Raw genomic sequence first — 53829 nt, 5'->3', positions numbered from 1 at the left:
CCATCTCATGGGACAGAAGGTGACGGATCAGGTCGCCGAGATGCGCTCCCTGCCCGCAGGCATCGATCAGCGCTCCCCCGCCCGGCATCCCGACTGGCTCGGTCCTGACGACCTCTCGCTCAAGATCGAGGAGATCCGCGAGGCGACCAATTGGGAGATCCCGATCCAGCTCAAGCTCGGCGCCGCGCGCGTCTATGACGACGTGCGCATGGCGGTGAAATGCGGACCCGACTCCATCTATATTGACGCGATGGAAGGCGGTACGGGCGCCGGGCCGCATATCGCGACCGAAGATACCGGCGTCCCCGGGATCGCCGCGATCCGCCAGGCGCGCCGCGCGATCGACGAGCTCGGCAAGCGCGGCGAGATCAGCCTCGTCTATGCCGGCGGCATTCGCAACGGCGGAGATGTCGCCAAGGCGATGGCACTCGGTGCCGACGCCGTGGCCATCGGCCATTCCGTGCTGATGGCGCTCAATTGCAACAAGGAGATTCCCGAGTCCGATTTCGAGAGCGAGATCGGCGTGCCGGCCGGCTATTGCTATCACTGCCATACCGGCCGTTGCCCGGTCGGAGTGGCGACGCAAGACCCGGAGCTTCGCCTGCGTCTCGACCCCGACGAGGCCGCCGAGCGCGTCTACAATTTCCTGCACACCCTCACCATGGAAGCGCAGATGCTGGCCCGCGCCTGCGGCAAGACCAACATCCACAGCCTCGAGCCGGAGGATCTCGCCGCGCTGACCATGGAGGCCTCCGCCATGGCGCAAGTGCCGCTCGCCGGCACCGACTTCACGGTCGGCGTCGACAATTATCACAGGCTGGGGGGCTAACGATCATGGCCGGAAAAGCAGGCTATCAGGGCTCGCGCGACGCGGGCGATGTCGACAAATTTTTGAAGGACTCAGCGGGCCTCGACAGCCATCGCGAGCAGGAGATCGGCCAGCACATCGGCTATCGCTACGACGTCAATCTCGTGCCGGATTACAAGCGGCTGACGCCTTATCTCAAGGCCTATATGGAATTCATGGGCTGGGACGACCTCAACTGGCTTGAGGATGTCCATATGGGATACGAGGCCGGCGAACCCGCCGTGTTCGACCGCAACATCAATGGCTGGGTCCGCATCCCTAAGACCCTAGCCCTCCCCGACACTCAGCAAGACCGCGACATGCTGGCGCGCGAACTGCTCGTGCGGTTCCAGACATCGCCACACCATCCTTTGACGGAGCTGAACAGAGCCTATCGCAAATTCTGAGGGCTGAACGCACTTCGGCCGCCGGGTCCGGGATTGGCCTCGGCCGAAGCCCAATCAGGTTGAAAGCCAAGCACATGCAGGGTGCCGGGCAGCGCAGGATTGAAGAGCCGATTGTGCCAGACGGCCGCGTCGCGCGCGGTCTCGTCCGCCGCCAACTCATGCACCGCGCACGGCAGACGATAGGTCTGACGGAACTGATCGAATTCCAAGTGGCACGCGCCGTCCTCGAGCAACCGCGCGGCAAGCGCCGATCCCTCGAGCAGCACAGCGGCCGGCATATCGCTGAATGTTTCAGGCCTTTGAAAATAGTCGGCCTGGAGATAAGCGAGCGCGCGCTCATAGACGTCGCGCGGATCCGCCGACTTCAGCGCTTGGAAACGGAAAAAGGCGGTGCTTTCGGCCGGTTCCTCGGGGACAAGCAGCACCGTCATCGCCGCCGCCAGCTCGCGACCGTTCAGATCGAGCACGCGCGGGCGCATCCCAGGCGACGGGCGTCCGCCGTCCTGGCGCATGGCGACCTGCCGGATTCGGCATTGCCAGCCCAAAAAATGGGCACGCAGGGCGTCGGCGCGTTCATTTCCAGCGCTCACTGTCTGCACCTCATGATTTTACCGACAGTAAAGCAATTTCATGTCCGTTGACGGCATTTGGGGCTCCGCCTAGCATCGCTGACGACGACGGGGAAGGGGAAGCCTCGACGAAGCATGCTGGGTGAAGGCGACGCGGGCGGAAGCTCGCGTGATCGAACGAGGAAGGCAACGACGTAGCTGCATCGGCCATTGGGGCCGCGTTACGAGGTCTTACTACCGCGTGCGCGGACGTTGGCAACAGGGGGTAAATCGATGGGCGACAATGTAACTGCTCTGACAACGATATTCACCGAGTTCTATTACTGGGTGACCGTCGTGATCATGTTTCTGATCCATGTTGGGTTCTGCATGTATGAGGTCGGCGTTAGCCGCCGACGCAACCATCTGCATACGCTGATGAAGAATACGATGGTGATCCCCTTGGTCACGATCACGTTCTTCTTTTTCGGCTGGTGGATCTATTGGGCGTTCCCGAATGGTCCGTTCATCTACGAGGGCAAAGGTCTCATTCTCGACGGCGTCACCGGGGCGAACCAATATTTGCCCTGGGCCGAAAAGATGGGCACCAATCTCAGCGATCATATCACCGGCGTGTTCTGGGCGGCCTTCCTCCTCTTCTCGTGGACGGTGGCCTCGATCGTGTCTGGCTCGCTCATCGAGCGTGTGAAGTCGGGCGCCTTCTGGGTCATTGCGGTGATGATCGGGTCGGTGACCTGGATTATCGACGCGGCCTGGGGCTGGCATTTCGACGGCTGGATGGTGAAGCTGCTCGGCTATCACGATGCTTACGCCTCTGGCGTGATCCATGCCATCGGCGGGGGCACCGCGCTTGGCGTCCTCATCGTGCTTGGTCCACGCCTTGGCCGCTTCGCAGCGGATGGAACACCACGTGTGTTCGTGCCGCAAAACCCCTGGCTGGTGACGATCGGACTCTTCTTGATCTACACCGGCTTCTGGGGCTTCTACGCGGCCTGCAACGTGCCGATCATCTCGCCTGAAACACTTGCAGGCCAGATTACCGGGACCACTTGGACCGCGACAACCATCTACCTCACGCCGACCACGCTCAGCGCCATCACCTTCAATTTCCTGATGTCGCTGTCCGGGGGCCTGATGGTGGCCTACATCATCTCGAAGGGCGATCCGTTCTGGACCTACTCAGGCGGCCTTGCCGGCATCATCACTGCGTCGGCCGGCAACGATCTCTACCATCCGATTCAGGCCTTCTTCATCGGCGGCATCGGTATCTTCATTGCCTATAAACTGCACTACTGGGTGGAGCGAACGTTTAAAATCGACGATGCCGTCGGCGCCGTGGCAGTCCACGGCTATTGCGGCGTCATTGGCCTGATCCTCGCCGGGTTCCTGCTCTGGGGCTATCCGTCATCGCCTTACGAGGGCTATGCCACAGTCAATCCGCTCGGCAATACGATCGGCGCGGTCATCATGTTCTTCGTGCTCGGCTTTGTGCCGGGCTGGGTGATGGCCAAGATTCTCGACAGCTTTGATATGCTCCGCGTGCCGCGAGCAGTCGAGCTCATGGGTCTCGACTTCCGAACCCTAACGGACGAGCAGAACGCGCGCGATGAAGTCATCCGCATCGAGAAGGCAATGGCGTGATCGCTTTCATAGACATCAAGGAGAACTGAAATGGGTAGTACCTGGGCAGTAGACCTGGCCAACATGGGAGCTGTCTATCCCTGGCTTGGTACTGAAGTGATCATGGTCGCGGTCGCAGTCCTGGCCTGGCTCGTCTGGCATGTCGTCCAGATTCGCGAGGAGAACCAGGAATACGCCGATGACGTGAAGCGTTATGGTAGCAAGGAGGCCTTGGAAAAGGCGCTCGACGAGCAGACCGACTATTAAAAGACGAACAGGCGACGATCAAAAGAGGGGCGCCGGTTTCATAAGCTGGCGCCCTGTCTTTCTCAAAGCCCGGCCTCAGCGCAGAAAAAGGCGAGAGCGCACGAAATCGCCCGCCTCGGCGAAAGTGTCGTAGAGCTTCCGCGCCACCGCATTCGATGCCCTTGTATGCCAGTAGAGCCGTGACCAGCCTCGTTCCCGGCCGAGTATCATGAGGTCCTCGATCAGCGCCTTACCCACGCCCCGGCCCCGCATGACGGGATCGACAAAGAGATCCTACAAATAGCAAATCGGGTCGAGCGTCCACGAACCCGCGTGGAGGATGCAAACGCTGAAGCCGACCATTTCTCCGTCGCATTCGGCGATGCGTCCGAACATGCCGGCATCCTCATCGAGGATTCGCTGCCACGCGCCGCCCCTTACCTCCTCGCCGACCTCGGCCTCGTAGAAGGTGACATATTGGGCCCATAGCTTGCGCCACGAGGCTTCGTCCTCCCGACTTGGCTGACGGATCGTGAAGGCCTCACTTTCCTGTAGTGAAATCATCCGTTGATTGCGCTATGTCAAAAATGGCGAAGTGTCGAAGCCCATCATACAGCTCTCGGCAGCTACAAAGCAGGTGATCCATGGCCACGCAGGGCGTTGCGCGAAAATCCAAATTGACCCGAAACCGCAAGACGAAACAGCCTAAGCGTTCCCACGCCAGGGAGCTCCTCAAGACCGGATCTCTCGCACCGCAACCCGCACGCACCCTATCCATCGCCACGGCCATCGGCACCCAGGTGCGGACGTTGCGCCGCAAAATGGACCTGACCGGCGCGGAGCTTGCCGAGGAGGCCGGGCTCTCGGCTGGAATGCTCTCCAAGATCGAAAACGGCACCGTATCGGCTTCGATCGACAGCCTTGAGGGTCTCGCGCGGGCGCTCAACGTTCCTATCACGACCTTCTTCGCCAGCTACGAAGAGCAACGCGATTGCTCCTATGTGCGCGGCGGCCAAGGTGTGACGATCGAGCGTCGCGGCACCAAGGCCGGCCATCAATATCAGCTGCTTGGCCATTCCATTTCCGGTGAGGTCGTCGTCGAGCCTTACCTCATCACACTGACCGAAGAGGCCCAGCCCTACACGATGTTTCAGCACGCAGGGGTCGAATTCATCTATATGCTCACGGGCAAGGTGCTGTACCGCCACGCCGACAAGGCCTATCCGCTCGCCGCCGGCGATGCGTTGTTCTTCGATGCCGCCGCCTTGCACGGCCCTGAGGATCTGATCAAGCTCCCCATGACCTATCTCTCCATCATCATTTATCCCCGCGGCTAGGGGCTTCCTCGACTTTCTCACTAGGAAATTATTATTCCTCACAGTTGACAAGTGAGGAGCCGTGAGGCCATATTTTGGTCATCGTAGGGTTTCGTTAGAGGGCGGTACAAAATGTGCGGGATTGTTGGACTTTTCCTAAAAAATAAGGCGCTGGAGCCTGAGCTCGGGAGCATGCTGTCGACCATGATCGGGACCATGTGCGATCGCGGGCCTGACAGCGCCGGCTTTGCTGTGTACGGCTCGGGCGACCAGGCTCACGTCAAGCTCACCGTCCGGTCGGCCAAGACCGGCTATAACTTCGAAGGCCTGGCCAAGCGGCTGTCGAACGCCATCGGCAAGCCTGTCACCGCCGAGACCCACGACACCCACGGCGTGCTTATCGTTCCCGAGGCCTCGGAGCAGGCTGCGCGCGATGCGATCGAGAAGATCGGCGATGGCGCCAAGGTGGTGGGTTCGGGCATCCGCATGGAGCTCTACAAGGAGGTCGGCCGTCCCGACGCGGTGGCGGCTCGCTTCCACCTCGAAACAATGTCGGGAACCCACGGCATCGGACACACGCGCATGGCGACGGAGTCGGCGGTGACCACCGAGGGCGCCCATCCTTTTTCCACCGGCCGCGATCAATGCCTCGTGCACAACGGGTCGCTCTCCAATCACAACGCCCTTCGCCGCAAGCTTGTCCGCCAAGGTCTGAAATTCGAGACCGAGAACGACACCGAAGTCGCGGCCGGCTACTTGACTTGGCGCATGCGCGAGGGCGACAGCCTCAGCGATGCATTGAAACACTCCCTCAAGGACCTCGACGGCTTCTATACTTTTGTCGTCGGGACCGAGGATGGCTTTGGCGTGCTGCGCGACCCGATCGCCTGCAAGCATGCGGTGCTCGCGGAAACGGACGACTATGTCGCCTTCGGCACCGAATATCGGGCGCTTGCGGGTCTGCCCGGCATTGACAAGGCTCGCGTCTGGGAGGCCGAGCCGGCGACCGTCTATTTCTGGGAGCGGCATTGATGCCGAACATCGATCTCGAAGTTACCCCGCTCCGCGACTTCAATCAGATGCTCCACGATCTCGCCGAAGGCACCAACGACACGAGCTTTCACGTGATCAACCCGAAAGGCCAGCACGCCATCGCCGCGGGCGTCGACGCGCCTGTCGCCATCGAGATCGACGGCAATGTCGGCTATTACTGCGCCGGCATGAACAAGCGCGCCAACGTGACGGTCAATGGCAGCGCGGGTGTCGGCGTCGGCGAGAACATGATGTCGGGCCGGATCCACGTCAAAGGCGATGCCTCGTCTTCAGCGGGCGCAACTGCTTGCGGCGGCCTTCTTGTCATCGACGGCAATGCCTCGGCGCGCTGCGGTATCTCCGCCCGTGGCATCGACATCGTCGTCAAGGGTTCGGTGGGTCATATGTCGGCCTTCATGGCGCAGGCCGGCAATATCGTCGTCCTCGGCGACGCAGGGGAAGCTCTCGGCGATTCCATCTACGAGGCGTGTATTTTCGTGCGCGGCGATGTGAAGAGCCTCGGTGCCGATTGCATCGAGAAGCCGCTCAGCGATGAGCACAAGGCGACGCTCGGGAAGTTGCTGGAAGAGGCCGGCGTGGCGGACATCGACGTAAATGAGTTCAAGCGCTACGGTTCCGCACGGAAGCTCTACCACTTCCACATGGACAATCTGGAGGCCTATTGATGAGCACTGAGGGCCGTTGGGTGCATACGCCGCCGCGGCCATCCGCGACGTTTGACGACTATGCCATCGCCGAAATCCATCGCGCCGCCGCAACCGGCATCTACGATATTCGCGGGTTTGGCGCCAAGCGCAAAGTCCCGCATTTCGACGATTTGCTTTTCCTTGGCGCATCCATGAGCCGCTATCCGCTCGAAGGCTATCGCGAGCGCTGCGCGACCGACGTGATGCTCGGCACCCGTTTCGCCAAGAAGCCGATCCATCTCAGAATTCCGATCACCATCGCCGGCATGAGTTTCGGCTCGCTGTCGGGCCCCGCCAAGGAAGCGCTCGGACGCGGCGCCTCCGCCCTTGGCACCTCGACCACGACCGGCGACGGCGGCATGACGGACGAAGAGCGCCTGAGCTCCAAGACCCTCGTCTACCAGATGCTGCCGTCCCGCTACGGCATGAATCCCGATCATTTGCGCAAGGCCGATGCCATCGAGATCGTTATCGGCCAAGGCGCCAAGCCCGGCGGCGGCGGCATGTTGCTCGGACAGAAGATTTCGCCGCGCGTGGCAAAGATGCGAACCCTGCCCGAGGGTATCGACCAGCGCTCCGCCTGCCGCCACCCCGATTGGACCGGCCCCGACGATCTCGAGATCAAGATCGAGGAGCTGCGCGAGATTACGGACTGGGAAAAACCGATCTACATCAAGATCGGTGCGGCGCGCCCCTATTACGATACCGCGCTCGCCGTGAAAGCCGGCGCAGACGTCGTCGTGCTCGACGGGATGCAGGGCGGCACTGCCGCGACGCAAGAGGTCTTCATCGAGCATGTCGGAATTCCGATCCTTGCCGCGATCCATCCCGCCGTGCAGGCGCTCCAGGACCTCGACATGCATCGCAAGGTGCAGCTCATCGTTTCCGGCGGCATTCGCAACGGCGCGGACGTAGCGAAGGCGCTTGCGCTAGGCGCCGACGCGGTCTCCATCGGAACGTCGGCCCTGATCGCGCTCGGCGATAATGCGCCCCATCTCGAAGAGGAATACGCCAAGATCGGCACGCGCGCCGGCTGCTACGACGACTGGCACGAGGGCCGGGACCCCGCTGGGATCACCACGCAGGATCCCGAGCTGATGAAGCGCTTCGATCCTGCCGAAGGCGGGCGTCGGCTCGCCAACTATCTCTCCGTGCTCACTCTGGAGGCGCAGACCATCGCGCGCGCCTGCGGCAAGAGCCACGTACTGAATTTGGAGCCCGAGGATCTAGTCGCCCTCACGGTCGAGGCCGCGGCCATGGCTAAGGTGCCGCTCGCGGGAACCAATTGGATACCGGGCAAGGATGCGTCGCTCTGACGTGAGGGAGTAAAACATGACGGACCTGACGCGGATCGCAAAAGAACGCGGGATCAAATATTTCCTGATCAGCTACATGGACCTATTCGGCACGATGCGGGCGAAGCTTGTTCCCGCCGCAGCCATCGGCGAAATGGCCAAGAACGGAGCCGGCTTCGCGGGTTTCGCGAGTTGGCTCGACATGACGCCCGCCGATCCGGATGTGCTCGCGATCCCCGATCCGGACAGCCTGATCCAACTCCCCTGGCGCAAGGAGGTCGGCTGGCTCGCCGCCGACCCATATATGAACGGCAAGCTTGTCGAGCAGGCGCCGCGCAATGTGCTGAAGCGCACGATGGAGAAGGCAGAGGCAATGGGCATCGAGCCCAAGACCGGCGTCGAATGCGAATTCTTCCTCATCAGCCCCGACGGCGTCGACATCTCCGACGCGAGCGACTGCCAGGCCAAGCCTTGCTACGACCAGCAGGCTCTGATGCGCCGCTACGACGTCATCACAGAGATCTGCGATGCGATGCTCGAGCTCGGCTGGTGCCCGTACCAGAACGACCACGAGGACGCCAACGGCCAGTTCGAGATGAACTGGAAATACGACAACGCGCTGCGCACGGCCGACAAGCACGCCTTCTTCAAATACATGGTCAAGTCCATCGCCGAGAAGCATGGCTTGCGCGCAACCTTCATGCCGAAGCCCTTCGCGAACCTCACGGGCAATGGCTGCCACATGCATGTATCCCTGTGGAAAGGCGGCGAAAACGTCTTCGAGGATAAGAAGGACGAGCTCGGCCTCTCGCAGCTCGGCTACCAATTCATCGCGGGCCTCATGCATTCCGCGCAAGGACTGACGGCCATCACAAACCCGACCGTCAATTCCTACAAGCGCATCAATGCGCCGCGCACCACGTCGGGCGCGACTTGGTCGCCGAACACGATCACCTATACCGGCAACAATCGCACGCACATGATCCGAATTCCCGATGTCGGACGCTTCGAGTTCCGCCTCGCGGACGGCGCGGCCAACCCCTACGCCATGCAGGCCGCCGTGCTAATCGCCGGGCTCGACGGCATCGAGAAGAAGCGCGATCCGGGCAAGCGGCTCGACATCGACATGTATACCGAGGGCCACACGGTCAAGGATGCCAAGCGCCTCCCGCTCAATCTTCTCGACGCACTCCGCGCGCTTGAGTCCGACGACGTCCTGCGCAAAGGCTTGGGCGAGCCGTTCATCTCCGCCTACTTGAAGCTGAAGCATGCCGACTGGAACGAATTCGGCCGCCATCTCACGGAGTGGGAGCGGCAGACCACGCTGGATTGCTGAGTTTCGCTAAACGCTGCACCGCGTTTGGCTTGGCGGCTCGTCGAAGGCGCGGCGATAGGCCCGCGCGAACTGGCTCGATGAGCCAAACCCGGTTGCGATCGCAACGTCCAGCACCGGCAGCGCGGTTTCCCGCAGCAGCTGCCGGGCGCGCTCCAGTCGCAACGACCGGTATTGATGATGCACCCCGCGGCCAAGATGGCGGCGAAACAGGCGTTCGAGCTGCCTGACAGACACGCCGGCAAGTGCCGCCAGATCGGCGCGACTACGTGGAACCTCGATATTGTCCTCCATGCCGTGCAGCACGCGCAGCAGCTTTTTGTCGGCGACACCGAGACGAAAGCGCAAATCCATGCGCTGCGGTCCCATGCCCTCGCGAATATGCGTGTGGAGGAACCAGTCGCCGACTGACGCCGCGAGTTGACGCCCGTGATCGCGCTCGATGAGAGCGACCATCATGTCCAGTGCGGAGATGCCGCCAGAGCACGTGATCCTGTTGCCGTCGATTTCGAACAGCGACGGCGAAACCGCGATATCCGGAAAGGCCTCGCTGAACGCGGGCTGATGCTCCCAATGCAGCGTCATCCGACGGTCATCGAGAAGCCCCGCTTTGGCGAGGATGTAGGGGCCGCCAGAAATGCCGCCGAGCGTAACTCCCCGCCGCGCGAGCCGCCGCAGCCACGCAAAGACATTGCGGTCGTCGAAGACCGCCGGATTGCCGCCGGCACAAACGAAAAGTGTGTCCACCTCGCGCGCCGCGCCGATCCCGACATCGGGGAGGATCGCAACGCCATTGGAGGCAATTACGGGCTCGCCGCCGGGCGCGGAATGCCACCAGCGATACAGGGTCTTGCCGGAGATGAGATTGGCAGCACGCAACGGCTCGACCGCCGCAGCATAGGACATCAGCGCGAAGCCCGGCACGAGCAGAAATCCGACGACCTGCGGGCGCTGCTGCGCTGGGAAGCCGTTTTCGGGGGGCAAGCCGTCGGGATTTTCCATTATGTCGTGAATGGTCAAGCAGACGTCGCTAAAAGTCAACTAACGCTATAAAGACGGCCCAAGATGGCGCATGCACTATTCAGGCTTCGCCGTTCTGAAAGAGGGCCTCTCGGGCAACCGGGGCTGGACGCCCGCGTGGCGCAAGGCCGAGCCGAAGCCGAGTTATGACGTGGTCATCGTCGGCGGCGGCGGCCATGGCCTCGCCACTGCCTACTACCTCGCCAAGAATTTTGGCATCACCAATGTCGGCGTGCTGGAGAAGAGCTATCTCGGCTCCGGCAATGTCGGACGCAACACGACGATCGTGCGCTCGAACTATCTGCTACCGCAGAACATCGCCTTTTACGAGCGCTCCATGAAGCTCTGGGAGGGCCTCGCGCAGGACCTCAACTTCAACACCATGGTCAGTCAGCGCGGCATCCTCAACATCATCCATTCCGACGGGCAGCGGAATGCCTATGTGCGCCGGGGCAATGCCATGCGCCTCTCCGGCGTCGATGCCGAGCTCCTCGACCGCGAGCAAGTGCGCGAATTCCTGCCCTATGCCGATTTCGACAATGCCCGCTTTCCGATCCGCGGCGCTCTAATGCAGCCGCGCGCCGGCACCGTACGCCATGACGCCGTCGCATGGGGCTATGCGCGCGGTGCCGATATGCGCGGCGTGGACATCATCGAGCATTGCGAGGTGACGGGCTTCCGCATCGAAAATGGCCAGGTTCGAGGCGTCGAGACCAGTCGCGGGTTCATTGCTGTGCCAAAAGTCGCGCTGGCGGTGGCAGGCAGCACGTCACGGGTCGGGGAGATGGCGGGCTTGCGCCTTCCCATCGAGGCGCATGTGATCCAGGCCTTCGTCACCGAGGGCATCAAGCCGCTGATCGATCACGTCGTCACCTTCGGCGCCGGGCATTTCTATGTCAGCCAGTCCGACAAAGGCGGCCTCGTCTTCGGCGGCGACCTCGACGGCTACAATTCCTACGCCCAGCGCGGCAACCTCCCGGTGATCGAGGATGTCGCCGAGGGCGGCCTTGCGCTCTTCCCCAGTCTTGGCCGCCTCCGTATCCTGCGCAACTGGGCAGGTCTACTCGATATGTCCATGGACGGTTCGCCCATCATCGACAAAACGCATGTCGCCGGGCTCTATCTCAATGCCGGCTGGTGCTATGGCGGCTTCAAGGCCACGCCGGCCTCAGGCGAAAGCTTCGCCCATCTTATTGCTCGCGACGAGCCCAACGAGTTGATCCAGCCTTACCGCCTCGACCGCTATGCCTCCGGCGCCCTTCTCGACGAGAAGGGTGTCGGGCCGCAGCCGAACCTGCACTGACGTCCGCCCATGCGCATCAAATGCCCCTATTGCGGTGAGCGCGACGCCCAGGAATTTACCTATCTCGGCGCCGACCTGAAGAGACCGAACCCCTCCGCGCCGGGCGCCGATACAGCCTTCTTCGACTATGTCTATATGCGGCAGAACCCGGCTGGGGCTCTCGCCGAGCTTTGGTATCACGCTGGCGGGTGCCGCTCCTGGGTCAGAGTCGTGCGCGACACGCGCAACCACGAGATTGCGAGCGTTGAGCTCGCAAGGCCTTGCGAGCGCGGGGGCGCGACATGAGCCCCCGCGCAACCCGCGAGCCGTTCCGCACCGAGCCGGCGGGCGTGGTCGATCGAACACTTACGCTGAACTTCACCTTTGACGGCAAGCAATATACGGGCCGGCCGGGCGACACGCTGGCCTCGGCGCTGCTCGCCAACGGCGTGCATCTCGTCGGCCGCTCGTTCAAATACCATCGCCCTCGGGGGATCATGACGGCCGGCGCTGAGGAGCCGAACGCACTGATTGAAATGCGATCGGGCGCGCGGCGGGAGCCGAACATCAAGGCCACGATGGTCGAACTCTATGACGGTCTCGAAGCCGCGAGTCAGAACCGCTGGCCGTCGCTCAAGTTCGATCTGCTCTCGATCAACGGCCTGTTCAGCCCATTTCTGAGTGCCGGCTTCTACTACAAGACCTTCATGTGGCCGCGAACGTTCTGGAAGCTGATTTACGAGCCCCTTATCCGCAGAAGCGCCGGTCTCGGACGTCCCGCGCGCGAGCCGGACCCGGATCATTACGAAAAAGCGTTCGCGCATTGCGACCTGCTCGTGATCGGCTCCGGTCCGACTGGTCTGATGGCCGCACTCACCGCGGGCCGAGCCGGCGCCCGGGTGCTGCTTGCCGAGCAGGACTTTGCGCTCGGCGGGCGGCTGCTGTCGGAAAAAGTCAGCATCGATGACAAGCCCGCGCTCGATTGGTGTGCGTCCGTCGTGGACGAGCTTAAACGCCTCGACAATGTGCGCATCATGCCGCGCACCACCGTGTTCGGCGTCTATGATGGCGGCACCTACGGCGCGCTGGAACAGGTCAACGACCACGTTCCAGTGCCGCCCGAGCATGAACCGCGCGCACGCTCCTGGCGCATTGTCGCCAAGCGGGCGGTGCTTGCCTCCGGGGCCATTGAGCGCGGCATTGCGTTTGCCGGCAACGATTGTCCTGGCGTCATGCTTGGCTCCGCGGTCAGAACCTATTTGAACCGCTTCGGTGTCGCGCCTGGGACGCGCGCGGTCGTGTTCGCGAGCGGTGACGACGGCTGGACCACTGCACGCGATCTTGTGGCCGGCGGCGTTGTCGTCGAGGCCGTCGTCAGCGCCCAACCCGACCGGAGGGCCACGGAGCGCAGTCAGTCATGGCGGACTTTCACCAGCAGCGTGGTGGAAGGGACCAGAGGCGGCCATCGCTTGCGGGGCGTGACCGTGCGCGACGCCGAAGGCAGGCAGACCCAGATCGAATGCGATCTCCTTGCCGTTTCCAATGGCTGGAATCCGACGCTGCATCTCACCTGCCATTTGGGCGGCAAGCCTATATGGGACGAGACCATTGCTGCCTTCGTGCCGGGATCCTGCCCTCGCGGCATCAGCGTTGGCGGCGCGGCTGCCGGCCACCTCTGCCTCGCCGACGCCCTTGCCGATGGCGCACGCCTCGGCGCGGACGCTGCCCGCGACGCGGGCTTCACGGCTGACTCCAAAGTGCCAAACGTCGCGGGCGACCCCATTCCAGCGGCGACGCCGCTTTGGCGCGTCCCGGGCGTCAGCAAAGCCACCTTCGTCGATGTGCAGAACGACGTGACGATCAAGGACATGGCGCTCGCGAAGCGGGAAGGCTATGGCGCGTCCGAGCACGTCAAGCGCTACACAACGCTCGGCATGGGCACCGACCAGGGCAAGACGGCCAATGTGGTTGCGCTCGGCGTGCTCTCTGAGATGACTGGCAAGCCGATCCCGGAGATCGGCACCACGGGATTTCGGCCGCCTTACTCGCCGATCACGTGGGGCGCCCTTGCCGGCCATCATCGCGGCCCTGAGTTTCGTCCAAGGCGGCTGGCGCCATCGCATCGCTGGGCCGAGGAAAACGGCGCGGTGTTCGCGGAGGCCGGGTTTTGGCTCCGGGCGCAGTGGTATCAGCGGCCTGACGAAGCGACCTGGCAGGAGAGCGTCAACCGGGAAGCGGCGGCGGTGCGGCGCAGCGTCGGACTGTGTGACGTCTCCACGCTCGGCAAGATCGACATTCAGGGCAACGACGCCGGCGCATTTCTCGACGGCGTCTATATCAACAAGTTCTCCGCGCTGAAGGTCGGGCGGGCCCGCTACGGCGTGATGTTGCGTGAGGATGGTTTCGCTATGGACGACGGCACGACGGCCCGTCTTGGCGAAAATCATTTCATCATGACCACGACGACCGCCAATGCCGGCAAGGTCATGCAGCATCTGGAGTTCTGCCGGCAGGTGCTATGGCCCGAGCTTGACGTTCGCCTGGTCACGGTCTCCGACCATTGGGCGCAATATGCGGTCGCCGGCCCCAACGTGCGCAAGGTTCTCGGTAAACTTGTCGATGCGCCTTTCGATATTTCGCACGAGGCGTTCCCTTTCATGGGGGCAGGCGACCTCGCGATTTGCGGCGGCGTGCCGGCGCGGCTGTTCCGCGTGTCCTTCTCCGGCGAACTGGCCTATGAGCTTGCGGTTCCGGCCCGTTACGGCGATGCGGTCGTGCGCGCAATTATGAACGCCGGCGCCGAGTTCGATATCACGCCCTACGGCGCCGAGGCGCTCAATGTGCTGCGCATCGAGAAGGGTCACGCGGGCGGCCCGGAGCTGAACGGGCAGACCACGGCGGCCGATCTAGGCCTTGCCGGCATGATGGCAGACAAGGAGTTCATCGGCCGGGTCCTGGCCGCGCGCCCTGCCCTCACCGATCCATCCCGGCCCATGCTAATTGGCATCAAGCCCGTCGACCCGGCGCAGACGCTGACGGCAGGCTCTCATTTTCTTCCGGTTGGCGCGGATACAACTGCGGTGAACGATTCCGGTCATTTGACCTCGGTGGCGTGGTCCCCGGAACTCGGCCACGACATCGGCATCGGCTTCCTCAAGAACGGGAAAGAGCGCCTCGGCGAGCGCATCCGCGCCGTCGATCTCCTCCGCGGCAAGGATGTGGAATGCGTGGTGTGTTCGCCGGTCTTCGTGGATCCTGAAGGGAAGCGCGCCCGTGTCTGATTTCCGACTCTCCGTGCGGCACCCCTTCGGCGACCTGATGCAGCCCGGCCGCCATGGCCGTCTTGCCGATGGTCCGTGCCCAATATCCTTGAAGGAACGGCGCGATCTCGCGCTGCGCGTCATATCGGGCAACGCGGGCCAAGCCGACGCCATCGCTGCCGCCGTACTCTCCTTAACGGGCCTTCAACTCCCCTTGGAAGCGGCCGGCGTGAGCGAGAACGGTCTCGCCCTCATCGGGACGGCCCCTGGCCAATGGCTCGCCGTCGCCGAAGGCCGCAGTGGCCATGCGCTACTCGAGAGCTTGCGAACGGCGCTCGCTGGACTCGCGTCCATCGTCGATCAATCGGACGGGAAGGCTGTGTTGGAGATGTCCGGACCGCGCGCCCGCGACACGCTCGCCAAGGGCTGTGCGCTCGATCTTCACCCAAGCGTGTTCCTGCCGGGGAGCGCCGCGACGACACCCGTCGCCTTGATCGATTGCCAACTCTGGCAGATCGATGCGAAGCCAACCTACGGACTGGCGATACCGACAAGCTACGCCGAAAGCTTCTGGTCCTGGCTGACGGCCTCCGCCGCGGAATACGGCTATGACGTCATGCCTGCCGAGGAGCTGGAAGCCTGAAGCGTTACTGACTGACGGCGCCGACGATCCGCTTCGCGTGCTCGACCGAACGCTCATGCGCGTCGGCAACGACGAGTACACGCGCCAGAACCAGTCCTACGGGTTGACCACGCTTCTTACCGAGCACATCGAAAGCAAAGGCTCGCGGATCAGATTCTCGTTTCGCGGCAAGAGCGGCAAGACGTTCGAGGCTGAGCTCAGCGATCGGCGCGTCAGGGCCGTGCTGTCCTTGCGCGTTTCCGTGGCCGCAACCGCCACCTGAGCCGGGAAGCCCTGCCTAGCAGACGCCCGTCGCACATCCCCCATGACGAATCGGCTCTGGGGAAGAGTCGGGATCCGGGAAAGGTCGATTGCCAAGTCCTGCGGCGGAACAACGTAGCGTAGTTCCTTGGTCAGCATGTGCAGCGCCATCGTCATGAGCGCGAGGGTCGTATCCTCACAGGGGGAGCGGTGACTTGTCGCCGCCTCGCCACCACCTTTCGGGATAAACGCGAAGCGACCCGGCTCGCCTTGCAGAAATCGCTCCGGCTGAAATTCCTCCGGAGCGGGAAAAATTCGTTCATCATGATTGGTGCCGTAAAGATCGAGCAGCACCCAATCTCCCTTGTCAAAGCGATGGTCTCTCCAATCGAAGTCTGTCCTGACGCGGCCGGCGATAAACGGGAAGAAGGGATAAAGGCGGCGGACCTCCTGCGCGAAAGCGCGCGCGTACGCTGTCTCACCTTGCGCGAGCCGCGCCGCACAGGACCGGATACTCATGCAGCGCGAGTGCGATGAAGACGATAAAACGCGCGACGGCCACCGTGGGCCGCAATACGTTGATCAGCTCCACGACGGCGGCGTCCGTGGTTAGAAAACTGCCGTCGGGTTCGCGATGCTCGGCAATGACCCGAACCGGGGCGGTCGGATCGTAGCGAAGCTTTCCGGAGCGAACGTCCTCGATGATATCTCGTGCCCAGCGTTCGCATCGCCCGCGCAGCCATTGCGCGCGCCAATTGCGAGGACCGATCGACCCGCTCGCCTCGATCATCGCCCCGAGTTCGAGCAGTTCGCTTCTTCACGTCGCTTTCGCTGAGCGTGATGCCGGCCCAAGCGCAACCGCCGCGGCAGAGAATTTCCTGCAACTCGTCGAAAAGGACGATCTGCTTCCGCGCTTCCCAGCCCGGCAGCTTGTCGCGCCAAGCCTCGGATGTAAGCGCCGTCAGCCGCGCGACCTCCTGCGGACCGAGCATGTCCGTGACCAAGCGCTTGCGATGGCGGTGATGCTCTCCATCGAGACCTTGGACGCTGCCATAATCCTGAAGCAACTTCGCCTGTGTCGCGGGGATAGCGCCGACGCGCGTGAAGTTCTCGCTGCCGTAGAAATTCCGCGCGGCCTCCTCACCCCTTATGCTGGTCACGCGCTAGCAGGAGACGCGTTTCGAACATGTCGCTTCGGAGCGCTCGGCAGCGATTGGCGATGAAGCGGTAGCCCTCCCGCACCACGGCAAGCGTGCTGTCGAAGGCGGGATCACGCGGGAGCGTGCGCTCGGGCTCCCGGGCACCGTAAACTGGCGTTTCCCCGGTATTTTTTGCATGGCTGACCCTGCGGGCTGGAGGTGGCACTTACCTAGTGGGCGAACGCGGCATTCCCGGGGCAGGTCGCGACCGGGTTCAGAGGGGCCAAACCAGGGCGATCAGCGGCACCCCGACCATAACCACAATCAAGGATAGCGGGAGGCCGAGCCGCCAATAGTCGCCGAAGCGATATCCCCCCGGTCCCATCACCAGCGTGTTGCACTGATGCCCGATCGGCGTCAGGAAGTCGCAGGCCGCCCCGATCGCCACCGCCATGAGGAAGGAATCGGGATTGAGCCCAATCTGCTTGGCGAAGGTCGCGGCGATTGGCGCCATGACGAGAACCGTCGCGGCATTGTTCAAGAATGGCGTGACGGCCATGGCGACCACAAGCAGCAAGGCCAAGGCGAGTATCGACGGCATTCCGGACGCCATCATCGACAACCCCGACGCGATGAGATCGGTCGCGCCGGTGGTACGCAGCGCGTCACTGACCGGGATAAGCGCGCCGAGCATGATCAGGATCGGCCATGCGATGGCATCGTAGGCGGCACGCAGGGTTAGGGACTTGACGAGCAGAAGGAGCACGGCGGCCCCAAAAAACGCGACGCTGATCGTGACAACATTAAAGGCGACAAGCCCCATCGCTAAAGCGAGAATGCCGATAGGCAGAAGGCTTGCCTTCCGGCCGATGCGGAGATCCCGCTCCGCGAGAGGAAGGCAACGCAACTCACCGAGAGTTTCGGGCATCGTGGTCAGATTGCCTTGCAGCACAATCACGTCGCCCGTCTTGAGCTTTACGGAGCGCAAGCGTTGCGCGATGCGCCGACCCTTGCGGCTCACTGCCAAAAGATTGACGCGATGGCGATCGAACAATTGCAACTGGCCAACGGACGCGCCGACAAGCTCGGACTCCGGCATGATCACCGCTTCCATCACGCCGATTTCGTCTGTGGGCGTATCGCCATTCTGGGTCTTCTTGTCGTCGCGCGTGAGCTTCAAATTCTCCAAAACGACGATCCGCTCCAGCGCCGACGGCTCGCCCTGTAGGATGAGAATATCGTCCGCCTTGATCACGACATTGCCGGCCGGCTCGTAGCGGCGCTGCCGGCCCCGGAGGAGCGTGATCACTTCCACCTCCCCCTCGCCGAGATCCTCGAGCGCCTTGATGGTCCCGCCGACCGCCGGAGAGCCTTCGGGAATGAGGACTTCGGTCGTGTAGGCTTCCAGGTTGAAGGCCGCCTCCATCGTTGCCGCCCCCTTGCGATCCTGGGGCAGCAGTCTCCACCCGAAAATCAGGAAGATGAAACCCACGATGGCGATTCCTGCGCCGACCGGTGTGAAGTCGAACATCCCGTAAGGCTCGCCGAGAATCTGTTCGCGGACGCGGGACACGATGATGTTGGGAGAGGTGCCGACCAGCGTCACGATGCCCCCCAGCAGCGCCCCGAAGGACATCGGCATTAGCAGGGAGGAAGCCGATGTGCCCGTGCGCCGCGAAAGCTGGAACGCGATGGGCATCAGCATGGCCAGCGCGCCAATATTCTTCACGAAGCCCGACATGATGGTGACAGACCCGACAAGGGCGATAAGCTGGCGCTGAACGGTGACGAGATAAGGTCCGAGCGCTCTAACCGCGCGCTCTATGACGCCGGAGCGTGCGACCGCGGCGCTGACGACGAGCGCGCTGCCAACGATAATCACGATGTCGTCGCTGAATCCCGTGAAGGCTTTATCGGCGGGGACGATTCCGACCCCGACCGCGGCAAGCAGCGCCAAGGACGCGACAAGGTCGTAGCGCCAGCGGCCCCACACAAACAGGACCATCATCCCGGCGACGATGCCCACTGCAAGTCCTTGATCAAACGTCATGATTTACGGCGCAAGAGCGCCCCCCTCTGGATCGTTTTTAAGATATGGCGTAAAACGCGGATGCGGCAGCGGGCGATGGCGGTAACGGAGAAGGAAGACGGGGAGGAAAAACTCAAGGAAATGGCGATGGGAGGTGGCTGGAAGCCCATCGGGCATTGTCGCCTCCCCCCATCGCCTTATCTAGCGGCAATATTTTACCGCCGAACTCGGATCAAACCTAGCCGGCCTGCTTCTTGGCGGGCATCCAGCGGTTGTTGTCGCGGTCGAACGTGTAGCCAGGGGCGCTCTCCAGAGCTTCCTTGGTGGTGTTCATGACGAGATATTGGTCGCCATTCTTCTCCGCCATCTTCAGGGCACTGAACGGAACTGCAACATCCTTTTCGCCGACGCCGAGGAAGCCGCCGACGCCGATGATAACGGCGCTGATACGCCCATCCTTGTCGAGGAGGACATCATTGACGTCGCCGATCTTGTTCTCTTTCTCATCATAGACGTCCTGCTTGTAGATATTGCTGACAGTATAGGCCTCGCCCGGAATCGCGGTCAGGGTATTGGCATCATCGGTCGCCGCGATGGCCGGCATGGTGGCGAGGGAAACGGTAATCGCCAGGGCGGACAAAAGCGTTCTCATGGGTGGTCTCCTCTAATTGGTTCGCGGGGGGATCGCGTCGGACAAACGCGGGGGGCCGCCACCCGTTCCGCCGGCGGAGCGCTTTATCGCCGGCCCTTTGACCGTATGGCGGGAGGGCCTTAATGCGCTTCAACCGCGCCCTTTTTTCGTGGCCCGCCTTTGACCGGGCGAGGATTTTTTGAACCTCCCGCAATCAGGGAGAGTGCAGCGTCAACGACTGGCGAAGTGCCGACCGCCTCCGTCGCGGCCGCGTCAGTCGGCACTACAGTCTCAGGGAGGAGTTCGACGTCGGCCAGGTTGGCCTCCGGCCGCTTGGCGGCCTCCATCACGTACTCGGCCGCGTCCTTCAGGGTGGTTCCATAGGCATCGGCTTCCGCGGTTGCCTCCAAAGACTTGATCATGCCCGCGTCGTCGTCGCGCCAATACGCCACCAGAATCTTGCAGCCCTCGGGAAGAATCCGCCGCAGGCGGCGCACCAGATAGCGCACATGAGCAGGCGTGCTTCCAACGCCGAGATAGGACAGACAAACAAGCTTGGCTGTCGACGTCTCCAGGGATTCAATTTGTCCCGCGGAGATCGCCTCGCGCTCGACGGAGCGGGCATTTAGCCCATGCTTGCGCAGAAGGCCGGCGAGCACCGCGCCTGCGGCTTCATCAAGCGCTGTGCGGCCGCCGATGCAGAGAACGGAATCCTCGCCCGCCCATCCCGGCCCGAGTTCGCCCCGTTCAAGGATCGGCAGGGATTCGTCGTCGCCCTCCTCGAGGCTTGTCAATGAGGCGAGCCCACCTTCGGGCTTCTCTTCGCTCTCTTCGGCGGGCTTGCTGCGAAACCACCGTCGCGGCTCGAACTCCGCGAGGTTTTCCATGACCTCTTGCACGGTTGAATCGATGAGCTCCAAATTCGACTTGTCGAGGACGCCGCGCTCTGCGTCCCTTTCGGCAAGCTGCAAGCCCTTGAGCGCAACCGTATCGAGATAGTTCACGAGCGGGCGCCCGTCTTTCAGGAACATCTCCGCCTGATAGGTCGCCTCGGAAGAATCGCCGATGAGAACGCGCTGATAAAAGCTCTGTTCCGGGGTGAAGGCCGGCTGGTCGCCGAGCAGCACTTCGAAGAAATTGAGGGCCTCGATGTGACGCCCGAGCACCACGAGGCAGACCGTGAGTGGCATGGCGAGCAGCAGCCCGAGCGGGCCCCAGAGCCAAGTCCAGAAGATGGTCGAGATGATCACCGCGATGGGAGAAAGGCCGGTGCCGTGGCTATAAACGAGAGGCTCGACCACCTGGCCCATCGCCATCTCGGACACGAGATAGAATATGCCGACCAGCAGGAACGTCGTCCAACCCGGCTCCACGACGGCGGCGAGAAGCAACGGGGGGGCGGCCGCTATGAACGATCCGACATAGGGGACGAAACGCATCAGCGTGGCGAGCACGCCCCAAACGATCGGACTCGGCACGCCAATCATCCACAGGCCCAAGGTTATGAACACGCCATAGGCGGAGTTGATGAGGACTTGGCTGAGGAAATATTTGCTGAGCCGTTGCTCCGCGTCGGTTGTCGCGGCCGACGCGCGCTGAAGGTCGGACGCGCCGAAAAGCCGGATAAGACGATCGCGGAGATCCTCCCGCTGCAGCAGGATGAAGATAACGAAAAGCAAAATAATGCCGATCATGGCGAGCGGCGGGAGCAGCACCTCCAGAATCTGCTGATAAAGCTCAAGAGGCCGCGGCCCGGGCTCGCGTATCTCGACCTGAAGCGGCTCCTTGCCTTCGACTTGATCGGGCGTAACCGCTTCGGCGCCGACGGATGGGTTGGGCCGAGGGTTGGCAAGCTCGAGATCAAGCCGCTCCAGCGCCTCGCTTGCACGCTTTAGAACGGGCGAGTCGACGGCGGACTTCCGTACCGAGCTAACCTTCTCGGTCAGGGTGGCCTGATAGACCGGCAAGTCCTGCGCGAGCTGACCAAGCTGTTGGGATATCAGCCAGCCGATTCCAAGCAGAATCGCGAATGCGCACGAGACCACAATGCCGACACCGAGCACGCGCGGCACCTTGAAGCTACGCAGAAAAATAAGCGGTGGCGTCAGCACGAAACTAATGAGGACGGCGAGCGCGAGAGGGATCAGCACGTCGCGCGCGAAATACAACGCCGCCACGATGATTGCTGCGATTAATAGCCCTTGCAGTATGGCGAGGCGGCTATCGTCGCTTGACATGAAAATTGAGCCGAGCCGTCTTGGCGGCATGGAGACCTCCTACAGGCGTCCGCCGGCCCGGCACTCGCGCGCCGCCCGGGGAGGAAAGACCATACTATCGAAGGGTTGGTGGTGCCTTTTGCTTAAAACGCCCGAGCAAATTCAAGGCCTAGAAAGCGTACAAACGCCGGCCCCGCATGCAAAGTTCCCAATTAGGTCAGTGCGTTCTTCGCGGCCGATCTGCCCACACAGGCAAGCCCCAGATGACCTGGCGGCAGTGTGCGCGGCACCACAACTGTGAGCGCCTCGCGCTCGAGGCTGAACTCGGCGGGAGTCCCGGCGCAGATCTCGCCGTCGACATTCACAGCGCGCGGCTTCCGCGTGCGCAACGTGACGCGCGATGCGGTGTGCCGCTCCAGCACCTCCGGCTTCGGACCCAGGCCAAAGCGCATATAGGCAAGCGCGGCGAACAGCTGCCAGTACCGGCCGGGGCGCACGATGTAGACATCAAGCAGCCCATCGTCGATAGAGGCATGGTCAGATACAGTGAGACCCCCGCCGTGGAAGCGGCCATTACCTACGCTCACTTGATAGGCGAGGCCGCTTAGGGAAGGACGATCATCGATCTGGACGTCGATGGTAAACGGCTGCGCGCCGTGCACCGCCTGCCTGAGGCTTGCGCCATAGCTGAAGATTCGCAAACGCCGCTTCAGCTGGGAGGATTGCGCTTCCGCAACGTCGACGGGAAGGCCGATGCTCGCGACGTTGAGAAAAGGCCGTCCGTTGATCACCCCTACGTCGATGCGGTGTTCGACACCCTCGATTGCGACCTGAGCAGCTTCCGCAAGATCGATTCCGACGCCGATCGTTTTCGCGAAGTCATTCGCGGTGCCGAGCGGCAACACGGCGACGGGCTTTCCGAGCGCAAGAAGCTGGGGCAGCGCGCATGAAATTGTGCCGTCACCTCCACCGATCACGATGCGGGCGCTCGAAGGACCATGCTGCATGATCGCTTGAGCCAAGTGGTCGGCTGAGCTTGTCTTGATGACCCGCGTATTTCGATGGTCTCTGAGCAGGGTCTCGAGTTCGCGCAATGCCGCTTCGGCGCGGGACGCTCCCGGATTCACCAGGATCAGCATTGAAGGTGCGGGCTCGCGCAATCGAAGCGTCCATGAGAAACAAAACAGGTGCTGATGACACAGCTTAAAAGGGAAGTAACGTCCGCAACGAAAGGGAAGGTTGGGTGTTATAAGTCTGAGGACTGTTTGTCGTTCTTTTCACTTGCCCGACGCAACGTCTCTTCCGTCTCGCCGGTGTCATGTTTTTCGCCGCTGATGACGGCACCGGCGACCTCTGCTGGGATATCGGCCCGCAAGAGCCGCCCGGCTCGGTCTGCACTCGGTGCATCCGCCTCTTCAGGGCGGCTAATCTTTTGGTTTGCCGTCCTGATCTCGTCCGCTTTGGTATCGCGCTTGGCCATGGCTTAGAAACGTGACGCGAAGGACTTTCGTTCCGAAAGTCTCGTATATACCGGTCAGGCCGCAGAGGCGCGGGAACGGTAGAATGAATGAAGCATTGTCCAACTGATCTCACTGGCAATATCCATGGCTCCCAAGCAAGACCCCTACGGCCGCGACGCGCGTCAGCCTTTTCATATTCCCCTGAAAGGTTGGATGCAGGTCGCCCACAGAGTTTGGACTGAAAGCGGACGTGACAATCTTTCGGTCGTGGCCGCCGGCTGCGCCTTCTATGCGCTTTTTGCGCTGTTTCCAGTCTTAGCGGCGATCATCTCCGTCTATGGCCTGACGACCAACCCGGAGACCGTCGAGCAGCAATTCTCGATTCTCGGCTCGGTCCTGCCGACCCAAGCCTATGACATGGTCATCCAACAGATCCATCATGTCGCTGCAACCTCCAGCCGCACGCTTGGATGGAGCCTGACCTTAAGCGTGCTCATCGCGCTTTGGAGTGGCAACGCCCTCACCCAAGCCATGTTCGCGGCGCTCAACATAGCCTACGAGGAACCCGAGGACCGCAACCTGCTGCGCTACTATCTCAGCGGTTTCGCTTTCACGATTGCCGCCCTCGCTGGGGCCCTCGCTGCACTGCTGGCGGTCTTCTACGTGCCCATCATGTTTGCCTATGCGGGCTTCTCACAAGCCTTCGAGCGTGTCGTTGCCATTGCGCGTTGGCCGTTGCTTGCCATCGTCGTGCTCTTCCTGCTTGCGCTGCTCTATCGCTACGGACCTTGCCGTCGCAGCGCCAAATGGCGCTGGGTTACCGCCGGCTCGCTGTTCGCCACCATCGTCTGGCTCTTCGCCTCGGCCGGGTTCTCGCTATACGTCACGAACATCGCCAACTACGACCGCACTTACGGCTCGCTTGGCGCGGTGATCATTCTGCTGTTGTGGCTGTACATCTCCTTCTACATCGTCCTGCTCGGCGCGGAGATCAACGCGGAGCTCGAGCTGCAGACCGCCCAAGACACGACGCGAGGAGAAACCAAACCGATCGGGAAGCGCGGCGCTTTCGTCGCAGATCATGTCGCTGGCGGACCGGGCGGCGACAAGCGGCCGATCAGTCCCGTGACACGCGATCCTTCGAAGGCCAAGTCTGGCAGCTCCTAACGCCCCGGCGGTACAATCGTCAGGCTCGTTCGGGGCCTGTCGTAACCGCCAGAGTGAATGAGCAACGCAGCCCCTCGGGACGCCACTGAAGCACGGGCTCCGCGGCCTCCTGTCTCCGCGTCAGACGCTCGAGCAGCGTTATGCCGAAGCCTTTCGCCAAAGGCGCCGAGACCAGGGGTCCGCCAGTCTCCTCCCATACGACGCGCAGGCTCGTGCCCAAATTGGGTTCTTCTGACGCCACAAGATCGAAGACGACGCGCACGTGGCCATCGGCGTTGGAGAGCGCGCCGTATTTCATTGCATTGGTGGCGAGTTCGTGCAGCACCAGCACCACGGTTTGCGTGTCGTGCGCGTTGAGGCAAACATCCTGCGTCTTGATATCGATGCGATGGCCAACGCCCAGCGCCGCGAGCGTCTGCGCGACAAGCTCTTGCAAGGCCACGTGACGCCAATCGGCGCGAAACAGCAACTCATGCGCCGCAGTCAATCCGCGCAACCGGGCCTGAAACGCCGTGACGAAATCCTGTGCCTCTGGGCGCCGCTCGGCGGTCATGCTCACGAGGCTGCTCACGACGGAGAGTAGGTTCTTCATGCGATGGGAGAGTTCGCGATTGAGCAGCTCGTGATACTCCAACGATCGCGACCTGCCGGTGACGTCGAAGCCGAGCCCCGCCATCACGCTGGCCTCCCCCTCGTCCCCCCTCTCGACCACGCGTCCTTGAACGCAGATCCAAACGACGGCCCCATTATCCTCCCTCCGGAGGCGGAACTCCTGCGACCAGTCCTGATCGCTTTTGCTTGCCTCCTGCAGCGCGATCCGGAGAAGGGCAGTGTCCTCACCATGAACAACGTCGAGGAATCGGCTTGTCCGAAGCTTTAGGGCGTAGGCGCCGAGCCCGAGCAGGGATGCCAGTTGCGCGTTGACATGGATCTCACCGGCGGTGACGTGCCATTCCCAAACACCAGCGCCTCCCGCCTCGGCGGCGCGCCGCAGTCGCGCCGGGTCTTCCAGCGGCGAAGATCGACTGTCGCCGCGGGTGTAACCGTTGCGGGTAGCCGAGAGCTCCACACTATTCGAGGTAAGGGCCGTGGTAGCCTCTTGGCCACGGAATGGCCGTGCGATAGGTTCGTCAAACGCCTGAGTGTGGGTCGCACGGACCAGCCTGTCATTAAACTATGACACATGGCCCAGTGCCCGTGGGGGATAAGGCGCATGTCGACGTTAACCCCCTTCAGCTACGAGGTGCCGTGCAGCGCCTGTCCCCTGCGCAGTAGCGAGGTCTTTCGGCCGATTGCCGACGAGGAGATCGACTTTATCGCCACATTGAAGACGGGCGAGCTGCGCACCGGGCCGGGATCGACCGTGCTCCGGGAAGGCACCCAGTCGGAGCATCTCTTCACGCTCTTGGAAGGCTGGGCCTTCCGTTACAAAATTCTGAGCGACGGCCGCAGGCAAGTCACGAGCTTCGTGCTGCCGGGAGACTTCATCGGCCTGCAATCTTCCACGCAAGGCGACATGGACCATTCCGTGGAAACCCTGACTTCGGTCGCGCTTTGCACGTTTCCCCGCAGCCGGATCTGGGAACTGTACAAGCACTGTCCGAGCTTGGCCTTCGACATCACCTGGCTTGCCGCCAGCCAGGAGATTCTTCTCGACGAGAACCTGCTCAGCATCGGCCGCAGGAACGCCGAGGAGTGCATGGCCTATTACATCGTGCATCTCTATGTCCGTGCCGCCGGGGAATGTCGGGCTCGCCATCGATGGGCGCGTGCGGTTTCCCTTCACGCAAGAGCATCTTGCCGATGCTATCGGATTATCGCTCGTCCACACCAACAAGACGCTGAAGCGGCTGTCCGCCCGCGGCCTGTTCAAGTGGGAGCATGGCTGGTGCATGGTCCCGGACCTGCAAGCTCTGGCAGCGCTTGCAAAGTTCGACCTGAACCAGCCGCGCAGGCGTCCCCTGATCTAATTGTGCCAAAAAAGATGCAGCGCGGCGCGCATCACGCAACGACCCGTGAGCCCGTTCGTCACGAACGCGCGAATCCTGACGTCGTTAGCGGGTCGGCATCGGCGTGTCGCCGCGATAGTCGTAGAAGCCCCGGTGCGTTTTCCGCCCGAGCCAACCGGCCTCCACATATTTGACCAACAGCGGACACGGCCGGTATTTTGAATCGGCAAGACCCTCGTAAAGAACCTGCATGATGGAGAGGCAGGTATCGAGACCGATAAAGTCCGCAAGCTGCAATGGTCCCATGGGATGATGTGCGCCGAGCCGCATCGCGGTGTCGATGGCATCCACCGAACCTACGCCCTCATAGAGGGTGTAGACCGCTTCGTTGATCATCGGCAGCAGGATGCGATTGACCATGAAGGCGGGGAAGTCCTCGGAAACGGCGACGGTCTTACCGAGGGCGTCGACGAATTCTCTGGTGCGGGCGAAGGTGACGTCGTCGGTGGCGATGCCGCGGATCATCTCCACGAGTTCCATCACCGGCGCCGGATTCATGAAATGCAGGCCGATAAAATGCTCCGGCCGGTCCGTCGCTGCGGCAAGCCGCGTGATGGAGATGGACGATGTGTTGGTGGAGACGATGGCGTCTGGCTTGAGATAGGGACAGAGCGCCACGAAAATCTTGCGCTTTACCGTCTCCTCCTCGGTGGCGGCTTCCACCACGAGATCGGCGTCGGCAAAGTCGGCAAAGCTCTCGGCAAATTTGATGCGGGCGAGCGTTCGCTTCTTTTCCTCTTCGTCGATCTTTCCGGACGCCACCTGTCGGGTCAGATTCTTGTCGATGGAACTGAGCGCCTTGTCGAATCGGTCCCGCTCGAGGTCGTTCACAGCCACGTCGAATCCGGAAAGCGCGACGACATGGGCAATGCCGCTGCCCATCTGCCCTGCCCCGACGATACCGATTTTCTTGATGGGCATGGCCTCAGGATCCCGCGATGAGCTGGGATCTACAAGGGTTCGCGCTGCACCCGGTACGATGTCGTCCATTGTCATTCCTCATGAATCCGCTGACTCAATATCCTGCCTTTTTCAGCTCGGCATCGAGCTCCGGAAGGACCGTGAAGAGATCCCCGACCAAGCCGTAATCGGCGACCTGAAAGATAGGCGCCTCGGCATCCTTGTTGATGGCCACGATAACTTTGGAGTCTTTCATTCCAGCCAGATGCTGGATCGCGCCGGAAATGCCGATGGCAATGTAAAGATCCGGCGCCACCACCTTTCCGGTCTGTCCGACCTGATGATCGTTGGGCATGTAGCCGGCATCGACCGCGGCCCGGCTGGCGCCGACGGCCGCGCCGAGGCGATCGGCGAGCGGCTCAAGCAGCGTCTTGAAATTGTCGCCCGATTGCATGCCGCGCCCGCCCGAGATAACGATACGCGCGGCCGTGAGCTCAGGCCGTTCGCTGACGCTGATATCGCTGCCCTCGAAGCTGGAGAGCCCGAGCGGCGCAGGTGCATCGACTGCCTCGATCGCCGCCGAGCCGCCCTCGCCTGTCGCATCGAACGCCGTCGTACGGACCGTTGCGACGATGATCTTGTCGCTGGTCTCCACCGTCTCCAACGCGTTGCCGGCATAGATAGGGCGCACGAAGGAGCTTGGGGATTTCACCTCGACGATATCGGAGATCTGACCGACATCGAGCAGCGCCGCGACCCTGGGCAACACATTCTTGCCGAAGGTGGAGGCCGGTGCGAGCAGCACGCCATAGTTCTGCATCAGCGGCAGGACGGTGTTTGCTGCCTCCTCCGCGAGGCGTTGCGAGAGATGTGGAGCGTCGGCGACGAGCACCTTGCGCACACCGGCAAGCTTGCCCGCTTCCTCGGCGACGCCGTTGCAGTCCTGCCCGATCACGAGAATATCGACATCGCCGCCGAAGGCCTTGGCGGCCGTGAGCCCCTTGGCCGTGGCCGGCGCGAGCGCCTTGTTGTCATGCTCTGCGAGCAGCAGGACCGCCATCTAAAGGACCCCCGCCTCGTTTTTAAGCTTCTCGACGAGAATCGCAGCACTATCGACCTTGATGCCGGCAACGCGGCCCTTGGGCTCGGTGACCGAGATAATTTTGAGCCGCGGCTTGATGTCGACGCCCAACGTCTCCGCCGTCGTCTCGTCGATCGCCTTCTTCTTCGCCTTCATGATGTTCGGCAGTGAAGCGTAGCGCGGCTCGTTCAGGCGAAGGTCGGTGGTAATTACGGCAGGGCGGGACAGGAGCAGCGTCTCCAGCCCGCCATCGACTTCGCGCGTGACTTTCACCTTGTCGCCTGCCAACGCAATCTTGGACGCGAACGTGCCCTGCGGCCAGCCAAGCAATCCGGCCAGCATCTGACCCGTCTGATTGCAGTCATCGTCGATGGCTTGCTTGCCCATGATGACAAGATCGGGCTTCTCGGTCTCGACCACGCTTTTCAAAATCTTGGCGACGGAAAGCGGCTCGACCGTCGCATCGGTTTTCACGAGGATCGCGCGATCCGCGCCCATGGCGAGAGCCGTGCGCAATGTGTCCTGCGCTTTCACGCCGCCGATCGAGATGGCGATGATTTCGGTCGCCTCGCCGCGCTCTTTGATGCGGACGGCCTCCTCGACGGCGATCTCGTCGAAGGGATTCATCGACATCTTGACGTTGGCAAGGTCGACCCCGCTGCCATCGGATTTGACGCGGACCTTGACGTTGGAATCGATGACCCGTTTAACGGGTACGAGTATTTTCATGCGGCTAGTCTTTCCCGCACCTAGATGGGCCCCAAGCCACTGATCTCGCAACTGCGAAATGGCCCGGACGGTACTTCTGGCAGGGACGCAAGTCAAGGTTTCTACGGCTTTTTGCCACGGTTTAGGCACCGCCTCGCGTCTTGTCGAACAGCGGTACACCGCGCCGCCGCATAAACAGAATGAGGACGGCGCCGGCTGCCAATCCGCCGATATGGGCCCACCAGGCAACGTTTTCCTCGCTGTCGATCAGGAGATTCCCGAACTGCGCGAGGATCCAGATGCCGAGAGCCCAGGACGCGGTGATCTTCAGCGGAATCCGCCAGAGCGCGAGCACCCAGACCTTAACCTTGGGGTGAAGGATGAGATAGGCCGCGATGATGCCTGCCACCGCGCCGCTCGCCCCGATCAGCGGCAGGTCCGACTGCGGCAGCATCCAGGAATGCAACACCGCCGCGAAGATCCCGCACATCAGATAGAACATGATGAAGCGGATATGGCCCATGGCGTCTTCGACATTGTCGCCGAACACCCAGAGAAACAGCATGTTGCCAAGCAGGTGGATCCAGCTCCCATGCAGGAACATGTAGCTGATAAGGGTGAAACGCTCCGGCACGGGAAGCGCGCCGGTGGCGAAGAACGGCCGGCTTTCGGGAGATGGTGCGAAGAGCTCCGCCGGGACGACGGCGAAGGCTGCCGCGTTCTCATTGTCGAGCGGAATGATCCAGCCGGTCTGGAAGATGACGTAAATGGCGACGTTGAGCACGATGATCGCCACCGTCACGTACTGGTAGTCGATGCGCTTTAGGGGGTTGGTATCGTGGAGGGGGATGAACACAGAGGACTCATAACCGCGCTATCGATTCTGTCCAGGAACCCACAAGACGTCGGCCTCACCTTTGTCGTTCGCGTAGCGGCCCGCAACGAACAGGAAATCCGAAAGCCGGTTGATGTAGCGCAAGGCCGCATCGCCGACGCGCTCGCTAGGTCGCGCGGCAAGCTCGACCATAAGGCGCTCAGCGCGACGGGAGACGGTGCGCGCCAGGTGCAAAAAGCTCGCCGCCGGCGAGCCTCCGGGAAGCACGAAGGAGCGCAAGGGCTGGAGCGCGCGGTTCAGCTCATCGATTTCGCTCTCGAGGCGATCGACTTGCGCATCGCTCACGGAGAGGCGCCCGCGCGCATCCTTGCTCTCGTCGGGAAAGCATAGATCGGCGCCGAGATCGAACAGATCGTTTTGGATGCGCCCGAGCATGGCCTCGAGCGTGGGTTCGTGCTGCGTGTGGAGGCGCGCAAGGCCGATGGCGGCATTGGTCTCGTCGAGGGTGCCATAAGCCTCCACGCGCAAATCGGACTTTAGGACGCGCTGCCCCGAGCCGAGCGCGGTCGTGCCGTCATCGCCGGTCCGCGTGTAAATCTTATTGAGGACAACCATCAAACACCAGCCCGGGGAACCTGTGGCCCGCAGGTTTATCGCCATTTTAGCGACTTTAGCGTAGCACGCCCCGAAGGGGGGTCAAGCTTTCGTTATGCGGCCCTGGCTTACTTGCCCGCGAGATAGATGGCGGCCATCACGAGGCAAAGCGCCAGCAATTGCAGCACCACGCGCCAGCGCATGAGGGTCTGGCTGCGGTTTGGGTTGCCGCCGCGCATCATGTTCCACATGCCGAACAGCAGCACGATGCCTACCGCGGCAAGCGCCACCGGAATGGCATATTTCAGCAATTCTTCCATGAATGTGTTCCCCAGCAACCGCCAGCGTCTTCCGCGCGGCGGCGGCACTCTAGTTCCGGATCGCTATCGCGTCGAGGGCACGGGTTGGGAGCATCCGCCGCAACAGGGCCGCAACATAAGTCGGCACCGTAACGTAGTAACGCGCCTTCGGCTTGGGGCGCTCCAGTGCTGCAATGAGCTTGTTCACCACCGCCTCCGGCCCAAGCTTAAAGGTTTGATCGCCGCCCTGCTCCATGCGCGAAAGCCGGTCTCGATAGATGCCTCGGTGGGCGGAACCTTGGAGATCGATATTGCGGCGATAGGCGGCGAGCGCATTCTCAAGGAAGCGCGATGCGATTGGCCCGGGCTCGATCAAGACCACGTGGACGCCGCTGCCCCCAAGCTCCATGCGCAGCGCATCGGCCAAGGCCTCGATGGCAAATTTCGATGCGCAATAGGCGCCGCGATACGGTCCGACGACGAAGCCGAGCACCGAAGAACAGAACACGATGCGCCCGCCGCCGTTGGCGCGCATCGCCGGCAGCACGCGGCAGGTCAGATCATGCCAGCCGAACACATTGGCCTCGAACTGGGCGCGTAGGACGTCCGGCGTGAGATCCTCGACCGCGCCCGGCTGGCCGTAAGCGCCGTTATTGAAGAGCGCGGTGAGCCTTCCGCCGGTCGCGTCGAGCACGTGCGCCGCTGCGTCCGCGATCGAAGCGGCCTCGGCGTAATCGAGATACAGGCTTTCGACACCCACCTTGTCGCGCAAGCGCTCCAGGTCCTCCGGCTTTCGCGCCGTGGCGAAGACGCGCCAGCCGCGGTCCTTGAGCATGCGCGCCGCGCACATTCCGATTCCCGACGAACAACCCGTGATCAGGATGCTACGCTCGGGCATCAGCTATTCAGAAGCCAGATGGCAGCGTTGAGCGCCGTCGCGAAGCAGACCCACATCACATAGGGGATCAAAAGCAAGGCGGCGACGCGGCTGACGCGGTCGAAGAAAACGATGGTGATGACGATGGCGACCAGCAGCGCGAGAACAACGCCGAGGCCGAGCGCAACGTTGTGCATCCAGAAGAAGGCGACCGACCACAGCACGCCGACGACGAGCTGGATGCCGAACCAAGTTAGCGCAAGCTTCTTGTCGGACGCCGCGGCCGTCGCACGCCATACCATCCACGCAGACACTGCCATCAAGCTGTAGAGAATCGTCCACGCGATCGGAAAAGCGATGTTGGGCGGTGTGAAGCCAGGTTTCGCCAGCGTGGCATACCAATCGAGATTGGGTCGCGTCACTGCGCCGCCAATCATCCATGCCGCAAAGCAAGCCAGCGCCGCAATGATCGGAACGGCGACAGAACGCATTGGCCGCGAATCGGATCGCATCGTGTCCTCGATAAGATTTGAGCGAGCTAGCCTTCGAGCAGGCGGCGCGCGATCACCTGCGCCTGAATCTCAGCAGCGCCCTCGAAGATCGACAGAATGCGGGCGTCGCACAAAACGCGGCTGACGGGATATTCGAGCGCGAAGCCGTTGCCGCCGTGAATCTGCAACGCATTGTCGGCGGCAGACCAAGCCACGCGCGCGGCGAGGAGCTTGGCCATGCCGGCTTCCAGATCGCAGCGGCGGCCCGCATCTTTCTCCCGGGCGGCGAAATAGGTGAGCTGGCGTGCAAGCAGGATCTCCGCCGCCATCATGGCGACTTTGTCGGCGACGCGCGGGAAGTTGATGATCGGCTTACCGAACTGCACCCGCTCTGTCGCGTAGCGCAGACCGAGATCTAGCGCGGATTGCGCGACGCCGATGGCGCGCGCTGCGGTCTGGATGCGCGCAGCCTCGAAGGTCTGCATCAGCTGCTTGAAGCCCTGGCCTTCGGCCTCCCCGAGGAGATTTGCCGCCGGCACCGCGAAGCTGTCGAAGGAGATGTCGAATTCCTTCATACCGCGATAGCCGAGCACCGCGATCTCGCCGCCCGACATGCCGTCGCCGGGGAACGGCCGATCGTCGGTGCCGCGCGGCTTCTCGGCCAGGAACATGGAAAGGCCGCGATAGCCTTTTTCCGTCGGATCGGTGCGTGCCAGCACCGTCATCATGTCCGCGCGCGCCGCGTGCGTGATCCAGGTCTTCTGCCCGGTGATGCGATAGTCCTCGCCGTCCTTCACCGCGCGCGTCGTGATCGATGCGAGATCAGAGCCGGTATTCGGCTCGGTAAAAACTGCCGTCGGCAGCACCTCGCCGCTCGCAAGGCGCGGAAGCCAGGACTGCTTCTGCTCCTCGGTGCCGCCATTCAGGATCAGCTCGGCGGCGATTTCCGAGCGCGTGCCGAGCGAGCCGACGCCGATATAACCGCGCGACAGCTCCTCGGAGACGACACACATGGCCTCCTTGCCGAGACCGAGGCCGCCAAACTCTTCCGGGATCGTGAGCCCGAACACGCCGAGCTCGGCCATCTGCCCGATCAGCTCTAACGGCACGTATTCGTCCTTGAGGTGCCACTCATGCGCCTTGGGTGTGACCTCGGCATCGCAGAAGCGGCGCATCTCGTCGCGCATGGCGTCGAGCGTCTCATCGAGTCCGGGGTCGCCGAAGGCCGCGTAGCCCTGCGCATCCTTGATCAGCTCGACAACGCGGGCGCGGGTTGCAGGCGTTGTCGCCGTGATCAGCGCCTTGACGTCGGGGCTGAGAAAAGCAGAGACGTCTTTTTCGCTGAGACCGACTTCATGCGGACGCAGGAACTCGCCCTGGCTCATCATCACGCCGCCGGCAAGCTGCGACAGATATTCCGCCGTACCGATCTGCGCGAGCAGCGCCTCCAGCTCGCCGAAGCGTCCGTCCTCCTGCATGCGTCGCGCATAGCTGTCGATCTGAAGGATTGCCTCGACATAGGTAGCGAGCCAGGCAAGGCCGTGAGCTGCGTGCTGGTCGCGCTCCAGCGCGGCCGCATCGATCTTGCCGCCGGAAACGACCTTGGCAGCTACACCGGCAACGGCCTTGTCGCGCAGCGCCACGGCCGCTTCACCCGCGGCATCGAGGAGGGGAATGAGATCGGCGACGCCGCCCGTCTCGCGGTCCGCCGAGATATCTTCAGCGACTGTCACGGAGATCGATCCTCATTGATGGTGCGCGCCCAACGATGTGTTGAGCGCCCGCGGGACGGCGGCTATTTGCCGTGCATCTGCTCGCTGGCTTCGATCACGTCCTCGACCGTTCGAAGCCCCGTGCAGGGTGCGCTGACGAGAACGGACATGTTGCCCGGACGATGCTGATTCTTCCACATGCGCATGTGCGCCTTCGGGATCTGCTCCCAGGGGAAGACCTCGGACATACATGGATCGATGCGCCGCTCAACCACGAGCCGGTTGGCCTGGCTCGCTTGCAGGAGATGGGCGAAATGCGAGCCCTGGATGCGCTTTTGATGCATCCACACATAGCGGGCATCCATGGTGATGTTGTAGCCCGTTGTGCCGGCGCAGAACACGACCATGCCACCGCGCTTCACGATCAGAGTGGAGACCGGGAAGGTTGCCTCGCCCGGATGCTCGAAGACGAGATCAACGTTGACGCCCTTGCCGGTGATGTCCCAGATCGCCTTGCCGAAATTGCGCGCTTCCTTCAGCCAGACATCATATTCCGGCGTGCCGACCTTTGGCAGCTGACCCCAACATTTGAAATTGTTGCGGTTGATGACGCCCTTGGCGCCGAGCGACATCACGAACTCCGCCTTGTCGTCGTCGGATACGACGCCGATCGCGTTGGCGCCGGCCGTGGCGCAAAGCTGCACCGCCATGGAGCCGAGGCCGCCGGAGGCACCCCACACGAGCACATTGTGCCCGGGCTTCAGCGTGTGCGGGCGATGCCCGAATAACATGCGATAGGAGGTCGCGAGAGTGAGGGTGTAGCAGGCCGCCTCTTCCCAGGTCAGATGCTTCGGGCGCTCGAGAAGCTGCCGATCCTGCACCCGGGCAAACTGCGCAAAAGAGCCGTCCGGCGTCTCGTAGCCCCAGATGCGCTGCGAGGTGGAGAACATCGGATCGCCGCCGTTGCACTCCTCATCGTCGCCATCGTCCTGATTGCAGTGGATAACGACCTCGTCGCCGACCTTCCAGCGTTTGACCTTGGAGCCCACCGCCCAGACGATGCCAGACGCGTCGGAGCCGGCGATATGATAAGACTGCTTGTGAACGTCGAGCGGTGAGATCGGAATCCCGAGCGAGGCCCAGACGCCGTTATAATTAACGCCCGCGGCCATCACGAGCACGAGGACGTCGTGGGAATCTAGCTCCCAAGTCGGCACGACCTCGACCTGCATAGCTTCGTCGGGCGGCCCGTGCCGATCCCTTCGGATCGCCCAAGCATACATATTCTTCGGGACATGGCCGAGGGGCGGAATCTCGCCGACTTCGTACAGGTCTTTGGTCGTGCCCCGCTCGGGTGATAGCGTAGCTAATGACATCTCATTCATCCGAATTTGCCCCCTGCCTTACTCTTTAACGGGCCCGTTTGCATTGCAGCAAGTCTCTGCCATCCATTTCGCTGCTGCAACATAAATGCAGGCTCCGGCTTAACGCCGCAACGCTGATTTGATCGTACGCCGTTCTCGAAGGCTGCTGCCTCGGCGGATTCAGCCCAGCGCGGGTGGAGCGTTAGCAAAAACAATCGGCTCTGCACAGGGGTCAAACGCCCCAGCTTCACGCAACCGTTAAGGCGCGGGGCGGAACTGGGGGCAGGCCTGCGACGTTCTTCCCTCGATCCGCGAGCCTTAAGCCTCAACTCGAACGCCGCGGTCTAATGATTTTAGGCCCTTTTGAACCCCAAGGAGACCCTGATGCGATCGAAACTGACCCTCATGACTACCGTCGCCGTCCTGACCCTCGGCTTTGCCGGTGCCGCCGCCGCCGAAGACGCCCCGGGCGCCGCCCAGAACATTACCATTGCCGCTGACGAGGGTGCAGCGAACGTACCTGGCAGCACGGCCGGGGGCAATGCCGCGAGTCCGACCGAGAATCCCGGGGCTCTTTCGGCTCCTGAGAAGAACACCATGGGCAGTAATCCGACTGGTGGGATGAGCAAGGACTCATCCGCGAATGTCCCCGGCGCCGACGCTGACGGCGATTCGAAGACTGAGAACCAAGGTGCGCTCTCGGCTCCCGAAAAGGATGCAAAGAGTACCGGACCGACTGGTGCCGGCGGCCAGACCGACAATTCGGCGGCCAACGTTCCCGGGACCAAGTCCGAAGGCGACATGAAGAACGAAAATCAGGGCTCTCTCTCGGCGCCTGAAAAGGACTAGATGTAAGACTTGTCGGGGCCGGCAACGGCCTGTTTCGCCAATAGAATTGATCGGGCGGTGCGCGAGCACCGCCCTTTCTTTTGGCCGTCCGGCCCCTTCAAGCAGGACACGCGCGTGTTGCCGAAAGACCCTCGACCATGCTTCGATGCCGTCCAGGACGAGCAAGATGACCCACAAACCCGCCAAACGCGACAAACCTTGGATGTTCCGCACCTATGCGGGTCACTCCACGGCGAAGGCTTCCAACGAGCTTTACCGGGGCAACATCGCGAAAGGCCAGACCGGCCTCTCGGTCGCCTTCGATCTCCCGACGCAGACCGGTTACGATTCCGACGATCTCCTCGCTCGCGGCGAGGTCGGCAAGGTCGGCGTGCCAATCTCTCATCTCGGCGACATGCGCGCTTTGCTTGAGGGCATTCCGCTGGAGGAAATGAACACCTCCATGACGATCAACGCGACGGCGGCATGGCTGCTGGCGCTGTACATCGCACTTGGCGATGAGCAGGGCGCCGACCGCAACAAGCTCGCTGGCACGGTGCAGAACGACATCATCAAGGAATATCTGTCGCGCGGCACCTATGTGTTTCCGCCCGCGCCGTCGTTGCGGCTGATCAAGGACGTAATCGTCTTTACCGCCCGCGAAGTGCCGAAGTGGAATCCGACCAATGTCTGCTCCTACCATTTGCAGGAAGCAGGCGCGACGCCCGCCCAGGAGCTCGCCTTTGCGCTGGCAACCGCGGAGGCCGTTCTCGACGAGGTTAGGAACTCGGGCGCGGTTCCCGACGCGGAGTTTCCGCATCTCGTCGGCCGCATCAGCTTCTTTGTCAATGCGGGGGTCCGCTTCATCACCGAGATGTGCAAGATGCGCGCCTTCGTCGATCTCTGGGACGAGATCGCGCGCGACCGCTATGGCGTCGAGAATCCCGACTATCGCCGCTTTCGTTATGGCGTGCAGGTCAACTCGCTCGGGCTGACCGAGCAGCAGCCGGAAAACAACGTCTACCGCATCTTGCTTTCGATGCTTGCCGTAGTGCTGTCGAAGAACGGGCGTGCCCGCGCCGTGCAGCTTCCGGCATGGAACGAGGCACTAGGGCTGCCGCGGCCCTGGGACCAGCAATGGTCGCTCAGACTCCAGCAGATCGTTGCCTATGAGACCGACCTTCTCGAATATGCCGATATTTTCGATGGCTCGGAGGTAGTTGAGCACAAGGTTGAGGAATTGAAGGAGCAGGCCCGCGCCGAACTTGCCAAGATCGAGGCGATGGGCGGCGCCGTCGCTGCCATCGACTATATGAAGGAGGCGCTGATCGCCTCGAACGCCGCGCGCATCGCCGCCATCGAAACGGGCGAACAGGCGCTGGTGGGCGTCAACATCTATACCGAGACCGCACCCGCGCCGCTCAGCGCTGGCGCCGACGGCATCACCACCGTGCCCGAAACCGTCGAGATGGAGCAGGTCGCGGCGCTGCAAGCCTGGCGGCAGCAGCGCGACGACAAGGAAGTAACGAAGGCGCTGATCGAGCTAAAAGCCGCCGCGAGCGAAGGCCGCAACATCATGCCGCCGTCCATCGAGGCCGCTAAAGCGGGCGTAACCACCGGCGAATGGGGCAAGGTGCTGCGCGAAGTCTTCGGCGAATATCGCGCGCCGACAGGCATCGCCGCCAAGCACGCCATCGACGAGGTGCGGCTTGAAGACGTTCGCCGCCGTGTCGATGCAGTCTCCGAACGCCTCGGCCGCCGCCTGACCTTCGTCGTCGGCAAACCCGGCCTCGACGGGCATTCCAACGGTGCCGAGCAGATCGCCGTGCGCGCAAGCGATTGCGGCATGGAGGTCGTCTATGATGGCATCCGCTTCACTCCCGCCGAGATCGTCGCCGCCGCCCGTGAGCACAAAGCCCACGTTGTCGGTCTGTCCATTCTCTCGGGCTCGCACGTTTCGCTCGTGCGCGATGTTGTGCAGCGGCTGCGCGAAGCCGGCCTTGCCAACGTCCCCGTGGTGGTTGGCGGCATCATTCCCGCAGAGGACGTCAACATCCTGAAGCAATGCGGGGCGGCCGCCATCTATACGCCCAAGGATTTCATGCTGAACGACATCATGGTCGGCCTTGTCGACCTCGTCGACAGCAAGGCCGAGGATCTCAAGGACCAGGGCACCCCGGCGCCGCAAGCGCTTTTGCGCGCAAAGGTCGCGACCTGAAACGAGCTGCGGGCGTCCCGTAAGCCAAAAAGGCCGTCCTCCGGTTTTGTGGACCCAGGCGAGCGCGGATAGGCGAACCCTCCCTTTATCGCTAGACTGCCGACTCACGCGCCTGTCTTGAAAGGCGCTTGCCATAATGGGGGGCACAATGAACTTCAATTTGACGTCACCGCGCCGGGAAACCTTTCTCGTCTCCGTCGTCATCGCCATCCTGGTGATCATCGGGATGATCGTGCCGTTGCCGTTCTTCACCGCCTATGGCATGGGCCTGCTCCTGATCGCCTATCTGATCCTGCTCGCAGGCGTTCTCATGGAGAACTTTTAAGCCCCCCGCTATCCAGCGGGCGCAAGCGCTAGCGTCCCGCCGCTACCCGGCTCTTGTCATCGTGGGCAAGGAAGGGAGCGAGCGCCGCATGCAGCTCGCGTCCGCGAATAGGCTTCGCCACGCAGGCATCCATGTCGGTCACGACGGACTTGCCGCCGGCTTTCAGGGTCGCGGCGGTCAGCGCGACGATCGGAACGATACCGGCGGCCCCGCTCAGGGTGCGGATCCGTTTTGCGGTCTGCGCACCGTCGAAACCGGGCATCGTGATATCCATGAGCACGAGGTCATAGCCGCTCGAGGAGAGGCAAAGGATGGCTTCGGCGCCGCTGTCGACGATCTCGTAGGTTAGGCCGAACTCGCTGAGATAGGTCCCGATGAGCATGCGGTTCACGGCATTGGCCTCGACCACGAGCAGATGACCGGAGAGCGCATTGGCCTCAATTCGCGCGCACGCCGGCGCGGAAACCTGCGCCTCGCCGCGCGCTGCCGCGACCGTGAACCAAACCACGCTGCCATGCCCCGCGACGCTGTCGCAGCCGAGTTCCCCGCCCATCATCTCGATGAGGTGCCCAGCCAAAGACGGCCCAAGTCCGGTCCCATCGTCATGACACAGGAGCGCCTCGATCTGACTCAATCCGCCGCCGCTGGCGGTGATATCGAAGCGGAGCCGAAGATGGTTTTCGCTGTCCCTGGCACGCACATAAAGCCGTAATGAGCCGTCCTCGGTCGCAGCGAGCGCACTTCCCGTGAGGGCATTCAGGATCTGGCGCAGGCGCGCCGGGTCCCCGACGACGAACCGCGGGCAGCTGAGGCCGATCTCGAGCCCGCTTTTCAGGCCCTTCTCGCTGGCGCGGACGCGCATGTCCTGCATGACGCCGCGAAGGAGCTCGTGCAGGTCGAAGGAAACGCAGTCGAGCTCGAAGCGGCCCGACTCCACTTGCGAAAAATCGAGAATGTCGTTGAGGACCGTGAGCAGGCTGCGCGCTGATTTCTCCAGCGTCTGGGCATAGCGGCGCTGGCTATTGTCGAGCCGGCTTCCGAGCAGCAGCTCAGCCATGGAGAGAATGGCGCCCATCGGCGCCCGCAGCTCGTGACCGATGACGCCGAGCAGCTCCGACTTGGCCTTCTCGGCGATCTCCGCGCGCTCGCGCGCGCCCCGCTCGGCTGCTAGAGCGTCCACGAGACCTTGGATTTGCGCGAACAAATAGTCAGGTTTGAAATCTTCCGCCTGCATTGGCGCGGCCTCATCCCTTATCCCAGACGGGCAGGATGACAGCCATCGCTTAAAACTCGGCTAAATTGCCTGAACCATAAAAAGGCTTGAAAACTCACGAATTCGCCTCGCGGTCGGACCGCTGTTGAAAAGAACGGACTTCGCCGGAGGCCTGAAACCTTGCCGTAGCCCAAGATTCGAGTCACCAAGCCGAACCTTCACATGATCGTCTGCTCCTGCTCCATGATCACCGACCGGGACATCGCCGACGCGGTCTCCGCGCTGCGAACCGCGGACCCGTTTGTGGTGCTCACGCCCGGCCTCATCTACCGCCATCTCGGCAAGCGACCGTCTTGCGGCAGTTGCCTGCCGCTGATCACGAAGCTGATGGTCGGCTATGACGAGGAGGGACCGAGCTCTGCGGCCTCGTTCCCCCACAGGTCGCCCATCGAGGAGCCCTAGCGGCAACGTCAAGAACAGGCCATGATCGAAAAAAAGGTTGAGAAGAGGAGCTGAGCATGAAGGGCAATCCAAGGGTCATCGAGTATCTCAATAAGGCGCTGACGAGCGAGCTGACCGCCGTCAACCAATATTGGCTGCATTACCGATTGCTGGACGACTGGGGCTTCACCAAGCTCGCCAAGAAGGAGCGCGAGGAATCGATCGAGGAGATGCATCACGCCGATAAGCTCGTGACCCGCATCATCTTTCTCGAGGGCTTTCCCAATCTCCAGCATATCGATCCCCTGATGATCGGGCAGAACATCAAGGAGATCCTCGAATGCGACCTCAAGGCGGAGTATGGCGCAAGGGCGCTCTACATGGAGGCGCGCGCCGCCTGCCGTAAGGAAGAAGACTACGTCACCATGGACCTGTTCGAGGAGCTCCTCACCGACGAGGAAGGCCACATCGATTATCTCGAAACGCAGCTCAACCTTCTAAACGACATCGGCATCCAGAACTACGGCCAGCTCAATGCCCACTCCGCCAACGACGTTCCCGAGGGGGACGCCTGAGCGTGGTGTTGCGGATGAGAACGTCAGGTCTGCGGCGGGCGAAGGCGTAAATGGCCGCCCAATCTCTCGATGGGCCGCGCCTCGGCCCCGCGGCTGGCGGAACGCCGCGGCAGCTCGTCATGTTTCTGCACGGCTACGGCGCCGACGGCAACGACCTCATCGGACTTGGCCGCGAATGGGCCAGGGACTTACCTCACGCCGCCTTCGTCTCCCCGAACGCGCCACAGCCTTGCGGCATGGCGCCGATGGGCCGGCAGTGGTTCAACCTGACCATGGGCGATCCCGCCCGCATCGCGTCGGGCGTAACCGAGGCCTGCCCCTCGCTGCATGCTTTTGTCGACACCGAGCTGAAGCGGCATGACCTGCCGCCCAAGGCATTGGCGCTGGTCGGCTTCAGCCAAGGCACCATGATGGCGCTGTCAGTCGGCCTTGGGAGGACGCCGCCGATCGCGGCCATTGTCGGTTATTCTGGCGCCCTTGCCAGCCTCGAAGGCATTCCCGCCGACCCGGCCGACGGCCCCGCGATCCTTCTTATTCATGGCGATGTCGACGAAGTCATTCCCGTCGACGCCATGCTCATCGCCCGCGAGCAGCTCGCGCGCGCTGGCCTGCCCGTGCAATGGCACATTGCCGGCGGCATCGGTCATGGAATCGACCCCGAGGGTCTCCGCCTCGGCGGCGCCTTCTTGAAGGACGCCTTCGCCTCCGCGAAGTGACGCTGGCCTTGTTCCGGGAAAGTGACGCTGACGCGGCAGCCGGGCTCGGCCTTGGTCCGCTCCATGCTCCCGTTCAGCTGCCTTACGAGAAGCTAGACCAGTTGGGAGCCGAGGCCTCTTGCGGCGCCCTCCTCACACCCTTGCCGTTATCCTCGACGGTGAGAGTGAGGCCGCCTTGGCGCTGGAGGCCCACCACGATCAGGCCTTCCCGCCCGTCTGAAAACGCATGCTTGAAGGCGTTCCTGACGAGCTCGTTGACGATCAGTCCGACTGGAATGGCGCGTCCGGTCGGAAGTTCGAACTGCTCACTATCGACCCGAAGCGAGACCGCGTCGGAGCTGTTCATGGACTCGGCGAGATTCTGGCAAAGCACTTCGAGATAGCCGCGCATCTGCACGCCCGTTCCGGCCGCGACGGGCTCAAACTGCTCGTGTGCCCTGCTGAGCGCGTGCAGCCTGCCGACCGCTGTGTTCAACGCGGCCTCCACCTCGGGATTGGTTTGTGCGCGGGCCTGGAGCGTCAGCACGGACGCCGCCATAGCAAGGTCGTTCTTGGTGCGATGCCCGAGCTCCCGATACAGCAGATCCTTGATGCGCTCAGCCTCGGCCGCGCGCTCCCAGCCTTTGCGTAACGCTTCGCTCACTGCCGCCAGCGCGACGCCGATCAGCAGAAACATCGTGAGCGGCAGCCAATAATGCTGGGGATGAAGCCCCTCCGACCTTTCTTGCGTGGAGAGGACCAGCAAGGCCGTGCTGAACCCGGCAGCAAGGAATCCCGACCCGCGATCGAACATGACCGCGGCAAGAAACACCGCCGGATACATGACGAAGAAGCAACTGACGCCGGTCTGTTTTTCGACCAGGCGCATCAGCCCGAAGGAAGCGAGCACAAACAGGGTCGTCACGCCATAGCGCAACCATATCGGCTGCGGCCGATCGGGAAGCCACTTGAGAAGATTCTCCATTCGCCGAACTCAACGTTGCTTGAAGGTCATGGGCTCACTTGGCGCGCCGCGCCGATATAGACGCGATCGAAGGCGAATTTCTACCCCATGTTGGGTGCTTCACATTGCCGACACATGGCTATAGTATCCGCGCCCAAGGAGGCTTCGACCCGCGTGCGACGGGCAAGCGCGTAAGGATCTGGGTCTTGAACGTCGCAACCGCATCGGCCGCACCGGGCACGTTTCCAGCCCTTGTGCTCAATGCCGACTATCGCCCGCTCAGCTATTACCCGCTTTCGCTGTGGGGCTGGCAGGACACGGTCAAGGCCGTCTTTCTCGACCGCGTGAACATTGTCTCCGAATACGAGCGCAGCGTCCGCTCGCCGAATTTCGAGATGAAGCTCCCGAGCGTCGTATCGCTCAAGAGCTATGTCCGCCCGGCTCTCTATCCCGCCTTCACGCGATTCAATGTCTTCCTGCGCGACCGGTTCACCTGCCAATACTGCGGCGACGATAAGGACCTGACCTTCGACCATCTCGTGCCGCGGTCTCGCGGCGGCCTGACGCGCTGGGACAATGTCGTCACCGCTTGCGCGCCCTGCAATTTGCAGAAGGGCGGCAAGATGCCCGACCACGCCAAGATGTGGCCAGCGCAGAGACCCTACCGACCGACGGTGTTCGAGCTGCACCGCAACGGGCGGCTCTTCCCGCCCAATTATCTGCATGTGAGCTGGCTCGATTATCTCTACTGGGATACCGAGCTCGAGCCGTAGGCTCTCAGCGCCGCCACTGCGTCGCGCCAAACATGGCAATCGCAGCGAGCGCGAGCGAGATCAGCGCATTCCAGACCGACAGCGAGAACCCGAGCACGTGCAATGCGGCTTCGTCGCAGCGCACCACCTGCACGCTTTCCATTTGCCGTGCGAGCCCGCCCTCGCCCCATTCAATCGCGGTGCCGCCGCTGCACGAGGCAGGCCCTTCCCACAAATCCCATTCGATGCCGGCGTGGTAGGTGCCAAGGCCCGCGTTAAACAGAAACGCGACCGCGATGAGGGCGAGCAAGACCCACGCTGCGGTCCAGAAATTATACTGCGCCAAGATGTAGGCTGCGGCGCTCGCCGGTACGGCGAAGTAATACGCATTACGCTGCTCGAGGCAGAGCGGGCATGGCGCATGATTGCCGATATGCTCGAAGGCGAGCGCAGCGAGAATGGTTGCGGCGGCGATGCCGAACACCATCGCGCTCGCGATCGCTCCGGGCCTTGAAGCGTCTGCGCGGGCTGCCATGTCAGAATGCATATTTGGCGATGATGAAGCCGCCGATAATGGCCGCCAGAAATCCGGTCGTGACCAATGTCAGCCGCTTCTCGACGAACTCGCGGATCGGCTCGCCATAGATGCGCAGGAGTTCGGCCTCGATGAAGAAGCGCGCGCCCCGCGTGATGAACGACAGCACCACGAACATGAAGAAGTCGTATCCGGCGAAGCCAGAAGCAATGGTCACGATCTTGTACGGGATCGGGGTGAGGCCCTTGATCAGAATGATCCAGGCGCCCCATTCGGCATAGGCGGCGCGAAAGGATTCCACGCCCTCGCCGTAGCCATAGACCGAGATCAGCCAATGTCCGACGGTGTCGTAGAGAAAAGCTCCAATGGCATAGCCGAGTATGCCGCCGAGCACCGAGGAGATGGTGCAGACCAGCGCGTAGAGCCTCGCTTTTTGCGGCTGGGCCAGCGCCATCGGCACGAGAATGACGTCGGGTGGAACGGGAAAAAAGGAGCTCTCCGCAAACGACACGGCCGCCAGCGTCGGCAGCGCGTGCCGGCTCTCGGAAAGCTTGATGACCTTGTCGTAGAGGCCCCTCAACATGGCCGCTTCCTTAGCGGGGGCCCGTGTCGTTGTCCATCGGGCTTCTTGCACGGAACCCGGACATCGTATTGCCGCTTACATTAGGATCCGCCAGCCTTTTTGAAAAACGCCATGCATCTCAACCGCCGCATCTTGCTCCGTTCCATGGCCGCGGCCGTCGCCGCGACAGCCCTCCGTCCGGCAGCCGCGTTTTCTCAAACCGCGCCCCTCACCAAGCCCGTCCCCTCTTCGGGCGAGGCGCTGCCCCAGGTCGGTCTCGGCAGTTGGATCACTTTCAATGTCGGCGACGATCCGGTGGCTCGCGACAATTGTGCCGAAGTGATGCGCGCGTTCTTCTCCAACGGCGGGCGCATGATTGACTCCTCGCCCATGTACGGCTCTTCACAGGAGGTGATCGGATACGGTCTCAAGAAGCTCGGCGAGACCGCAAACGTGTTTTCCACAGACAAGGTTTGGACCTCGTCGGGCGCCGACGGCCCAGCTCAGATCGAAGAGTCGCGCAAGCACTGGGGCGTCCCGCGCTTCGACCTTATGCAAATTCACAACTTGCTGGCGTGGGAGGCGCATCTTGAAACGCTGTTCGCCATGAAGGAAGCAGGTCAGCTTCGTTATATCGGCATCACCACCTCTCATGGGCGCCGTCATCGCGAGATGGAAAAGATCATGCGCGCCCATCCTCTCGACTTTATTCAACTGACCTACAACGTGGTCGATCGGGATGTCGAAAAACGCCTTCTGCCACTCGCGCGGGAGAAGAGCATCGCCGTTATTGCGAACCGGCCGTTTCAGCAGGGCGCTCTGATCCGTAGTCTGCAAGCCGCGCCTTTGCCGGAATGGGCGGGCGAAATCGGCGCCAGGAATTGGGCGCAGTTCCTTTTGAAGTTCATCATCTCGCACCCGTCCAACACCTGCGCGATCCCGGCGACATCAAAGGTCGCCCACGTCCGCGAAAACATGGAGGCGGCAGGCGGGCCGTTGCCCGACGAGAAAATGCGCCGGCAAATGATCGCCTATGTCGAGGAGGTTTGATGTCCGAGTGGTGGACGTATCGCCTCTCCGACTTCCTGCTGTTTTCGCCCGAGACCTATTACCGGCTGTTCGCGCTCTATAACGCCGCCATCTGGCCTGCGCAGATCGCCGCTGTTGCCGTTGGATTTGCAATCCTGGCGTTGCTCGTTTGGCGTCCGCGCTGGGCCGGGTCCGCCATCGTCTTATTGCTTGCCGTCTGTTGGGCATGGGTGGCGTCGGGCTATTTCGCCGCGCGCTATGCGACGATCAATTGGGCCGCGAGTTATTTTGCCTCTGCATTTGTTCTGGAGGCGATTCTTCTCATTTTGAGCGGTACCGTTTTCGGTCGGCTGTCATTCTCCGAAGCGAGAAGATCGCTTTGGACGACAGCGGGGGTCACCCTGTTCGCCTTCGCGCTTCTGCTCCAGCCGCTGATCGGTCCGCTCGCCGGCCGCGAATGGGCCGGACTGGAACTGTTCGGCGTCGCCCCCGACCCGACCGTACTCGCCACGCTGGGCGTCCTGCTTGCAGCCGATCGTTTGCGTTGGGAACTCCTCGTCATGCTCTGGTGCGTGGTCACCGGCGCAACGCTTTGGGCCATGTCCCCTCCGGACGCGCTCTTGATCCCCATTGCGGCCCTGCTTGTCGTCTTGCTAGCTATCTATCGGAGCCATTGCGCGTCCGCTGGCGGCTGATACCCAATGCCTTCTGTTGACCGCGCTCTTGCCTTATCCCATGTTCCGCCCCGTGCCCCAGTGGCGGAATGGTAGACGCGGCAGACTCAAAATCTGTTGTTCGCAAGGACGTGCCTGTTCGAGTCAGGCCTGGGGCACCACTCTCTCCGAAGTGACGACATTGACCGGACACGGACCTAGTTCTCGGCGCGGACAGCAAGGCGATCGTCGTGCAGGACGACCTCGAAAATACCTATCAGAAGCTCCATTAGCGATGCGCCTCGCCCAGCCTGAATGAACATGACGGCGCGCTCTCTTTTGACGGCACTGCTCCTCCTGCCGCTTTCGGCCTTGTGCCTCGCATCCTCGCACGCGCAGACGCAAGCAAACCCGCCGGAACCGGTCATCGACGCCATCGAGGCTGCGCCTTCGCCCGCCGGTCCGCGGCAAGTGATCGTCGGCGCCTATATCAACGACATCCAGCAGCTCGACTTCAAGACCAACAACTACGCCATCGATCTCTATGTCTGGTTCCGCTGGAAGGGCGGCCACGCCGATCCGTCCAAGACCATGGAATTCATGAACCGCTACGCCGCTGACGACAATCTGCGCGAGCAGCTCTACGAAAAGCCGGAGCCGATGCCCGATGGCAGCCTCTATTCCATCATCCGCTACGAGGGCCGCTTCTCGACTGCGTTCGCGCTGGAGAATTATCCGCTCGACGAGCAGTCGCTGACGATTGTGATGGAAGACACGGTTTCCGGCAGCGATACGCAGATTTACGTTCCCGACACCAATCCCAGCATTTCGGTGAACCCTGCGATCACGCTACCTGGCTTCCGCATCGGCAAGCCCAGTCTGCGCATCGTCGAGAACACCTATCCCACCAATTTCGGCGACATTTCTAGCCCAGAGGCCGATACCTATTCGCGCATCTCGATCTCGGTCCCGGTGACGCGTCCCGTCGTCGCGATGTCCATCAAGACCTTCGTGCCGATCATGCTCATCGTCGTCTGCGCCGCGCTCGTCTTTTTCGTGCGTCCGCGTTACGTCGAAGGCCGCCTCGGTCTCGGCATCACAGCACTTCTCACGCTCGTCGCGCTACAGCTCACCTCGGGCGCATCGCTGCCCGACGTCGACTATCTGATGATGCTGGATAAGATGTTCCTGCTCGCCTACGTCTTCATCATCGTCGCCCTCGGCCGCGTCGTCGCCACCTCTTGGCGAGGCGCGGATGTGGACGCCGAGGCAACGATCAAGCGCAAGGACCGCAGCTGGGCAGCGGCCCTCGTCGCCGCCTATCTCGTGGCGAACCTCGCCGTCGCCTGGACCGCCATTGCCTGACCCTCCGCGGGGCCGCGTTATCGCCATTGCAGGTAGGCCACCGCTTCCTTAATCTCAACCTGGGATTGGGGCCTTCACCATAAGCGAAAACAGACCGGCTGGAGCCACGTCGCGGCAGTGATCTCGCGAGCCTAAGGCAAGGGAACTGAAGTGATGCGTCTCGGGGGGCTCGCGCTGCGTTTGATCCTGCTTGCCCACTTTGGCCATGCTCCGCCGCAACGGCCCAAGAAACCATGGAATGGCAATTCCACCCACCGAGCGGGCCAGGCACCCAGGCGAGCTGGTCTACGGGGTGCCCGAGACCGATAACGTTCAAGCGATGGGCCTTTGCGATGCGGCCTCAGCTACCGGTGCCAAGTCCCCGACACTCACCTTCGCTGCCGACATCGGCGATAGAGAGACCGGAGAGGATGTAACCTTGCGCTTCTCCGGCGGCGGCTTCGATCATGCGCTTCCCGGCCTCACCTACCGTCCCCAGAGCGAAGAAGGCATCGTCGGCGTCCAACTCAGCATCGCCCATGACGATCCTCTTTGGCCGCAATGGCTGAAAAGACCTCACTCGATTATCTCGTGCAAGGATACAGAGCCGCCACGATCGATTTCGAGCTCGGTAGGGACAAGCTCCAAGCCTTCTTGCAAGACTGCCGATCCTCCGCTGGAGCGCCCATCGAAGGCAATAACGCCGAGAAGGACGCCTTCCTATGAGGCCTTTCTGTCCAGCTAACCGACCGGATTTTATGCCGATCTGGCCCGCGCCTATGTCAAGCAGCTCAAGGGGATGCCTGCCGCCCCTACAGCCGCTCCCAAGAGCCGGAAGCCGGAAGCGAAAACGGATCCCAAGCCGAAGAAGAAGAAATACGACCCCGCCACCTCTTGCCGCGAGCTCGGCATGGACTATCGCGGCGGCAAGTGTGTGGCGAAGGCGAAGAAGGACGTCGAGCGCTACAAGAAAAAGAAGAACGTCGCGTGCCCGCCCGGCATGTACCACAACCCGCTCGGCCAATGCCAGCCCAACGAAACCGGCGGCTGCTAGGCCATGCCACTGATTTCACGCTACGGGGCTCAACCTAGCGGCCGATTTCGCGCCAACTCTTCTCGTTGACGTCGACGCCGTAATGCTGCGCCGCCTTCTTGATGTTGGCGAAGGCAAGCTCGCGATCCGCATCGGTGACGCCCTTCACCTGGTCGAACCGGGCCAGGGCGTTCCTGACATGGTCGGCGTCGGTGAGCGGTTCCTTATGATGCCGCGGAAAGGCAAAGACCGTTTCGGGAAACTCAGCCCGATTATGAACCTCGCCGTGCTCGGTAGACGGCTTCCAGGTAGTTTGCATCTTCGCATCTCCTTGTTGAGTTAGAGCGAGTCCCCCAACCCAAACATTCGGAGCGGCGACAGCGCCGCCCTAACGGCCCTTCTTGCCTGGAGCCGTTCGGCCCACATCGGGCACGTCCTCGCCGAGAGCCGTCGCGAGATCGATTTGGTGATCTTGCTCTTGCACCAGGATCTCGCGAATCTGCTCCGCCATGGCGAACTCGCCAAGAGCTTCGCATTGCCGCACGCGCTCGCGATAATTCACGATGGTTTCGTTTTCGTTATCGAGATCGAAGCGCAACATGTCGCGCGCGTTCTCCGACACCTTGACCGGCTTCGGCGTGACCGTCGGCATCTTGCCGAGATAATCGATTTGCCGCGAAATCGTGAGCGCGTGTTGCAGTTCCTGATGCGCGTGCTCCTCAAGCTGGTCGGCGATGTTCATATACTCCGCGCCTTTGAGGACTTGGGAGTAGACGACATAGGCGATGATCGCCTGATATTCGCGCGACAGGTCTTCGTTCAGTAGCTCCGCTAAGTGGTCCCGAGAAATTTGTTCTTCAGCCATGGGCCTCCTCCTGTGTTGTAAGGGCCCGATCGCGGCCGCCCAGCCGTAAATCCCGCCCCGCCCTGTCGACCGTCTATATCGTTGAGACTTCGAATAAGTCAGTAACGGACATCCTACGGTTTAGTGAAAGCCTCGATCCCTCTCAACCGCCCGCTTGCATATGCAGGGCGAGCCAGACCGTCGGCGGGGTAACTTGCGTCCAGGTCACGCGGTGCCGGCAATGCGCCTGGAGCAGCAGCCAATCGCCAGCGGTGAGGATGCGGTCGTCATCTTCGCCTTCGATGCGCAACCGCGCGGCGCCCGCCACGAGCATCACCCACTCGTCGCCCGACTGATCGTACCAATCGTCCTCGCCGCTCGTCTGCCCCGTAGACACGATCCGCTCGATGCGCATGTTCGGCCTATTGAGGATGATGTCCGTGATCTCGGCATCGACCGGCCGCGTCGGCAGCCCGTCTGTGAAATTTCCGCTTTCGATCACATTGCTCACCCGCATGAGCTTAGGCCTTCTCCGACGCCAAGCGGCCTTCTCGGTCGAGCTCGGTGAAGTCCGCGTCCGACAGGGTGATATTCGCCGCGGCGACATTCTCTTCCAGATGCGCAACCTTGCCGGTGCCGGGGATGGGGAGCATCACCGGGCTCCGCTTCAACACCCAGGCAAGCGCGATCTGGCTCGGGCTTGCGCCATGCTTCTTGGCGATACCATCGAGAATGGATCCGGGCTTCGCGAGATCGCCCGCGGCGAGCGGAAACCACGGAATGAAGCCGATGCCCTCTTGCTCGCAATAATCGAGCACGTCCTCGCTGCCGCGATCGACGAGATTATATTTGTTTTGCACGGTGGCCACCGCAAATACCTTCGCCGCATCCTCGATGTCCGGGACGGAGACCTCGCTCAAGCCCGCATGACGGATCAGGCCGTCGTCAAGCATCGACTTGATCGCCCCGAACTGCTCGTCGCGCGGGACGTTCGGATCGATGCGATGCAGCTGCCAGAGATCGATATGCTCCACGCCGAGCTTCTCGCAGCTCTTGATCGCCTGCCGGCGCAGCCGCTCCGGACCGCCGTTGATGTCCCAGACATCCGGACCCGGCCGCTCCAGGCCGGCCTTGGTCGCGATCAACAGACCGTCATAGGGATGCAGCGCCTCGCGAATGAGCTTCTCGGAGACATCCGGCCCGTAGGAGTCGGCGGTGTCGATAAAATCAATGCCGAGCTCGGGCACGCGCTTCAGGGTGCGCAACGCCTCGTCACGATCGGGCGGCGGGCCCCAAATGCCCTTGCCCGTGAGGCGCATAGCCCCGAATCCGAGGCGGTGAATTTGAATATCGCCGCCAACCTTGAAGCTGCCGGATTTGCGCGCGTCGGGCGCGCCGCTGGATTTCGCCGTCATGTCGTTCATGGTTTCGCCTCCTCGTGTTGAACCTCGGGATACAAGGCGCGAGACGGCAAAAAGATCGAAGGCGCCGGGCGGCATGGCGTCTCAGGCGTCGCGCTTACGGCTTGAGGGCGGTGACCTGGTAGAAGCGTTCCATCCAAACTCCGTCGCGCTTCACCAGGATTTCCGTGGCGTAAACCGGAGACGGCAAGGGCTTTCCCTTGAAGCTTCCCTCCAATTTCGCCGTGAAGTTGCGCATCGCGGCATCAGGCCCGAGCATCGTGACCTTCACCGGGCCGACAATCGTCTCGCTGAATTTCAGCTCAGGCAGCGAGGCGATCTGCTGATCCGTCGATTGCGGGCCGTCATAATACGGCGTGACCGACACATGATCGGGGGTCATCAATGTCTTTATGGCGGCTGCGTCGCCCTGCGCGAAAGCCTTGTCGAGCGCGGCGGCGGCCGCGTTGACATCCTTCGCCATGTCGGCATCGCCGGCGCTCGCCTGCGACAGGGCCACCGCAACAAACAGCATGCAAAACACGGTCGCCAAGATTCGCATCAGCTCACTCCTTCGCGCCGCAAGCAGGCAGAAGGTTGCCAATTTAGCGTAAAGCCGCGTCGGGGGTCCGGAGTGCGTTGCCACAAGCTTAGCACAACCTTGACCGCCGGATTCCAATTGTCTCTGGCCGCAGGCGATGACCAAGAGAAGACTACAGCGAAATTTGAGGCACGAGGATAAATAGGCCCCACGCGGGACCGATGAGGTATGGCCGACGCTCCGTGGAAACGCGTCAGGCGGCCGGGCGGTCGCGGCGAAACTCCGGTCTGTCGTCCTGGCGCAAAGGGGTCGCTGCGGCCGCCACGCTCTCCCTTTCACGCGGGCTCTCACTCAGGACTTGCGGAAGAGATTTCGGGGTCCGGCTCCGCTGCTTGCGCTCCCGCAATTTCAGCACGAGATTCCAGACGCCCCAAAAGACAACGGCAAGCACGACCGCAACACCGCCTATGATGACCATGACGAAGGACCTCTTACTGCCTTCTTCGGGCGATCCGCAGTCTGTCTTTTAACGGCCCGACTTCTTACGGCGTTCCACTTCGGCCTCTGAAACTGCGCCCGCATCGATCAGGGCCCGCACGCAGGCCTTTGACAGATTGTGGCCCACGCGGTCCATGCAGGAACGGAGAGCGGCAGTCTCGAGCCCGTATTCCTCGCAATGCTGCTTATAATCGGCACTGCATGCCTGCTGCACCTGCTTGCTGATAGGCTTAGACAGTGCCGGAAATGCGGCAAACACGCAGACGCTAGCGACTAGGATTTTCGCGGAATAAAGTTTCATCAGGTTCCTCAATGATGGCAAAAAGGGTTCAGGAGACAATGCCGGAACGGCGACCGGGTTCCCATCGCCAAAGGATTTTCTCGAACGCCGAGAAGCGGCGGATCTGCGCATGAGTCTGGCCACGGATTCGAATTTCTTCGACCTGCTCGTCGGCAGCTATCGCCGCATGGTCGGCGCGGATCCGGACTTTCTTGCGGGCGAAGAGCGTTCGGCGGAATGGCTGTACGAAGACGCGGCGTATTGCGTCGTCGCGCACAACACCGACCCCGAGCCGCGCTTCATCTATGCGAACCGGGCGGCGCAAGCCTGCTTCGAATATCAGTGGGAGGTGTTCACCTCGCTGCCGTCGCGCCTTTCCGCGGAAGAGCCGGACCGCGCCGAACGCGCACGCCTGCTGGACAAGGTCGCCGGCAAAGGCTTTGCGCTGAACTATCGCGGCTTGCGCATCGCGAAGTCGGGACGCCGATTCCTGATCGAGGACGGCGTGATCTGGAACCTCGTCGATCGCAACGGAACCCTGCACGGCCAGGCGGCCGCCTTTCGCACCTGGCGCGATGTGTGAAAATTCGCGAGGGGTCTGAGCTCCCTGCTGTCCTTCCCACAATTCGCCATTCCCGGCCTTATGCCGGGCATCCACGATGGGCGTCACGGCGCGGTCCAAGACCTGGATGGCCGGGTCAAGCCCCTCCATGACGCAAGTGGAGACGCGGGAATCCATTAAACGCCGCCAGTCCTTGTGCTGCACATCATCACGCCTTGCCGGCGAGCACGGCAGCAGACGGCTGCCGCTCGTCTTGCGGAATGCCAGGGTCGATGCAGGCCCAGCTCGGCGCGCGGCTCGTCCAGATCGTCAGTTGCGGGCGGCCGAACTCCGGATCGTCGAGCGAGCCGGCGCGTACGCTGATGAGATGCGGCCGCGCATCCGAGCGGGTGAAGAGCGGCGTGCCGCAAGTCGGACAGAAGGCGCGGAACATATGCGTGCCGCTATCGGCGATGCTCTCATATTCGGCAGTCGTGCCAGTGATGCGGATCTTGTCGCTCGGGAAGACGACGTTCACCGTGGCACTGCCGGCGCTTACGTATTGGCAGGTGCGGCACCAGCATGTCCGCACCGTTACGGGCTCCGCGCTCACCTCGTAGCGCACCGCCTTGCATAAACATCCGCCCGTGATCGCCATGGCTTTCTCCTTTGCGCCGCTCGCCGGGAATTCGCGGACCGTCTGTTACAAGCCCATTTTGATAGTAGTGGGCAACTACCGCTGCAAATTGCCGATCGCTTTTAGGAGCCTTGGACTCAGCAAACTGCTTAATGTCGACCGACCTGGCCGCCCCAGGCAGTTTCTGTAAGGGTATGTTCGGAGATGACGAGGCACCGGTTGGGGAGTCGATTTAGGAGTCGACAGCCCCAATGTCTCACTAGCGAACCGTATAGCCCGCTCCAGTTGGGCTTTCTCAAGCCCTTTGAGCGTCTCTACGATCGCTTTTGCCGCATCAAATTCATTGTCAGTGCTTGTATGCGCCATACGCGCGCCTCCACATCCAGCTGTACATTTCGAGTGTACACGCAAGAGCATACAGGCATGAATATGCATCGACGCCGTGGGCCTCGAGGCGCACGCGATGCGCTCGCTCGACTCGATGTATGACCGCGTCAAGCAGGCGCTGATGCTGGAGAGCGACCGCCCGCATGTCATCCGCGAGATGTTCTATGTCTGCCGTCCCGGCGGCACCGTGTCGATCCCCGGCGTC

At 62.3% G+C, this 53829-nt stretch carries 62 protein-coding genes, 1 tRNA gene and 4 pseudogenes (1 of these 67 only partly in view); 32 read left to right on the top strand and 35 right to left on the bottom strand.

Features of this window, described 5'->3' with window-relative positions; translation table 11 throughout:
* Both ACR2J1_RS08480 and ACR2J1_RS08475 read left to right on the top strand, forming a co-directional pair.
* Positions 1-829: the 3' portion of an FMN-binding glutamate synthase family protein gene (locus ACR2J1_RS08480; protein ID WP_434018891.1), read on the top strand. 563 nt of this gene lie to the left of the window's left edge; 829 of the gene's 1392 nt are visible here — the last part of the coding sequence; its start codon lies beyond the left edge, outside the window; it ends in the stop codon at positions 827-829.
* 5 nt (positions 830-834) lie between these two features.
* Complete coding sequence (locus tag ACR2J1_RS08475; RefSeq protein WP_434018890.1) at positions 835-1254, top strand: hypothetical protein; 420 nt, start codon at positions 835-837, stop codon at positions 1252-1254.
* Here the strand turns inward: ACR2J1_RS08475 and ACR2J1_RS08470 are convergent.
* On the bottom strand, positions 1239-1844 hold the full coding sequence (locus ACR2J1_RS08470) for a hypothetical protein (RefSeq protein ID WP_434018889.1): 606 nt from the start codon (positions 1842-1844) through the stop codon (positions 1239-1241). The two genes, ACR2J1_RS08475 and ACR2J1_RS08470, sit on opposite strands and share 16 nt — an antisense overlap.
* Before the next feature lie 252 nt (positions 1845-2096).
* On the opposite strand from ACR2J1_RS08470, the gene ACR2J1_RS08465 reads away from it, so the two are divergent.
* The gene (locus ACR2J1_RS08465; RefSeq protein WP_434018888.1) at positions 2097-3464 is read left to right on the top strand and encodes an ammonium transporter; all 1368 of its coding nucleotides are present in this window, start codon (positions 2097-2099) and stop codon (positions 3462-3464) included.
* 63 nt (positions 3465-3527) lie between these two features.
* Complete coding sequence (locus ACR2J1_RS08460; protein ID WP_434018887.1) at positions 3528-3710, top strand: hypothetical protein; 183 nt, start codon at positions 3528-3530, stop codon at positions 3708-3710.
* Positions 3711-3785: 75 nt separating this feature from the next.
* On the opposite strand, the pseudogene ACR2J1_RS08455 reads toward ACR2J1_RS08460, so the two are convergent.
* Both ACR2J1_RS08455 and ACR2J1_RS08450 read right to left on the bottom strand, forming a co-directional pair.
* Positions 3786-3971: pseudogene (locus ACR2J1_RS08455) on the bottom strand (GNAT family N-acetyltransferase); the annotation flags it as partial.
* 12 nt (positions 3972-3983) lie between these two features.
* Positions 3984-4253 (bottom strand): hypothetical protein, encoded by a 270-nt coding sequence (locus ACR2J1_RS08450; RefSeq protein WP_434018886.1) that lies wholly within the window; start codon positions 4251-4253, stop codon positions 3984-3986.
* An 80-nt stretch (positions 4254-4333) separates the two neighbouring features.
* On the opposite strand from ACR2J1_RS08450, the gene ACR2J1_RS08445 reads away from it, so the two are divergent.
* From ACR2J1_RS08445 to glnT, 5 genes are all read left to right on the top strand, one after another.
* Positions 4334-5026 (top strand): helix-turn-helix domain-containing protein, encoded by a 693-nt coding sequence (locus ACR2J1_RS08445; protein WP_434018885.1) that lies wholly within the window; start codon positions 4334-4336, stop codon positions 5024-5026.
* A 111-nt stretch (positions 5027-5137) separates the two neighbouring features.
* A complete protein-coding gene (locus ACR2J1_RS08440) occupies positions 5138-6037 on the top strand; it encodes a class II glutamine amidotransferase (protein ID WP_434018884.1) in 900 nt (299 codons plus the stop codon).
* Positions 6037-6723: a protein GlxC gene (locus ACR2J1_RS08435; protein WP_434018883.1), complete on the top strand. Its 687-nt coding sequence runs from the start codon at positions 6037-6039 to the stop codon at positions 6721-6723. Before ACR2J1_RS08440 ends, ACR2J1_RS08435 begins: the two co-directional genes overlap by 1 nt.
* Positions 6723-8060: an FMN-binding glutamate synthase family protein gene (locus ACR2J1_RS08430; RefSeq protein ID WP_434018882.1), complete on the top strand. Its 1338-nt coding sequence runs from the start codon at positions 6723-6725 to the stop codon at positions 8058-8060. The genes ACR2J1_RS08435 and ACR2J1_RS08430 overlap by 1 nt, the downstream gene beginning before the upstream one ends.
* Before the next feature lie 16 nt (positions 8061-8076).
* Positions 8077-9375, top strand: coding sequence for a type III glutamate--ammonia ligase (glnT, locus tag ACR2J1_RS08425; RefSeq protein ID WP_434018881.1), 1299 nt, complete (start codon positions 8077-8079; stop codon positions 9373-9375).
* A 6-nt stretch (positions 9376-9381) separates the two neighbouring features.
* Here the strand turns inward: glnT and ACR2J1_RS08420 are convergent, their stop codons facing one another.
* Positions 9382-10374, bottom strand: a complete 993-nt coding sequence (locus ACR2J1_RS08420) for a GlxA family transcriptional regulator (protein ID WP_434018912.1) — start codon at positions 10372-10374, stop codon at positions 9382-9384.
* A gap of 70 nt (positions 10375-10444) precedes the next feature.
* Here ACR2J1_RS08420 and ACR2J1_RS08415 point away from each other — a divergent pair, with 70 nt between their 5' ends.
* Genes ACR2J1_RS08415 through ACR2J1_RS08395 form a run of 5 tightly spaced genes read left to right on the top strand, consistent with a single transcriptional unit; the run spans position 10445 to position 15839 of the window.
* Entirely contained in the window at positions 10445-11695 is a 1251-nt protein-coding gene (locus tag ACR2J1_RS08415) for a sarcosine oxidase subunit beta family protein (RefSeq protein ID WP_434018880.1), read from the top strand.
* 9 nt (positions 11696-11704) lie between these two features.
* Positions 11705-11980 carry a sarcosine oxidase subunit delta gene (locus tag ACR2J1_RS08410; protein WP_434018879.1) on the top strand — a complete coding sequence of 92 codons (276 nt, stop codon included), beginning with the start codon at positions 11705-11707 and terminating at the stop codon, positions 11978-11980.
* Positions 11977-14955 (top strand): sarcosine oxidase subunit alpha family protein, encoded by a 2979-nt coding sequence (locus ACR2J1_RS08405; RefSeq protein ID WP_434018878.1) that lies wholly within the window; start codon positions 11977-11979, stop codon positions 14953-14955. Before ACR2J1_RS08410 ends, ACR2J1_RS08405 begins: the two co-directional genes overlap by 4 nt.
* Positions 14948-15577 carry a sarcosine oxidase subunit gamma gene (locus tag ACR2J1_RS08400; protein ID WP_434018877.1) on the top strand — a complete coding sequence of 210 codons (630 nt, stop codon included), beginning with the start codon at positions 14948-14950 and terminating at the stop codon, positions 15575-15577. The genes ACR2J1_RS08405 and ACR2J1_RS08400 overlap by 8 nt, the downstream gene beginning before the upstream one ends.
* Positions 15543-15839: a hypothetical protein gene (locus ACR2J1_RS08395; RefSeq protein WP_434018876.1), complete on the top strand. Its 297-nt coding sequence runs from the start codon at positions 15543-15545 to the stop codon at positions 15837-15839. Before ACR2J1_RS08400 ends, ACR2J1_RS08395 begins: the two co-directional genes overlap by 35 nt.
* Before the next feature lie 218 nt (positions 15840-16057).
* On the opposite strand, the pseudogene ACR2J1_RS08390 reads toward ACR2J1_RS08395, so the two are convergent.
* The 7 genes and pseudogenes from ACR2J1_RS08390 to ACR2J1_RS08360 form a co-directional block, all read right to left on the bottom strand.
* Positions 16058-16336 (bottom strand): annotated as a pseudogene (locus tag ACR2J1_RS08390) (cytochrome P450); the annotation flags it as partial.
* Positions 16296-16607: a hypothetical protein gene (locus ACR2J1_RS08385; RefSeq protein WP_434018875.1), complete on the bottom strand. Its 312-nt coding sequence runs from the start codon at positions 16605-16607 to the stop codon at positions 16296-16298. The pseudogene ACR2J1_RS08390 and the gene ACR2J1_RS08385, both read right to left, overlap by 41 nt.
* A gap of 623 nt (positions 16608-17230) precedes the next feature.
* The gene (locus tag ACR2J1_RS08380) at positions 17231-19006 is read right to left on the bottom strand and encodes an SLC13 family permease (RefSeq protein WP_434018874.1); all 1776 of its coding nucleotides are present in this window, start codon (positions 19004-19006) and stop codon (positions 17231-17233) included.
* A gap of 217 nt (positions 19007-19223) precedes the next feature.
* On the bottom strand, positions 19224-19637 hold the full coding sequence (locus tag ACR2J1_RS08375) for a PRC-barrel domain-containing protein (RefSeq protein WP_434018873.1): 414 nt from the start codon (positions 19635-19637) through the stop codon (positions 19224-19226).
* Between the two features lie 119 nt (positions 19638-19756).
* The gene (locus ACR2J1_RS08370; protein WP_434018872.1) at positions 19757-21853 is read right to left on the bottom strand and encodes an AI-2E family transporter; all 2097 of its coding nucleotides are present in this window, start codon (positions 21851-21853) and stop codon (positions 19757-19759) included.
* Positions 21854-22044: 191 nt separating this feature from the next.
* Positions 22045-22971 (bottom strand): YegS/Rv2252/BmrU family lipid kinase, encoded by a 927-nt coding sequence (locus tag ACR2J1_RS08365; RefSeq protein WP_434018871.1) that lies wholly within the window; start codon positions 22969-22971, stop codon positions 22045-22047.
* Between the two features lie 107 nt (positions 22972-23078).
* Complete coding sequence (locus tag ACR2J1_RS08360) at positions 23079-23312, bottom strand: hypothetical protein (RefSeq protein WP_434018870.1); 234 nt, start codon at positions 23310-23312, stop codon at positions 23079-23081.
* Between the two features lie 124 nt (positions 23313-23436).
* Here ACR2J1_RS08360 and ACR2J1_RS08355 point away from each other — a divergent pair, with 124 nt between their 5' ends.
* Complete coding sequence (locus ACR2J1_RS08355) at positions 23437-24459, top strand: YihY/virulence factor BrkB family protein (protein ID WP_434018869.1); 1023 nt, start codon at positions 23437-23439, stop codon at positions 24457-24459.
* A gap of 19 nt (positions 24460-24478) precedes the next feature.
* On the opposite strand, the gene ACR2J1_RS08350 is transcribed toward ACR2J1_RS08355, so the two are convergent.
* The gene (locus ACR2J1_RS08350) at positions 24479-25528 is read right to left on the bottom strand and encodes a sensor histidine kinase (protein ID WP_434018868.1); all 1050 of its coding nucleotides are present in this window, start codon (positions 25526-25528) and stop codon (positions 24479-24481) included.
* A gap of 114 nt (positions 25529-25642) precedes the next feature.
* Between ACR2J1_RS08350 and ACR2J1_RS08345 the strand changes: the two are divergent.
* Positions 25643-25993, top strand: a pseudogene (locus ACR2J1_RS08345) (Crp/Fnr family transcriptional regulator); the annotation flags it as partial.
* A gap of 190 nt (positions 25994-26183) precedes the next feature.
* Positions 26184-26429: a Crp/Fnr family transcriptional regulator gene (locus tag ACR2J1_RS08340; protein WP_434018867.1), complete on the top strand. Its 246-nt coding sequence runs from the start codon at positions 26184-26186 to the stop codon at positions 26427-26429.
* Between the two features lie 84 nt (positions 26430-26513).
* Here ACR2J1_RS08340 and ACR2J1_RS08335 read toward each other — a convergent pair whose 3' ends face one another.
* From ACR2J1_RS08335 to ccrA, 10 genes are all read right to left on the bottom strand, one after another.
* Positions 26514-27389 carry a 3-hydroxybutyryl-CoA dehydrogenase gene (locus ACR2J1_RS08335; protein WP_434018866.1) on the bottom strand — a complete coding sequence of 292 codons (876 nt, stop codon included), beginning with the start codon at positions 27387-27389 and terminating at the stop codon, positions 26514-26516.
* 94 nt (positions 27390-27483) lie between these two features.
* Positions 27484-28428, bottom strand: coding sequence for an electron transfer flavoprotein subunit alpha/FixB family protein (locus tag ACR2J1_RS08330; RefSeq protein WP_434018865.1), 945 nt, complete (start codon positions 28426-28428; stop codon positions 27484-27486).
* A complete protein-coding gene (locus tag ACR2J1_RS08325; protein ID WP_434018864.1) occupies positions 28429-29178 on the bottom strand; it encodes an electron transfer flavoprotein subunit beta/FixA family protein in 750 nt (249 codons plus the stop codon).
* A gap of 121 nt (positions 29179-29299) precedes the next feature.
* A complete protein-coding gene (locus ACR2J1_RS08320; protein WP_434018863.1) occupies positions 29300-30013 on the bottom strand; it encodes a rhomboid family intramembrane serine protease in 714 nt (237 codons plus the stop codon).
* Positions 30014-30031: 18 nt separating this feature from the next.
* Entirely contained in the window at positions 30032-30607 is a 576-nt protein-coding gene (locus ACR2J1_RS08315) for a cob(I)yrinic acid a,c-diamide adenosyltransferase (RefSeq protein ID WP_434018862.1), read from the bottom strand.
* Positions 30608-30714: 107 nt separating this feature from the next.
* Positions 30715-30906 carry a twin transmembrane helix small protein gene (locus ACR2J1_RS08310; RefSeq protein ID WP_434018861.1) on the bottom strand — a complete coding sequence of 64 codons (192 nt, stop codon included), beginning with the start codon at positions 30904-30906 and terminating at the stop codon, positions 30715-30717.
* Between the two features lie 49 nt (positions 30907-30955).
* The gene (locus ACR2J1_RS08305) at positions 30956-31783 is read right to left on the bottom strand and encodes an SDR family oxidoreductase (protein WP_434018860.1); all 828 of its coding nucleotides are present in this window, start codon (positions 31781-31783) and stop codon (positions 30956-30958) included.
* A complete protein-coding gene (locus ACR2J1_RS08300) occupies positions 31783-32253 on the bottom strand; it encodes a TspO/MBR family protein (protein ID WP_434018859.1) in 471 nt (156 codons plus the stop codon). The genes ACR2J1_RS08305 and ACR2J1_RS08300 overlap by 1 nt, the downstream gene beginning before the upstream one ends.
* Before the next feature lie 47 nt (positions 32254-32300).
* The gene (locus ACR2J1_RS08295; RefSeq protein WP_434018858.1) at positions 32301-33986 is read right to left on the bottom strand and encodes an acyl-CoA dehydrogenase family protein; all 1686 of its coding nucleotides are present in this window, start codon (positions 33984-33986) and stop codon (positions 32301-32303) included.
* Positions 33987-34048: 62 nt separating this feature from the next.
* Positions 34049-35341, bottom strand: a complete 1293-nt coding sequence (gene ccrA, locus ACR2J1_RS08290; RefSeq protein WP_434018911.1) for a crotonyl-CoA carboxylase/reductase — start codon at positions 35339-35341, stop codon at positions 34049-34051.
* Positions 35342-35713: 372 nt separating this feature from the next.
* Here ccrA and ACR2J1_RS08285 point away from each other — a divergent pair, with 372 nt between their 5' ends.
* From ACR2J1_RS08285 to ACR2J1_RS08275, 3 genes are all read left to right on the top strand, one after another.
* Entirely contained in the window at positions 35714-36178 is a 465-nt protein-coding gene (locus ACR2J1_RS08285; protein ID WP_434018857.1) for a hypothetical protein, read from the top strand.
* 166 nt (positions 36179-36344) lie between these two features.
* A complete protein-coding gene (locus ACR2J1_RS08280; RefSeq protein WP_434018856.1) occupies positions 36345-38375 on the top strand; it encodes a methylmalonyl-CoA mutase family protein in 2031 nt (676 codons plus the stop codon).
* Between the two features lie 148 nt (positions 38376-38523).
* Positions 38524-38700 (top strand): hypothetical protein, encoded by a 177-nt coding sequence (locus ACR2J1_RS08275; RefSeq protein ID WP_434018855.1) that lies wholly within the window; start codon positions 38524-38526, stop codon positions 38698-38700.
* Between the two features lie 28 nt (positions 38701-38728).
* On the opposite strand, the gene ACR2J1_RS08270 is transcribed toward ACR2J1_RS08275, so the two are convergent.
* Positions 38729-39934 (bottom strand): response regulator, encoded by a 1206-nt coding sequence (locus tag ACR2J1_RS08270; RefSeq protein WP_434018854.1) that lies wholly within the window; start codon positions 39932-39934, stop codon positions 38729-38731.
* A gap of 201 nt (positions 39935-40135) precedes the next feature.
* Between ACR2J1_RS08270 and ACR2J1_RS08265 the strand changes: the two genes are divergently transcribed.
* The 3 genes from ACR2J1_RS08265 to ACR2J1_RS08255 are packed head-to-tail and all read left to right on the top strand — an operon-like array spanning position 40136 to position 41645.
* Positions 40136-40375 carry a (2Fe-2S)-binding protein gene (locus tag ACR2J1_RS08265; protein WP_434018853.1) on the top strand — a complete coding sequence of 80 codons (240 nt, stop codon included), beginning with the start codon at positions 40136-40138 and terminating at the stop codon, positions 40373-40375.
* Positions 40376-40431: 56 nt separating this feature from the next.
* Positions 40432-40929, top strand: a complete 498-nt coding sequence (gene bfr, locus ACR2J1_RS08260; protein ID WP_434018852.1) for a bacterioferritin — start codon at positions 40432-40434, stop codon at positions 40927-40929.
* A 50-nt stretch (positions 40930-40979) separates the two neighbouring features.
* On the top strand, positions 40980-41645 hold the full coding sequence (locus ACR2J1_RS08255) for an alpha/beta hydrolase (protein WP_434018851.1): 666 nt from the start codon (positions 40980-40982) through the stop codon (positions 41643-41645).
* A gap of 82 nt (positions 41646-41727) precedes the next feature.
* Here the strand turns inward: ACR2J1_RS08255 and ACR2J1_RS08250 are convergent, their stop codons facing one another.
* The gene (locus ACR2J1_RS08250) at positions 41728-42609 is read right to left on the bottom strand and encodes a sensor histidine kinase (protein ID WP_434018850.1); all 882 of its coding nucleotides are present in this window, start codon (positions 42607-42609) and stop codon (positions 41728-41730) included.
* Between the two features lie 185 nt (positions 42610-42794).
* Here ACR2J1_RS08250 and ACR2J1_RS08245 point away from each other — a divergent pair, with 185 nt between their 5' ends.
* A complete protein-coding gene (locus ACR2J1_RS08245; RefSeq protein ID WP_434018849.1) occupies positions 42795-43361 on the top strand; it encodes an HNH endonuclease in 567 nt (188 codons plus the stop codon).
* 4 nt (positions 43362-43365) lie between these two features.
* On the opposite strand, the gene ACR2J1_RS08240 is transcribed toward ACR2J1_RS08245, so the two are convergent.
* Entirely contained in the window at positions 43366-43875 is a 510-nt protein-coding gene (locus ACR2J1_RS08240) for a disulfide bond formation protein B (RefSeq protein WP_434018848.1), read from the bottom strand.
* A 1-nt stretch (position 43876) separates the two neighbouring features.
* Positions 43877-44458: a YqaA family protein gene (locus tag ACR2J1_RS08235; RefSeq protein ID WP_434018847.1), complete on the bottom strand. Its 582-nt coding sequence runs from the start codon at positions 44456-44458 to the stop codon at positions 43877-43879.
* A 111-nt stretch (positions 44459-44569) separates the two neighbouring features.
* Here ACR2J1_RS08235 and ACR2J1_RS08230 point away from each other — a divergent pair, with 111 nt between their 5' ends.
* The 4 genes from ACR2J1_RS08230 (at position 44570) to ACR2J1_RS08215 (ending at position 47484) form a co-directional block, all read left to right on the top strand.
* Positions 44570-45487 carry an aldo/keto reductase gene (locus ACR2J1_RS08230; protein ID WP_434018846.1) on the top strand — a complete coding sequence of 306 codons (918 nt, stop codon included), beginning with the start codon at positions 44570-44572 and terminating at the stop codon, positions 45485-45487.
* Positions 45487-46161, top strand: coding sequence for a DUF6064 family protein (locus tag ACR2J1_RS08225; protein ID WP_434018845.1), 675 nt, complete (start codon positions 45487-45489; stop codon positions 46159-46161). The genes ACR2J1_RS08230 and ACR2J1_RS08225 overlap by 1 nt, the downstream gene beginning before the upstream one ends.
* A 54-nt stretch (positions 46162-46215) precedes the next feature.
* A tRNA-Leu gene (locus tag ACR2J1_RS08220) sits at positions 46216-46301 on the top strand.
* 139 nt (positions 46302-46440) lie between these two features.
* Entirely contained in the window at positions 46441-47484 is a 1044-nt protein-coding gene (locus tag ACR2J1_RS08215) for a hypothetical protein (RefSeq protein WP_434018844.1), read from the top strand.
* A 340-nt stretch (positions 47485-47824) separates the two neighbouring features.
* Here the strand turns inward: ACR2J1_RS08215 and ACR2J1_RS08210 are convergent, their stop codons facing one another.
* Positions 47825-48004, bottom strand: a complete 180-nt coding sequence (locus tag ACR2J1_RS08210) for a hypothetical protein (protein ID WP_434018843.1) — start codon at positions 48002-48004, stop codon at positions 47825-47827.
* A 20-nt stretch (positions 48005-48024) separates the two neighbouring features.
* Between ACR2J1_RS08210 and ACR2J1_RS08205 the strand changes: the two genes are divergently transcribed.
* Positions 48025-48189, top strand: a complete 165-nt coding sequence (locus ACR2J1_RS08205; protein ID WP_434018842.1) for a hypothetical protein — start codon at positions 48025-48027, stop codon at positions 48187-48189.
* A gap of 73 nt (positions 48190-48262) precedes the next feature.
* Complete coding sequence (locus ACR2J1_RS08200; protein WP_434018841.1) at positions 48263-48517, top strand: hypothetical protein; 255 nt, start codon at positions 48263-48265, stop codon at positions 48515-48517.
* 34 nt (positions 48518-48551) lie between these two features.
* Here ACR2J1_RS08200 and ACR2J1_RS08195 read toward each other — a convergent pair whose 3' ends face one another.
* From ACR2J1_RS08195 to ACR2J1_RS08165, 7 genes are all read right to left on the bottom strand, one after another.
* On the bottom strand, positions 48552-48815 hold the full coding sequence (locus ACR2J1_RS08195; RefSeq protein ID WP_434018840.1) for a DUF6582 domain-containing protein: 264 nt from the start codon (positions 48813-48815) through the stop codon (positions 48552-48554).
* Positions 48816-48884: 69 nt separating this feature from the next.
* Positions 48885-49361: a ferritin-like domain-containing protein gene (locus ACR2J1_RS08190; protein ID WP_434018839.1), complete on the bottom strand. Its 477-nt coding sequence runs from the start codon at positions 49359-49361 to the stop codon at positions 48885-48887.
* Positions 49362-49503: 142 nt separating this feature from the next.
* Positions 49504-49857, bottom strand: coding sequence for a cupin (locus ACR2J1_RS08185; RefSeq protein WP_434018838.1), 354 nt, complete (start codon positions 49855-49857; stop codon positions 49504-49506).
* A gap of 4 nt (positions 49858-49861) precedes the next feature.
* Positions 49862-50755 carry an aldo/keto reductase gene (locus tag ACR2J1_RS08180; RefSeq protein ID WP_434018910.1) on the bottom strand — a complete coding sequence of 298 codons (894 nt, stop codon included), beginning with the start codon at positions 50753-50755 and terminating at the stop codon, positions 49862-49864.
* Between the two features lie 103 nt (positions 50756-50858).
* Positions 50859-51302 (bottom strand): nuclear transport factor 2 family protein, encoded by a 444-nt coding sequence (locus ACR2J1_RS08175; RefSeq protein ID WP_434018837.1) that lies wholly within the window; start codon positions 51300-51302, stop codon positions 50859-50861.
* Between the two features lie 232 nt (positions 51303-51534).
* Positions 51535-51759: a hypothetical protein gene (locus ACR2J1_RS08170; RefSeq protein ID WP_434018836.1), complete on the bottom strand. Its 225-nt coding sequence runs from the start codon at positions 51757-51759 to the stop codon at positions 51535-51537.
* Positions 51760-51807: 48 nt separating this feature from the next.
* A complete protein-coding gene (locus tag ACR2J1_RS08165; RefSeq protein ID WP_434018835.1) occupies positions 51808-52080 on the bottom strand; it encodes a hypothetical protein in 273 nt (90 codons plus the stop codon).
* Between the two features lie 109 nt (positions 52081-52189).
* Between ACR2J1_RS08165 and ACR2J1_RS08160 the strand changes: the two genes are divergently transcribed.
* Positions 52190-52642 (top strand): MEKHLA domain-containing protein, encoded by a 453-nt coding sequence (locus tag ACR2J1_RS08160; RefSeq protein WP_434018834.1) that lies wholly within the window; start codon positions 52190-52192, stop codon positions 52640-52642.
* A 187-nt stretch (positions 52643-52829) separates the two neighbouring features.
* On the opposite strand, the gene ACR2J1_RS08155 is transcribed toward ACR2J1_RS08160, so the two are convergent.
* Positions 52830-53258: a GFA family protein gene (locus ACR2J1_RS08155; protein WP_434018833.1), complete on the bottom strand. Its 429-nt coding sequence runs from the start codon at positions 53256-53258 to the stop codon at positions 52830-52832.
* A 409-nt stretch (positions 53259-53667) separates the two neighbouring features.
* Between ACR2J1_RS08155 and ACR2J1_RS08150 the strand changes: the two are divergent.
* Positions 53668-53829 (top strand): annotated as a pseudogene (locus ACR2J1_RS08150) (glutathione-dependent formaldehyde dehydrogenase); the annotation flags it as partial.

The sequence above is a fragment of the Methyloceanibacter sp. genome (genome assembly GCF_050999895.1).
Classification (GTDB): Bacteria; Pseudomonadota; Alphaproteobacteria; order Rhizobiales; family Methyloligellaceae; genus Methyloceanibacter.
This window is presented reverse-complemented; position numbering and strand designations above follow the sequence as displayed.

Coding starts and splice junctions, on each gene's coding strand:
- ACR2J1_RS08255 (WP_434018851.1), top strand. CDS start 40,980: ATGGCCGCCCAATCTCTCGATGGGCCGCGCCTCGGCCCCGCGGCTGGC.
- ACR2J1_RS08475 (WP_434018890.1), top strand. CDS start 835: ATGGCCGGAAAAGCAGGCTATCAGGGCTCGCGCGACGCGGGCGATGTC.
- ACR2J1_RS08380 (WP_434018874.1), bottom strand. CDS start 19,006: ATGACGTTTGATCAAGGACTTGCAGTGGGCATCGTCGCCGGGATGATG.
- ACR2J1_RS08200 (WP_434018841.1), top strand. CDS start 48,263: ATGCCTGCCGCCCCTACAGCCGCTCCCAAGAGCCGGAAGCCGGAAGCG.
- ACR2J1_RS08395 (WP_434018876.1), top strand. CDS start 15,543: ATGACGTCATGCCTGCCGAGGAGCTGGAAGCCTGAAGCGTTACTGACT.
- ACR2J1_RS08280 (WP_434018856.1), top strand. CDS start 36,345: ATGACCCACAAACCCGCCAAACGCGACAAACCTTGGATGTTCCGCACC.
- ACR2J1_RS08370 (WP_434018872.1), bottom strand. CDS start 21,853: ATGTCAAGCGACGATAGCCGCCTCGCCATACTGCAAGGGCTATTAATC.
- ACR2J1_RS08450 (WP_434018886.1), bottom strand. CDS start 4,253: ATGATTTCACTACAGGAAAGTGAGGCCTTCACGATCCGTCAGCCAAGT.
- ACR2J1_RS08180 (WP_434018910.1), bottom strand. CDS start 50,755: ATGACGGCGAAATCCAGCGGCGCGCCCGACGCGCGCAAATCCGGCAGC.
- ACR2J1_RS08335 (WP_434018866.1), bottom strand. CDS start 27,389: ATGCCCATCAAGAAAATCGGTATCGTCGGGGCAGGGCAGATGGGCAGC.
- ACR2J1_RS08325 (WP_434018864.1), bottom strand. CDS start 29,178: ATGAAAATACTCGTACCCGTTAAACGGGTCATCGATTCCAACGTCAAG.
- ACR2J1_RS08445 (WP_434018885.1), top strand. CDS start 4,334: ATGGCCACGCAGGGCGTTGCGCGAAAATCCAAATTGACCCGAAACCGC.
- ACR2J1_RS08190 (WP_434018839.1), bottom strand. CDS start 49,361: ATGGCTGAAGAACAAATTTCTCGGGACCACTTAGCGGAGCTACTGAAC.
- ACR2J1_RS08275 (WP_434018855.1), top strand. CDS start 38,524: ATGAACTTCAATTTGACGTCACCGCGCCGGGAAACCTTTCTCGTCTCC.
- ACR2J1_RS08210 (WP_434018843.1), bottom strand. CDS start 48,004: ATGGGCGATGCTGAGTTGGACGCCGACGATGCCTTCTTCGCTCTGGGG.
- ACR2J1_RS08465 (WP_434018888.1), top strand. CDS start 2,097: ATGGGCGACAATGTAACTGCTCTGACAACGATATTCACCGAGTTCTAT.
- ACR2J1_RS08435 (WP_434018883.1), top strand. CDS start 6,037: ATGCCGAACATCGATCTCGAAGTTACCCCGCTCCGCGACTTCAATCAG.
- ACR2J1_RS08415 (WP_434018880.1), top strand. CDS start 10,445: ATGCACTATTCAGGCTTCGCCGTTCTGAAAGAGGGCCTCTCGGGCAAC.
- ACR2J1_RS08205 (WP_434018842.1), top strand. CDS start 48,025: ATGGCTGAAAAGACCTCACTCGATTATCTCGTGCAAGGATACAGAGCC.
- ACR2J1_RS08410 (WP_434018879.1), top strand. CDS start 11,705: ATGCGCATCAAATGCCCCTATTGCGGTGAGCGCGACGCCCAGGAATTT.
- ACR2J1_RS08310 (WP_434018861.1), bottom strand. CDS start 30,906: ATGGAAGAATTGCTGAAATATGCCATTCCGGTGGCGCTTGCCGCGGTA.
- ACR2J1_RS08355 (WP_434018869.1), top strand. CDS start 23,437: ATGGCTCCCAAGCAAGACCCCTACGGCCGCGACGCGCGTCAGCCTTTT.
- ACR2J1_RS08170 (WP_434018836.1), bottom strand. CDS start 51,759: ATGGTCATCATAGGCGGTGTTGCGGTCGTGCTTGCCGTTGTCTTTTGG.
- ACR2J1_RS08305 (WP_434018860.1), bottom strand. CDS start 31,783: ATGCCCGAGCGTAGCATCCTGATCACGGGTTGTTCGTCGGGAATCGGA.
- ACR2J1_RS08375 (WP_434018873.1), bottom strand. CDS start 19,637: ATGAGAACGCTTTTGTCCGCCCTGGCGATTACCGTTTCCCTCGCCACC.
- ACR2J1_RS08225 (WP_434018845.1), top strand. CDS start 45,487: ATGTCCGAGTGGTGGACGTATCGCCTCTCCGACTTCCTGCTGTTTTCG.
- ACR2J1_RS08265 (WP_434018853.1), top strand. CDS start 40,136: ATGATCGTCTGCTCCTGCTCCATGATCACCGACCGGGACATCGCCGAC.
- ACR2J1_RS08365 (WP_434018871.1), bottom strand. CDS start 22,971: ATGCTGATCCTGGTGAATCCGGGAGCGTCCCGCGCCGAAGCGGCATTG.
- ACR2J1_RS08215 (WP_434018844.1), top strand. CDS start 46,441: ATGACGGCGCGCTCTCTTTTGACGGCACTGCTCCTCCTGCCGCTTTCG.
- ACR2J1_RS08405 (WP_434018878.1), top strand. CDS start 11,977: ATGAGCCCCCGCGCAACCCGCGAGCCGTTCCGCACCGAGCCGGCGGGC.
- ACR2J1_RS08460 (WP_434018887.1), top strand. CDS start 3,528: ATGGGAGCTGTCTATCCCTGGCTTGGTACTGAAGTGATCATGGTCGCG.
- ACR2J1_RS08155 (WP_434018833.1), bottom strand. CDS start 53,258: ATGGCGATCACGGGCGGATGTTTATGCAAGGCGGTGCGCTACGAGGTG.
- glnT (WP_434018881.1), top strand. CDS start 8,077: ATGACGGACCTGACGCGGATCGCAAAAGAACGCGGGATCAAATATTTC.
- ACR2J1_RS08360 (WP_434018870.1), bottom strand. CDS start 23,312: ATGGCCAAGCGCGATACCAAAGCGGACGAGATCAGGACGGCAAACCAA.
- ACR2J1_RS08160 (WP_434018834.1), top strand. CDS start 52,190: ATGAGTCTGGCCACGGATTCGAATTTCTTCGACCTGCTCGTCGGCAGC.
- ACR2J1_RS08430 (WP_434018882.1), top strand. CDS start 6,723: ATGAGCACTGAGGGCCGTTGGGTGCATACGCCGCCGCGGCCATCCGCG.
- ACR2J1_RS08185 (WP_434018838.1), bottom strand. CDS start 49,857: ATGCGGGTGAGCAATGTGATCGAAAGCGGAAATTTCACAGACGGGCTG.
- ACR2J1_RS08330 (WP_434018865.1), bottom strand. CDS start 28,428: ATGGCGGTCCTGCTGCTCGCAGAGCATGACAACAAGGCGCTCGCGCCG.
- ccrA (WP_434018911.1), bottom strand. CDS start 35,341: ATGTCATTAGCTACGCTATCACCCGAGCGGGGCACGACCAAAGACCTG.
- ACR2J1_RS08240 (WP_434018848.1), bottom strand. CDS start 43,875: ATGGCAGCCCGCGCAGACGCTTCAAGGCCCGGAGCGATCGCGAGCGCG.
- ACR2J1_RS08235 (WP_434018847.1), bottom strand. CDS start 44,458: ATGTTGAGGGGCCTCTACGACAAGGTCATCAAGCTTTCCGAGAGCCGG.
- ACR2J1_RS08285 (WP_434018857.1), top strand. CDS start 35,714: ATGCGATCGAAACTGACCCTCATGACTACCGTCGCCGTCCTGACCCTC.
- ACR2J1_RS08230 (WP_434018846.1), top strand. CDS start 44,570: ATGCATCTCAACCGCCGCATCTTGCTCCGTTCCATGGCCGCGGCCGTC.
- ACR2J1_RS08300 (WP_434018859.1), bottom strand. CDS start 32,253: ATGCGTTCTGTCGCCGTTCCGATCATTGCGGCGCTGGCTTGCTTTGCG.
- ACR2J1_RS08385 (WP_434018875.1), bottom strand. CDS start 16,607: ATGATCGAGGCGAGCGGGTCGATCGGTCCTCGCAATTGGCGCGCGCAA.
- ACR2J1_RS08195 (WP_434018840.1), bottom strand. CDS start 48,815: ATGCAAACTACCTGGAAGCCGTCTACCGAGCACGGCGAGGTTCATAAT.
- ACR2J1_RS08315 (WP_434018862.1), bottom strand. CDS start 30,607: ATGGTTGTCCTCAATAAGATTTACACGCGGACCGGCGATGACGGCACG.
- ACR2J1_RS08340 (WP_434018867.1), top strand. CDS start 26,184: ATGTCCGTGCCGCCGGGGAATGTCGGGCTCGCCATCGATGGGCGCGTG.
- ACR2J1_RS08440 (WP_434018884.1), top strand. CDS start 5,138: ATGTGCGGGATTGTTGGACTTTTCCTAAAAAATAAGGCGCTGGAGCCT.
- ACR2J1_RS08270 (WP_434018854.1), bottom strand. CDS start 39,934: ATGCAGGCGGAAGATTTCAAACCTGACTATTTGTTCGCGCAAATCCAA.
- ACR2J1_RS08165 (WP_434018835.1), bottom strand. CDS start 52,080: ATGAAACTTTATTCCGCGAAAATCCTAGTCGCTAGCGTCTGCGTGTTT.
- ACR2J1_RS08250 (WP_434018850.1), bottom strand. CDS start 42,609: ATGGAGAATCTTCTCAAGTGGCTTCCCGATCGGCCGCAGCCGATATGG.
- ACR2J1_RS08420 (WP_434018912.1), bottom strand. CDS start 10,374: ATGGAAAATCCCGACGGCTTGCCCCCCGAAAACGGCTTCCCAGCGCAG.
- bfr (WP_434018852.1), top strand. CDS start 40,432: ATGAAGGGCAATCCAAGGGTCATCGAGTATCTCAATAAGGCGCTGACG.
- ACR2J1_RS08175 (WP_434018837.1), bottom strand. CDS start 51,302: ATGCGAATCTTGGCGACCGTGTTTTGCATGCTGTTTGTTGCGGTGGCC.